General features: G+C 36.0%; 51 protein-coding genes and 2 pseudogenes. 51 read left to right on the forward strand and 2 right to left on the reverse strand.

The window, feature by feature from the left end; translation table 11 throughout:
* From G558_RS14550 to G558_RS0108940, 25 genes are all read left to right on the forward strand, one after another.
* Positions 1 to 141, forward strand: a 141-nt coding sequence (locus tag G558_RS14550) for a zinc ribbon domain-containing protein (protein WP_156888536.1), incomplete at its 5' end; no start/stop codon positions are given.
* 100 nt (positions 142 to 241) lie between these two features.
* On the forward strand, positions 242 to 541 hold the full coding sequence (locus G558_RS0108800; RefSeq protein WP_330363841.1) for a TfoX/Sxy family protein: 300 nt from the start codon (positions 242 to 244) through the stop codon (positions 539 to 541).
* Between the two features lie 68 nt (positions 542 to 609).
* Positions 610 to 882: a hypothetical protein gene (locus G558_RS0108805; RefSeq protein ID WP_028829852.1), complete on the forward strand. Its 273-nt coding sequence runs from the start codon at positions 610 to 612 to the stop codon at positions 880 to 882.
* Complete coding sequence (locus tag G558_RS13445; RefSeq protein WP_051188612.1) at positions 860 to 1,270, forward strand: PH domain-containing protein; 411 nt, start codon at positions 860 to 862, stop codon at positions 1,268 to 1,270. The genes G558_RS0108805 and G558_RS13445 overlap by 23 nt, the downstream gene beginning before the upstream one ends.
* Positions 1,271 to 1,737: 467 nt before the next feature.
* Positions 1,738 to 2,286, forward strand: a complete 549-nt coding sequence (locus G558_RS0108815; RefSeq protein ID WP_028829853.1) for a nitroreductase family protein — start codon at positions 1,738 to 1,740, stop codon at positions 2,284 to 2,286.
* A gap of 228 nt (positions 2,287 to 2,514) precedes the next feature.
* Positions 2,515 to 3,129: a hypothetical protein gene (locus tag G558_RS0108820; RefSeq protein ID WP_028829854.1), complete on the forward strand. Its 615-nt coding sequence runs from the start codon at positions 2,515 to 2,517 to the stop codon at positions 3,127 to 3,129.
* An 85-nt stretch (positions 3,130 to 3,214) separates the two neighbouring features.
* Positions 3,215 to 3,394, forward strand: coding sequence for a GFA family protein (locus G558_RS14470; RefSeq protein WP_278233972.1), 180 nt, complete (start codon positions 3,215 to 3,217; stop codon positions 3,392 to 3,394).
* 91 nt (positions 3,395 to 3,485) lie between these two features.
* Positions 3,486 to 4,274, forward strand: coding sequence for a RhuM family protein (gene rhuM / locus G558_RS12855; protein ID WP_084502867.1), 789 nt, complete (start codon positions 3,486 to 3,488; stop codon positions 4,272 to 4,274).
* Between the two features lie 205 nt (positions 4,275 to 4,479).
* The gene (locus G558_RS0108835; RefSeq protein ID WP_028829855.1) at positions 4,480 to 5,004 is read left to right on the forward strand and encodes a hypothetical protein; all 525 of its coding nucleotides are present in this window, start codon (positions 4,480 to 4,482) and stop codon (positions 5,002 to 5,004) included.
* Positions 5,005 to 5,015: 11 nt separating this feature from the next.
* Positions 5,016 to 5,702, forward strand: coding sequence for a hypothetical protein (locus tag G558_RS0108840; RefSeq protein ID WP_028829856.1), 687 nt, complete (start codon positions 5,016 to 5,018; stop codon positions 5,700 to 5,702).
* A complete protein-coding gene (locus G558_RS0108845; RefSeq protein ID WP_028829857.1) occupies positions 5,692 to 6,075 on the forward strand; it encodes a DUF5412 domain-containing protein in 384 nt (127 codons plus the stop codon). The genes G558_RS0108840 and G558_RS0108845 overlap by 11 nt, the downstream gene beginning before the upstream one ends.
* Positions 6,076 to 6,241: 166 nt before the next feature.
* Positions 6,242 to 6,475 carry a GNAT family N-acetyltransferase gene (locus tag G558_RS14325; RefSeq protein WP_330363842.1) on the forward strand — a complete coding sequence of 78 codons (234 nt, stop codon included), beginning with the start codon at positions 6,242 to 6,244 and terminating at the stop codon, positions 6,473 to 6,475.
* A 506-nt stretch (positions 6,476 to 6,981) separates the two neighbouring features.
* Positions 6,982 to 7,194, forward strand: a complete 213-nt coding sequence (locus G558_RS0108860) for a helix-turn-helix domain-containing protein (RefSeq protein ID WP_028829859.1) — start codon at positions 6,982 to 6,984, stop codon at positions 7,192 to 7,194.
* Between the two features lie 18 nt (positions 7,195 to 7,212).
* Positions 7,213 to 7,995, forward strand: a complete 783-nt coding sequence (locus G558_RS0108865; RefSeq protein WP_028829860.1) for a hypothetical protein — start codon at positions 7,213 to 7,215, stop codon at positions 7,993 to 7,995.
* Positions 7,982 to 8,530: a BREX protein BrxB domain-containing protein gene (locus tag G558_RS0108870; RefSeq protein ID WP_028829861.1), complete on the forward strand. Its 549-nt coding sequence runs from the start codon at positions 7,982 to 7,984 to the stop codon at positions 8,528 to 8,530. The genes G558_RS0108865 and G558_RS0108870 overlap by 14 nt, the downstream gene beginning before the upstream one ends.
* A 10-nt stretch (positions 8,531 to 8,540) precedes the next feature.
* The gene (brxC, locus tag G558_RS0108875; RefSeq protein WP_028829862.1) at positions 8,541 to 11,960 is read left to right on the forward strand and encodes a BREX system P-loop protein BrxC; all 3,420 of its coding nucleotides are present in this window, start codon (positions 8,541 to 8,543) and stop codon (positions 11,958 to 11,960) included.
* Positions 11,961 to 11,976: 16 nt separating this feature from the next.
* Positions 11,977 to 15,312 (forward strand): Eco57I restriction-modification methylase domain-containing protein, encoded by a 3,336-nt coding sequence (locus G558_RS0108880; protein ID WP_028829863.1) that lies wholly within the window; start codon positions 11,977 to 11,979, stop codon positions 15,310 to 15,312.
* Between the two features lie 7 nt (positions 15,313 to 15,319).
* Positions 15,320 to 17,626: a BREX-1 system phosphatase PglZ type B gene (gene pglZ / locus G558_RS0108885; RefSeq protein WP_028829864.1), complete on the forward strand. Its 2,307-nt coding sequence runs from the start codon at positions 15,320 to 15,322 to the stop codon at positions 17,624 to 17,626.
* Position 17,627: 1 nt separating this feature from the next.
* Positions 17,628 to 19,673 carry a BREX system Lon protease-like protein BrxL gene (gene brxL, locus G558_RS0108890; protein ID WP_028829865.1) on the forward strand — a complete coding sequence of 682 codons (2,046 nt, stop codon included), beginning with the start codon at positions 17,628 to 17,630 and terminating at the stop codon, positions 19,671 to 19,673.
* A 721-nt stretch (positions 19,674 to 20,394) separates the two neighbouring features.
* Positions 20,395 to 22,386, forward strand: a complete 1,992-nt coding sequence (locus G558_RS13455) for an FRG domain-containing protein (protein WP_051188614.1) — start codon at positions 20,395 to 20,397, stop codon at positions 22,384 to 22,386.
* Positions 22,387 to 22,432: 46 nt separating this feature from the next.
* A complete protein-coding gene (locus tag G558_RS13460) occupies positions 22,433 to 23,005 on the forward strand; it encodes a hypothetical protein (protein ID WP_051188615.1) in 573 nt (190 codons plus the stop codon).
* Positions 23,006 to 23,087: 82 nt separating this feature from the next.
* Positions 23,088 to 23,531 carry a hypothetical protein gene (locus tag G558_RS0108915; RefSeq protein WP_028829866.1) on the forward strand — a complete coding sequence of 148 codons (444 nt, stop codon included), beginning with the start codon at positions 23,088 to 23,090 and terminating at the stop codon, positions 23,529 to 23,531.
* A gap of 449 nt (positions 23,532 to 23,980) precedes the next feature.
* Positions 23,981 to 24,616, forward strand: coding sequence for a hypothetical protein (locus G558_RS0108920; RefSeq protein WP_028829867.1), 636 nt, complete (start codon positions 23,981 to 23,983; stop codon positions 24,614 to 24,616).
* 677 nt (positions 24,617 to 25,293) lie between these two features.
* The gene (locus G558_RS0108935) at positions 25,294 to 25,632 is read left to right on the forward strand and encodes a hypothetical protein (RefSeq protein ID WP_028829868.1); all 339 of its coding nucleotides are present in this window, start codon (positions 25,294 to 25,296) and stop codon (positions 25,630 to 25,632) included.
* 34 nt (positions 25,633 to 25,666) lie between these two features.
* A complete protein-coding gene (locus tag G558_RS0108940) occupies positions 25,667 to 27,004 on the forward strand; it encodes a sensor domain-containing diguanylate cyclase (RefSeq protein WP_028829869.1) in 1,338 nt (445 codons plus the stop codon).
* A 63-nt stretch (positions 27,005 to 27,067) separates the two neighbouring features.
* On the opposite strand, the gene G558_RS0108945 is transcribed toward G558_RS0108940, so the two are convergent.
* Positions 27,068 to 28,255: a CynX/NimT family MFS transporter gene (locus tag G558_RS0108945; RefSeq protein ID WP_028829870.1), complete on the reverse strand. Its 1,188-nt coding sequence runs from the start codon at positions 28,253 to 28,255 to the stop codon at positions 27,068 to 27,070.
* Between the two features lie 13 nt (positions 28,256 to 28,268).
* On the reverse strand, positions 28,269 to 28,916 hold the full coding sequence (locus G558_RS0108950) for a FadR/GntR family transcriptional regulator (protein WP_028829871.1): 648 nt from the start codon (positions 28,914 to 28,916) through the stop codon (positions 28,269 to 28,271).
* Between the two features lie 194 nt (positions 28,917 to 29,110).
* Between G558_RS0108950 and G558_RS13870 the strand changes: the two genes are divergently transcribed.
* From G558_RS13870 to G558_RS0109080, 26 genes and pseudogenes are all read left to right on the forward strand, one after another.
* Positions 29,111 to 30,163, forward strand: coding sequence for an IS1096 element passenger TnpR family protein (locus tag G558_RS13870; RefSeq protein WP_084502868.1), 1,053 nt, complete (start codon positions 29,111 to 29,113; stop codon positions 30,161 to 30,163).
* 17 nt (positions 30,164 to 30,180) lie between these two features.
* Positions 30,181 to 31,485, forward strand: a complete 1,305-nt coding sequence (locus G558_RS0108960; RefSeq protein WP_028829872.1) for a sensor histidine kinase — start codon at positions 30,181 to 30,183, stop codon at positions 31,483 to 31,485.
* Positions 31,460 to 32,248, forward strand: a complete 789-nt coding sequence (locus tag G558_RS0108965) for a LytR/AlgR family response regulator transcription factor (RefSeq protein WP_028829873.1) — start codon at positions 31,460 to 31,462, stop codon at positions 32,246 to 32,248. Before G558_RS0108960 ends, G558_RS0108965 begins: the two co-directional genes overlap by 26 nt.
* A 95-nt stretch (positions 32,249 to 32,343) precedes the next feature.
* On the forward strand, positions 32,344 to 33,879 hold the full coding sequence (gene nhaC / locus G558_RS0108970) for a Na+/H+ antiporter NhaC (protein WP_028829874.1): 1,536 nt from the start codon (positions 32,344 to 32,346) through the stop codon (positions 33,877 to 33,879).
* A gap of 27 nt (positions 33,880 to 33,906) precedes the next feature.
* Positions 33,907 to 34,320, forward strand: a complete 414-nt coding sequence (locus tag G558_RS0108975) for a hypothetical protein (RefSeq protein ID WP_028829875.1) — start codon at positions 33,907 to 33,909, stop codon at positions 34,318 to 34,320.
* 23 nt (positions 34,321 to 34,343) lie between these two features.
* Positions 34,344 to 34,589, forward strand: coding sequence for a hypothetical protein (locus G558_RS14460; protein ID WP_028829876.1), 246 nt, complete (start codon positions 34,344 to 34,346; stop codon positions 34,587 to 34,589).
* Positions 34,568 to 34,759, forward strand: coding sequence for a YwbE family protein (locus G558_RS0108985; protein ID WP_028829877.1), 192 nt, complete (start codon positions 34,568 to 34,570; stop codon positions 34,757 to 34,759). The genes G558_RS14460 and G558_RS0108985 overlap by 22 nt, the downstream gene beginning before the upstream one ends.
* A gap of 99 nt (positions 34,760 to 34,858) precedes the next feature.
* Complete coding sequence (locus G558_RS0108990; protein ID WP_028829878.1) at positions 34,859 to 36,265, forward strand: multicopper oxidase family protein; 1,407 nt, start codon at positions 34,859 to 34,861, stop codon at positions 36,263 to 36,265.
* A 29-nt stretch (positions 36,266 to 36,294) separates the two neighbouring features.
* Positions 36,295 to 36,798: an HNH endonuclease gene (locus G558_RS0108995; RefSeq protein WP_028829879.1), complete on the forward strand. Its 504-nt coding sequence runs from the start codon at positions 36,295 to 36,297 to the stop codon at positions 36,796 to 36,798.
* Between the two features lie 21 nt (positions 36,799 to 36,819).
* Positions 36,820 to 37,107, forward strand: coding sequence for a DUF1905 domain-containing protein (locus G558_RS0109000; RefSeq protein ID WP_028829880.1), 288 nt, complete (start codon positions 36,820 to 36,822; stop codon positions 37,105 to 37,107).
* Positions 37,108 to 37,224: 117 nt separating this feature from the next.
* Positions 37,225 to 37,380, forward strand: a complete 156-nt coding sequence (locus G558_RS14010; RefSeq protein WP_156888540.1) for a hypothetical protein — start codon at positions 37,225 to 37,227, stop codon at positions 37,378 to 37,380.
* A gap of 18 nt (positions 37,381 to 37,398) precedes the next feature.
* Positions 37,399 to 37,542: a hypothetical protein gene (locus G558_RS14185; RefSeq protein ID WP_207636214.1), complete on the forward strand. Its 144-nt coding sequence runs from the start codon at positions 37,399 to 37,401 to the stop codon at positions 37,540 to 37,542.
* Between the two features lie 78 nt (positions 37,543 to 37,620).
* Positions 37,621 to 38,073 carry a MarR family winged helix-turn-helix transcriptional regulator gene (locus tag G558_RS12885; protein ID WP_051188616.1) on the forward strand — a complete coding sequence of 151 codons (453 nt, stop codon included), beginning with the start codon at positions 37,621 to 37,623 and terminating at the stop codon, positions 38,071 to 38,073.
* Between the two features lie 18 nt (positions 38,074 to 38,091).
* The gene (locus G558_RS0109020) at positions 38,092 to 39,474 is read left to right on the forward strand and encodes an MATE family efflux transporter (RefSeq protein WP_028829881.1); all 1,383 of its coding nucleotides are present in this window, start codon (positions 38,092 to 38,094) and stop codon (positions 39,472 to 39,474) included.
* Between the two features lie 240 nt (positions 39,475 to 39,714).
* Complete coding sequence (locus G558_RS14555) at positions 39,715 to 39,822, forward strand: DUF3841 domain-containing protein (protein ID WP_071604474.1); 108 nt, start codon at positions 39,715 to 39,717, stop codon at positions 39,820 to 39,822.
* Positions 39,823 to 39,898: 76 nt separating this feature from the next.
* Positions 39,899 to 40,972, forward strand: a complete 1,074-nt coding sequence (locus G558_RS0109025; protein ID WP_028829882.1) for a cobalamin B12-binding domain-containing protein — start codon at positions 39,899 to 39,901, stop codon at positions 40,970 to 40,972.
* Positions 40,973 to 40,986: 14 nt separating this feature from the next.
* Positions 40,987 to 42,039 carry a GGDEF domain-containing protein gene (locus tag G558_RS0109030; RefSeq protein WP_028829883.1) on the forward strand — a complete coding sequence of 351 codons (1,053 nt, stop codon included), beginning with the start codon at positions 40,987 to 40,989 and terminating at the stop codon, positions 42,037 to 42,039.
* On the forward strand, positions 42,036 to 42,194 hold the full coding sequence (locus tag G558_RS14330) for a hypothetical protein (RefSeq protein WP_242825224.1): 159 nt from the start codon (positions 42,036 to 42,038) through the stop codon (positions 42,192 to 42,194). The genes G558_RS0109030 and G558_RS14330 overlap by 4 nt, the downstream gene beginning before the upstream one ends.
* Entirely contained in the window at positions 42,187 to 42,354 is a 168-nt protein-coding gene (locus G558_RS14335; protein ID WP_242825228.1) for an ASCH domain-containing protein, read from the forward strand. Before G558_RS14330 ends, G558_RS14335 begins: the two co-directional genes overlap by 8 nt.
* A 42-nt stretch (positions 42,355 to 42,396) precedes the next feature.
* Positions 42,397 to 42,743: pseudogene (locus tag G558_RS14560) on the forward strand (DUF2294 domain-containing protein).
* Positions 42,744 to 42,870: 127 nt separating this feature from the next.
* Positions 42,871 to 44,193 carry an L-lactate MFS transporter gene (locus tag G558_RS12900; RefSeq protein ID WP_071604472.1) on the forward strand — a complete coding sequence of 441 codons (1,323 nt, stop codon included), beginning with the start codon at positions 42,871 to 42,873 and terminating at the stop codon, positions 44,191 to 44,193.
* A pseudogene (locus G558_RS14340) lies at positions 44,162 to 44,491 on the forward strand (DUF3841 domain-containing protein). The gene G558_RS12900 and the pseudogene G558_RS14340 overlap by 32 nt, the downstream one beginning before the upstream one ends.
* Positions 44,467 to 44,604 (forward strand): DUF3841 domain-containing protein, encoded by a 138-nt coding sequence (locus G558_RS14345; protein WP_242825225.1) that lies wholly within the window; start codon positions 44,467 to 44,469, stop codon positions 44,602 to 44,604. Before G558_RS14340 ends, G558_RS14345 begins: the two are co-directional and overlap by 25 nt.
* A 48-nt stretch (positions 44,605 to 44,652) precedes the next feature.
* A complete protein-coding gene (locus tag G558_RS14350) occupies positions 44,653 to 44,874 on the forward strand; it encodes a DUF3841 domain-containing protein (RefSeq protein WP_242825229.1) in 222 nt (73 codons plus the stop codon).
* Between the two features lie 440 nt (positions 44,875 to 45,314).
* Entirely contained in the window at positions 45,315 to 46,082 is a 768-nt protein-coding gene (locus G558_RS13470; protein ID WP_051188617.1) for a CPBP family intramembrane glutamic endopeptidase, read from the forward strand.
* 9 nt (positions 46,083 to 46,091) lie between these two features.
* On the forward strand, positions 46,092 to 46,354 hold a 263-nt coding region (locus G558_RS0109080), incomplete at its 3' end, for a MerR family transcriptional regulator (protein ID WP_028829885.1).

A 46,354-nucleotide genomic window follows, 5' to 3' on the forward strand; every position in this document is an offset into this window, starting at 1 on the left:
TCTCAGCTTTGCTCTGACTGCGGTAACCGGTCGAGTCAGACAAAGGACCTGAGCTGCAGAATATATGTCTGTCCAGAGTGCGGTCTTGAGATAGACAGAGATTACAATGCAAGTCTGAACTTACTGAAACTGACAATGTAAATACAAGATACAGTGTCAGTCGGGGAGGGTACCGCCCTTAGAGCCTGGAGAATCTTGCTTCATCAGAAGCATTGACCAGGAAGCCCCTACTTCTTAAGTGGTGGGTAGTTCACTGGAACAATTTGAGCAAATTGATGGTGTTACTTCCAGACCGATGATGGGTGGGTATATTTTTTATTATAAAAAAAAGATATTCGGTGGGATATACGAACCGGGGTTTATGGTGAAAATTACTGATGCCAGTAGAAAATACTTGCCCAAGGCGGAGAGTATGCCACCATACAAAGGTGCTAAGGATTTGGTTCTGGTTGATGATATTGATAACAAAGAATTATTGTGCAGCATGGTGCAGGAAATGTATGATGAACTTCCTGCGATGAAATCAAAGAAAAAGAAGTAAGATTTGTCAATTAGCTCAGTTTTGACAGAGATTATGAGCAACGAAACAATTATTCGAGGAGGCTATTTATGAGCGAAAGATTTATAAACATCACTCTTGAAAATCTGGAAAGTGAACATATATGCTGTGCCATTGCCGATAAAAAACATCAGTTTGGCTTCGGAGTAAAAAGACAATGGTTGAAAGAACGAATTCCTGAGGGCCGTGTTTTCCGTAAACTTGATGAAAGAGGAAAGAATTTTATTGAATATTGCATTAATGATGCTAGAAAAAAAGGGAAATCTGGTATCTGCAATTTAATTCGAGAGGGGCAAGTGAATGAGAGTAAAATCAAAGATTGACTTTTGGCTAAAAATTATAATACTCGGATCGGTATTAATAATGTTGTTTAGCATGATGATTGTGCCACAAAATGAAAAAATCATTGGATATTTAGTCGGTGTTCCAATGATATGCTTTATGCTTTGGATATACTTTGGTACATATTATGAATTCAGGGATGAATACCTCTACTGCAGGAGTGGTCCGTTTTTTGAAAGAATAATCTATGATAAAATTAAATCGGTGAAGCTTTCGCAGAACATGCTATCATCAATGGCATTATCAACAAAACGCATTGAAATACGGCAGCATGGTAAAGGTTATATTACAGGTACAACATTTATATCGCCTATGAACCGTGAAGAGTTTATGAAAGAACTAATACGCCGATGTAATAATATAGAATAGTATAGAGCAAGGCAGTTGGCTGCTCCTGTAGAAATGCGCTCATGCCGGTGATACGTTTTTGCAGTTCATCCCGACCAAGGTTCTCGAGCTGAGCATTTTGCTTTTCATCACGAAGGTGGTAGATTTCATCGCCTAACTTTTCTCATTTAGTCAGAGAAATTTTGATTTAATTTTTTCAGCAGTGATAGCAAATTATATTTTTCTTCATCGGTAAAATTTTTATAGGCTGTTTCGAATACCTGTGAAGAGATCTGTTAAAATATTCCCATGAGAAGGGATTAAGTCATTAATGCCTTGTACTTCTAATTGTTTTAATATAAATTTTATCATTTTTAATCATCTTACACCTCCATTTACAGATAATAAGATTATAACAATTTAATAATTATTTATCAATAAAATTTGACACAAAACTATATATACGATAAAATTGGTTTGTTATCAAACTAAATAAAAGGAGTAATGATATGAAATTAGAAAATGGCATCAAAGAACGAAGGAGTATAAGAAAATATTCAGAAAGAGAGGTTACTGAAGATACAATCCGAGAAATACTTGACTTGTCCAGGTTTTCACCTTCATGGAAAAATACACAAGTTGTAAGATATCACATAATCAAAAATAGAGATATGAAAGAAAAAATAGCCAAAAACTGTGTACTAAGCTTTGATTTTAATGCAAAAACCATTGTAAGAAGTAATGCTCTTGTTATAATATCTGTAGTGAAGGATACAAGCGGGTATGAGAAGGATGGTAGTTTTTCAACATCTCAACAAGATCGCTGGGAAATGTTTGATGCGGGAATTGCTACCCAGACATTTTGTTTAGCAGCACATTTAAAAGGCGTTGGTAGTGTGATTTTAGGGGTGTTTGATGAAGAAAAGATACGTCAGTATATCGATATCCCTGAAAATGAGAAAGTGACAAATCTTATTGCCATAGGCTATCCTTTAGATCAGCCTAAATCAGCGCCACCAAGAAAGAGCGTAGAGGAAATTTCGTCTTTTGTTCTGTAAGAATTAGCTCAAATAAGTGGACCAAATCAAAGTCTATGAAACAGAGAGAATCATAATCCGCTTTATGGACGGAACGGAGATGGAGTTTAATGGGTAATAATTAGGGATTAGCTGGCCGACTTGGATCAAAATGATATGAGTCGGTTTTTTTTTAGTTAATCCGGGTTTACATTGATAAATATTTGGGAATATCTTACAACAAACAAAAGTATTGAGAGGTGTAGTGTATTGAAAAGCAGAACTATCATTGAGGAATATTATGAATATCGAGACAAGATAGGTAATAGAACAGAACTTTACAGAATAGTTGCTAAGAGGTATGGTGTAGCAAGCGCTCTGTATCCAGGAAGCCATATTGATATTGCGCCATCTTTGGTTATACCTAAGGTGATTTATGTTGATAACTTCAAAGGGGCGATTAATTTCTTTAAGAACATGGAAATGATAAAAAATTATATCGCTGAGAATAAAGAGTATGAGGAACCCTGTGACATAGTTTTCAGAGGTCAAGACTATACAGGAGAAATAGATGTTGAACCTGTTGATTTGATCATTTCTCAATATGCTGGCTTTGTTGGACAGGCAACGAAAAAATATTTAAAGAAGGGTGGTATTTTGTTGTGCAATGATAGTCATGGAGATGCCACTTTATCCAGATTTGATGATGATTTTGAATTCATTGGAGTCATCGGTAAGAATAATAGAATCATCGATACCAAACTGGATGATTATTTTGTATTACCAAAAAATAAAAATGTTGACTTAGTAAAAGTAAAAGAGAAGATCAAAGGACCGAAGTATAAGCTAACAGCTGAAAACTATTTATTCCGCAAAATCAAATAACTTATTATAGGCTAACATACTTGACTTACTTATGATTTCTATCGCAGAATAGACACTGCCATGGATCTAAGTAGAGATATAAGCAATAAAATGTTTTTGTACTAATTGCGGATCAGCTTTGCCAAATATAAAAATGGATGGAAAATTGCTGGTTGTTCCTGCGGGAAGTATTGACAGTGATATAAACATTAAGCCACAAGGACATATATATTATGCAAGCAAAGCAATCTTGGATGGTGCTGGCAATTATTTTTTGTATTTTTAACTTCCATTTAATGTGTTTTTATATTACCATAAACATTAATAGAATCTGAATAAACTTAGTTTAAATATAAGGATTAGAAAGGAATTTTAATATGGAAGGTAAGAATATACAAATACGAAATAGTACAGTAGATTTTATGGTCTTTACTAAAGATGCAGGAAGTGACTCCATAGAAGTGCGTGTACAAGATGGTGATGTTTGGTTAACTCAAAAAGCCATATCTATGCTATTTGATGTGGATAGAAGTGTAGTGACAAAGCATTTGAAAAAAATATTTGAAACAGGTGAACTAGATGAAAATTCAACTTGTGCAAATTTTGCACAAGTTGCTGATAATGGTAAAACCTATCAATATAAGTTCTATTCATTATCAGCTATAATTGCTGTTGGTTATCGTACAAATTCTGAAAGAGCATTACAGTTTAGGCAGTGGGCAACTAAAGTATTGGATACTTTCACAAAGCAAGGATACGTTTTAGATAAAAACAGATTAATCAATGGACAAATTTTTGATGAAGATTATTTTGAACATTTGATTTCTGAAATTCAGGAAATAAGGGCTAGTGAAAGACGGTTTTATCAGAAGATTACTGATATATATTCAACCGCCGTTGACTATTCTAAAGACAGCAAAATTACCAGGGACTTCTTTGCCACTGTTCAAAATAAAATGCACTATGCAATCCACGGAAATACAGCGGCAGAAGTAATAACCACAAGGGCAAATCATAAAAAGGATCATATGGGATTAACAAGCTGGAGAGGAATTGATGTGAATAAGAGAATCCAAGTATTCACTCTCAACATGCTTTTACAGTCATACCGTTTTCGCGGCAGATTTTCACAATCGGAAACCACGGAGAAAGTCTGTATTCTTTAGTAGTGCTGTTTGTGCTCATTAAATAATCTTCAGAGTTTTTAGAGTTAACTTTAAAAACTTTAAAAAATCGTAAATTGGAGTTTTTAAAGGAAAGATATAAGTCTTGGAACAGGCCTATATCTTTTTTTTATTTGATATAATACTCATGGAATATGGTACTATATAGTTAACAAATTGAAAAATTATATTCAAGGAGAAAACTATCATGAAAAAACCATCAAATATATTTATTATTTTTACTTTTTTACTATCATTATTAATTTTAACATCTTGCCAAAACCCTACTCCGGAACCGGATATCAGAATTTCACACAATTCGAATGAATTGAAGGTGATCTATTATTTTGATAGAAATAATGAAGAGAAAGAAGACATTGAAGAGTACATAAAAAGCGTTATGGTAGGGAAAAGATTTATTGATTTGCCAGCCATTGATTTTGGAGATAAAATTTCTGTTGAAGCTCTAAATTTTGAAACAGATGAATTTGAAATTTATGACTATATCGTAGATGAAAGAGGGAATATAGTTTCAGATTATAGTGCAGAGCCTACTGCAGTAACCCTGGCTGATAATGGAAATGCAGAATTTGTATTTGAAAAAATTGAGAATCTGGAGATTTACAATGATTATATGGTTGAAGGGAAATCTATACATTGCTTGTTAGTCAGGTGTAAGATAAATAAGTCCTGGTTTGCATTTGGAACGCTTGTATTAGGTGATTTGAGATAGGAGACAGAGCATTGAGCAAAGAAAACAGAAAACTACTTAAATATTCAGGAATTATATTCATAACTATATTATTAACTTACAGGCTTCCACATGATTCCTATTCGATTATTCAATACCTGATACCGCCCATCATAGGGGAAAATAGTGTTATTTACCTTTCAGGGATAGTGCCATTGACACTGTTCATAGTTGGAATGAAAGGCCTGTTTAAACTCGAAAGATTTGTAGGTAAGAGCAAGCTGCTTATATTCATTGCTGTTGTATTAATCTTTGTCCCGGCAATGAAGGGGACCTTAGATTTCAGCAGAACGAATTATCATTCGATAAAAGGGGACGGACTTGAAGCCGTAGATATTGAAGAATCCAATATGAGTATAAATTCAACTAATGATGAAATGGTAATAAGCATTAATTTGAAATTGAAAGATTACAGCAGAAAAGAAAATAAATTCAAAATAAGAGTATACCTGCCTGAAAGCATAAGTGATTATACCGGGAGCGAATTTTATGATTTAGACAAAGATTACTATACACATGGTAATAGAGGTATTTATAATGTTCAAGAAGATATATTGATTAAATTAAATAATAATCATGAAATGAGTCAATTATTTGATTCCAGGCGGTATCAGGAAGACATTGAGTATGAATTATATAATAGTGAAGAATCGGTTAAGATTATAAAACATGGCTTATAGACAGAAAGGAAATACTGCTATGAAGAAAAAAGCAATTATTGCAGCAATGATTACAATAGCATTAGCAGGCTATGCCATCTATTGGGCTTTCTATGACATGAGCAGACTTCCGACTGGGGAATTGATATCTGAGGTGCAGTCGCCCGGTGGTACATATACCCTGAAATCATATAGTACAGATGGAGGGGCAACTACATCCTATGCAATAAGAGGAGAACTCAACTTTAATACTGAGAATAAGAAACCGAAGAATATCTACTGGCAATACAAAGTTGAAAACGCATCAGTTGAATGGCTGGATGATGATACAGTTATAATTAATGGAGTCCAGTTAGATGTTCCGGGTGAGAAATATGATTTCAGGAGAGAATAATCTAAAAAACGAATTATACAAATCGGGAGGACGTTATGAGTGATTACGTTTTAGCTATTTTGAATGAGGACTATGCAAAAGAAATCTGTACCTGGAAATATGATGGAGAGTATTCAATATATAATCTGTCCGATTAATAGCAATTCAAGATAAATCATTTATAGGAATTGGTTTAAAGCCATCTTTGTGTAGCCAAGGTATTGGCGGAAATGTTATGAAGCTGTTAATTGAAGAGTGCAGCAAGAGATTCCCTGATTGTCTGATAGCACTTGAAGTAAGGATTTTTAACAGGAGAGCTATCAGGTGTTATGAAAATATTGGTTTTGAAATAAAGAAGAAATACTGTAAGGATACTCTTACAGGGAATACGGAATTTTACTTAATGGAATACACTCTGTAAAGTGGAGGTAATTAATTGGTAATTCCATTGATGACGACATTGTTGAAGTATCTGATAAAAGGCTCCTTTAAGTCGATATGCACTGGCATATTATCGACATAATTGGACCAGACTAGCATACTGCGGTTGTGTAGAACAATAATAAAGTTCTGCTAAAAGTAATAAACTTTTGCTAAAACTAAAATAAAGTCCTGTTTCAGTCCGGTGGCATAGCCACCAGACCTTATTTATTCCCCAAAAAACTCAGCATTAAAATATAAAGAAATTGTGAGTAAGCCAGAATTAAAAATAAAGAATAAAAACCAGGAATCCGGAATGAGTGAATGGGGGTTTGAGGGATATAAAAACCATTTACTGGGTTAAGCTTTGTAGATGGTTTTATTTTTATTTTCTGGGGTAAAAAAGGTATCTGGCAGTGTGGGATAAACGGTCGACAGATATTAAAACGATTATAGACAATGCTATATAGACAATGCTATAATTGAATTTAGAGGAGTGTGATTAAAATGGAAATTTCTGAAATAATTAAAGCTATAAGAAATGAGCTTAAAATGACTCAAACTGAATTTGCAGATGCGGTTCATGTAAGCTTTTCAACAGTTAATCGATGGGAGAACAATAAAGTTGTGCCTAATAGAATGGCTCGCGCTCTTATTATAGATTTTTGTGAAAAGAACGCTGTAAATGAATTACTCATAAAAGCGTTGAAGGATTATTAATAAATGGAAGGTGATTATATGGAGAACTCAATACTAGAGAAGTTTGGTTTTAAGTTTAATAAAAGGAGCGTACATACGGGTCGGACAATAATGTTGGAAGAGTTGTCCAAGTTGATAAAAGCTGTACCGGATGCGACCCATTATGATGAATATGTTGAAGCTATGATAAATCAGAATTGTCTACTGAAGAGGTCGTCTTCTTCACGAAAAATAACGGCAAGTTTTTTAACGGAATTATACTCACTTGATCCTAAATTATCAATTTTTCGGACCTTATTATTTTTCTGGAACCGAGATGAAGAAGCAAGACCACTTCTAGCAATGCTCTGTGCTGTTTGTAGAGACAGAGTGCTAAACCACTCTTTCAAAGAAATTAGATCATTAGAACTTAATACTGAAGTTCAAAAAAAAGCAATAGAAGAACTGATTGATGATATGGAGCCAAATCGTTTTAGCGAATCAACACTACAATCAATGGCTCGAAATATTTTGTCTAGTTGGACAAAAAGTGGACACCTAACAGGGAGACGAGAGAAAGTCAGGGCCCAAGCTAAAGCTACTCCTGCCACTGTGGCTTATGCTATTTATCTTGGTTATTTAGCAGGAGAGAGAGGACCAGCACTTTTTGAAACAAATTATATGGAGATAAATGATTGCTCAAAAGAAATGGCAATTGAACTTGCAGAAAATGCTTCAGCACGGGGATGGATAAATTATAAGCGGATAGGTAACGTGATGGAGATTTCACTTCCAAATCTTATAACAAAAGTGGAGGCAGAGATAATTTATGAGCAAAATTGACATATTATTGAAGAATTATGAAAACTCCATAATTATACCTTGGAGAGACTTAGCGGCAGCTCAAAGAGTAATATTTGCTGTTTATAATGAATCTGATGAGAGAAGATTAAAAGCCAAGATTCCTGAGTTTGAAATTATCTCTAGAAATTTGAATCATGGCTGGTATGAATTCGATTTAACAGACACATTTTCTGAGTGGATGCATAGTCAACGATATGCAAAGAGTTATTATAAAAATCCAAAACTACTGTCTAATATTATTCACAAATATGGTGAATACATCGAAGAGAAATTCAGAGAATTTATAGATAACGAAGACATTACTGATGAAGATGTAGTTACTATTTCTGGGGTTGGTTCAGTATTCGGGTTTATCAAGGTGAGAGATTTAGTTGATAGTATATCACCAATGGTAAAAGGAAGACTTCTGGTGCTCTTTCCTGGAAGTTATGAGAACAATAATTATCGGTTACTTGATGGGTATGATGGTTGGAATTATCATGCATTACCAATTACGTGTAATAAGAAAATCTAGGGGGATATAGATGTTTAACAAAGATGTATATATGATAAATCCATTAGAACGCAAACTCGTTAATGAGGGTGTTGCAAGTGTTAATGATAGAAACCTCAATGTGCTTCGTTATGAGGTAGAAACTTTTGTTTGTGATGGGCAATATGAGAAGGGTATGGAACATATCCTTGATGTTTATTTGAGAAAATTAGGACATGAGCAACAGCCAGCGGTTTGGGTAAGCGGCTTTTTTGGTTCAGGTAAATCGCATTTAGTTAAAATGTTGGCTGCGTTTTGGCAAGATGTTGAATTTCAAGATGGTGCAAGAGCCATATCATTAGCAGATTTACCAGATAGCATAAAAATTCACCTCCATGAACTAAGTACTCAATCCAAAAGATATGGTGGGTTACATGCGGCAACAGGGACATTGGGTGCTGGAGCAAGTGGAAGTGTAAGATTGGCAATGCTTCGAATTATTTATAAGTCTGTTGGATTACCAGAAAATTATGCAAATGCATCATTTGTTATGTGGTTGAAGGCTGAGAATATTTTCGACCAAGTTAAGGAAAAGGTTGAATCTAAAGGATATGAGTGGAATGAAGAACTAGATAATCTTTATGTGGCAGAAGGACTTCATGAAAGTTTATCAGAAGTTAAACCTAACCTGTTCCCAACACCTGAAAGCTGTGTTGAGACTTTGAATAATAGGTTCCCGAATAAGTTAGATGTCACTAGTGATGAAATGATTAAGTCAATTAAAGATGCATTATCAAGTGATGGACATATGCCTTTGACCTTAGTTATACTAGATGAAGTTGAACAATATATTGGTGATAGCACACAAAGAGCGATGGATGTGCAAGAAGTTGTTGAGGCCTGCAGTAAACAAATAGGAAGTAAATTACTTTTTATTGGAACCGGGCAAACAGCTGTAACAGGAACAGCATTACTTAAGAAATTAGAAGGTCGCTTTACAGTAAGAATTGAATTATCTGATACTGATGTTGATGCGGTTGTTAGAAAAGTAATATTGGCTAAGAAACCAGACAAAGTTCAAGAAATAAGAAAAATAATGGAGAGAAACATTGGTGAAATTTCTAGACACTTAAGCGCAACCAGCATTGGGCATAATCAAAGGGATGCAGAATACTTTATTCAAGATTACCCTATATTACCAGTTAGAAGAAGATTTTGGGAAAATACATTGAGAGTCTTAGATCAAACAGGTACAGATAGTCAGTTAAGAAATCAACTGAGTATGGTTCATAAAGCTGCTCAATTTAATATGAATGAACCATTGGGTAATGTGATTCCTGCAGATTATTTATACTATGATTTAGCAGATAAAATGCTTCATGCTAGAGTTTTGCCAAGAAAAGTGCATGAGAAAACCATGTTGTGGCATACGCAAGGATATAATGAAAAACTAGTTTCTAGAGCTTGCGGACTGATTTTTCTAATCAATAAATTAGCTGGAAGTAACAATGAGATTGGAATAAAAGCGAATATAGACACTTTGGCAGATCTTATGGTTACAGATTTGTCTAGTGGAAGCTCACATCTTAGAAGTAGACTTAGTAGATTATTAGATGATTGCGAAATATTGATGAAAGTTAATGATGAATACAGAATACAAACCGAGGAAAATTTAGCCTGGTTAGATGAATATGCGAGTAATCAAAATATCCTTCGAAATGAAATGCATAGGGTAAATGCTGAAAGAGAAGATAAAATCAAAAAGAAATTTGTTGAAACAGTAGGGAAATCAACAGTTATGCATGGACAGTCAAAGGTCGTAAGAAATATTAATTTCTTCTTTGGCACAACATTACCGGCAGATGTTAATAAGAATGTATATGTTTGGGTTAGAAATGAATGGAGCACGGATGATGATTCAGTAAGGATTGATGCAAGACAATCAGGAAACCAATCACCTACCATTTACGTATTTATCCCAAAGAGACCAGAGATTATTAATTATCTAGTGGAGTCAAAAGCTTCTGCATCTACTTTAAGTAAAAAAGGCTCTCCGGCTCCTATAACGCCTGAAGGTAAAGAGGCTATGGCAGCCATGGAGACAATTAAAAACAATGCAGAAAGAAATATTGGTGAACTTTTAAGAGAAGCTTTATCTGAAGCTAAGGTATTCCAAGCGGGTGGAAATGAGATTATTGAAGGAAATCTAAAGGACGCTATACTAGCTGCTGCAAATAACTCAATTCATAGATTATATCAGGATTTTGACATTGCAGATAATCCAAATTGGAATAAAGTATTTGCTAAAGCTAAAGAAGGTGCACCTGATTCACTTAAATATGTAGGTTTCAATGGAGATGTATCTGAACATGCTGTATGTAAAAAAGTTATGAATTATATAGGTAGCGGCAAAAAAGGAACAGATATCAGAAAGGAATTTGAAAATGCGCCTTATGGTTGGTCTGGAGATGCTATCGATGGATCATTACTTGCATTAATGGTTGCAGGGCTGATTCGCTGTTTGGGTGAGTCCGGGAATTTGGTTAATCCAAAAGATATTGAAAGAAAACAGATTGGTAAGATGAATTTTAAAATTGAATCTGTGACAATCTCTACTATACAAAGAATCCAGATTAGGAAGTTGTACCAAAAAGCAGGTATAAAGGCAGATGCTGGCAACGAGTCGTTGAAATCTGATGATTTCATTAACTATATGCTAGAGCTTGCAGAAGACTCCGGGGGAGCAGAACCAAGGCCAGAAAAGCCAGATACATTGTTAGTTAATGAACTTAAGTTCCAGTCAGGTAATGAGCAACTACTGTCGATATATGAAAATAAAAATGAATTGGAAACTCTAATTGAAGAGTGGTCAAAGCTGAAAGTGAATATTGAAAGTAGAATAATAAATTGGGATAAGTTCGAAAAGATGATGTTACTTGTTTCTGATGAAGATGTAATAAGTGATATAAAAAATCAAGCTCGATCTATAAAAGAAGAACGTCAACTTCTCCATGATCCTGACATGATAGTACCGCTTCTGAAGTCTTTGGAAAACACATTAAGAACTACAATAAATGCTAAGTATTCACAATATGCAAGTGTGTATGACTATTTATATAAGAAGTTAACTAATAACGAATCTTGGAATAGATTAACTGAAGATAAGAGAACTAGTATATTAAAACAAAACAGTCTCTCAAAAATTCAGCCTATAGCTTTAGGCTCATATGAAGAATTATTGAGTGCTTTGAAGCAGTACCTACTTAAATCATGGGCTGATAGAGAAGCTGCATTAGAAGCAAAATTCAATAAAGCAACCGAGATGACAGCTAAAGAACTCGAACCAAAGTTACAGATGGTAGATATACCTAAACGCACACTAAAGTCAGAAGAAGATATTAATAGTTGGATTGAAGAAATTAGAGATCAGCTTAAAGAAAAATTAGTCGATGGACCAATAGTTGTACGCTAATCAGGAGGTGAAATGAGTGAAACCTTTATCGAAGGAATTAAGAAATAAATTTGAAAGAACAATAGAGAATGCTAGAGAAGTAGCAGAAGAAGCAGCAAAAATTGCTTTAGAACAACTTGGAGTAGGTGAAGCTTCACCATATAGTTATTTATCAGAAGATAAGAGAGCTTTGCGTAGAAGATTACGAGCGCATGGTCGAAATTTAGGTGACATTCGTGACTCTAAAACAGAAACCCAAGAAATTGATAGATTAGTTGAAGAAATTGCCTATGAACATTGGCATAGAATGCTTTTTGCAAGGTTTTTGGCAGAAAACGATTTGCTTATGTATTATGAAGATGATGACATTGAGAATGCAGTCCCAGTTACGTTATCTGAGTGTGATGAATTGGCTGAGGAGCTAGGACTGAAAAATGGCTGGGAAATGGCGGCAAAACTTGCAACTAAAATGTTGCCACAAGTATTTAGGGCTGACTCGCCGGTATTTAAAATTGGATTATCTCCAGAAAAGCAAAGGCAACTTGTAAATCTTGTTTCAAACATCGAAGGCGTTGTATTTCAGGCCTCTGATAGCTTGGGATGGGCGTATCAGTTCTGGCAAAATAAGAAAAAAGAACTAATTAATAAATCTGAATCTAAAATTGGTGATAAGGAATTACCAATAGTGACTCAATTATTCACTGAGCCATATATGGTCAAATATTTAATAGATAATACACTAGGAGCATGGTATGTAAATAAAAAGTTATCTGAAATTCGTCCTGATATTAAAATATCTCATGATATTATCATAGAAGAAATGGCTTTTTCGAAAGATATTGATTTTAGTTATTTAAAAATGATTAATACTGATAAAGGTGTTATTCCTGCAGCTGGGGAATTTAAGACGTGGCCAGATAAACTTTCGGAATTGAAAATTATGGATCCATCATGTGGGTCAGGACATTTTTTAGTTTCAATTTTTTTGACATTAATCCCAATGCGGATGGAAATTGAACAATTAAGTGCTTTTGAAGCATGTAATCGTATTTTGAATGAGAATCTCTTTGGATTAGAAATTGATAAGCGTTGTGTGGAAATTGCAGTTTTTTCAATTGCATTGGCTGCGTGGAAGTATCCAAATGCAGGAGGTTATAGAAAATTACCTGACATTCAAATTGCGTGGTGTGGTCAATCTTTGAGATTAAAGAAAGAAGAATGGTTAGATATGGTTAAAGATGAACCATCGTTAAGATTTCATATGACTGAGTTATATGAAACCTTTAAACATTCCAATATTCTTGGAAGCCTAATTAATCCAAATAAAGAAATTTCTAACACTAGCATATTTGACATGAAGTGGGACGAAATACACTCTATTTTGACAAGATTAGCAAATAAACAAACATATGAAAATGATACGTTGGGGGTGTTGGCACAAAGCGTAGAAAAAGCATTCCTCTTACTTGCAAATCAGTATCAATGGGTAATAACAAATGTACCTTACCTGACTATGAAAAAGCAAGATGAAAAAATGAAGGAATTAATATCAGAACAGTATCCAATCTCGAAGTACGATCTTTCAACAACTTTTTTTGAAAGAATGCTTGAATTAAGTGAAAAAAATGGAGTAGTATCGTGTGTAATGCCTATTAATTGGTTGTTTTCTAAAAGCTATAAAGCTTTTAGAGAGTATATACTACAGACTTTTGAAATAGGGAACATTGCAATTCTTGGTTCTGGTGCATTTGATTCGATTTCTGGTGAAGTTGTTAAAGTATTATTGATATCTGTGAATAAACATAAAGCTAGTAAAAATCATTTTTACGCCGGATACGATGTGAGCAACTATTCAGATAAAAGTGAGGGATTATTGAAAGAACCTATGAGTTTATGTAATCAGTATGATCAACTTCAAAATCCTGATGGTAGAATACTAATTGAGTATAGTAATAGCTTTGACACTCTAGATTCGTTAGCTATTTCAAAAAGAGGAATAGTCAATGGAGATAATGAAAGGTGGAAAAGATGTTTTTGGGAACTGCCTAAAAAGTTATCAAGCTGGGAGTGGTTGCAATCGGCTGTAAATCAAAATGTGGAATTTTCCGGAAGACAATCAATTATTGATTGGTCTAATAAAGGAATAGGAATGCTCAGACCGACTAAAGATAATCCATCATACGACAAATTAGGTATATGTGTAAGTAGGATGGGAGGATTAAAAACTACAATTTATACAGGGGAAATGTATGACCAGAATACAGGTGTAATAGTTCCTAATAACAATAAGGATCTATTAGCTATTTATTGCTATTGTAAGTCTAATTATTATGCAAACGAAGTCAGAAAGCTAGATAAGAAATTAAATGTAACTAGTGATACATTAATCCAAGTTCCAATTGATCTTGAGCATTGGAGTGAAGTTGCAAAAACAGAATATCCTAATGGATTACCAAAACCTTACACAGATGACCCAACACAATGGATATTTCATGGTCATCAAAGGAAATCAGCAGATTCTTTACAGGTAGCGGTTGCAAGACTAATGGGTTATAGATGGCCTGCAGAATTAGATAAAGAAATGGAGCTTTCTGATGAAGCTAAAGCTTTAGCTGAAGAATGTGAAGGGTTATTATCTTTTGCTGACAAAGATGGAATTGTTTGCATCCCATCTGTAAGAGGTGAAGCCCCAGCTTCTGAAAGGTTACTTAACTTACTTGCGGCAGCATATAAAGATGAAGATATTAATATGATATTGTCTGGACTTCTCTCTGATGCCGATCATGCCGGAAAAAGTTTGGAGTCATGGCTTAGAGATAAGTTCTTTACACAGCATTATAAATTGTTTGGACATCGTCCATTCATTTGGCAAATATGGGATGGTTTGAAAGATGGATTTTCAGCACTAGTGAACTATCACAAGCTTGATAGGAAGAATCTTGAAACCCTAATTTACACTTATTTGGGTGACTGGATTAGCAAACAGAAATCAGCTATGGTTGAAGGTATAGAAGGTGCGGAAGAGAAATTAAATGCTGCTACAGGTTTGAAAAAGAAACTAGAATTAATCCTTGAGGGAGAAGCTCCATATGACATTTTTGTCAGATGGAAGCCTCTTAATAAACAGCCTTTAGGCTGGGAACCAGATTTAAATGATGGTGTACGCATTAATATTCGTCCTTTTATGAGTGTTGGAGATGTAGGGAAAAAAGGTGCCGGGGTATTACGTGATAAACCAAATATAAAATGGACTAAAGACAGAGGTAAGGACACAGAGAATAGTCCTTGGTATCATTTGTTTGGTGGAGACAGAATCAATGATCACTACGTAACACTAGAAGAAAAGAAAAAAGCAAGGGAAGAAATGAGGTGAAATTCAGTTGAAACTAATCAATAAAATAGTAAATAGCATAAGAACGGCAGCAAACTATAATCCTGAAGCTGAATCTTCGCCTCAGTGTATTCTATGGACAGATAAGGAAAGGCTTTGGGAAAAGACTGTAGAAACCCTTAGAGGCGAAATGCCAGAATTACTTGTGCTCGGAGAATATAAACCTGAAGTTCATATGGGACCAGCGATATGGTTAAGAGTAGCTCTGTCAGGATTCATTGGGAGTTATAAAGTTCCTATTGGAAATATACCTGTATTATACTTACCTGGTGTAAGTAGACAAGATATAAGAGCTGTAGAAAGTTGCCCTGAAGAGCTTAAACCTCTTGCTGAGCTTCAGTATCGTGGAACAATTTGGTCTCAGGTAAATTCTAGAGATTGGACACCGCTGGCATATTTTAAAACTCAAAAAGGTGGATTAGGACTAAATATTCAACAAGATGATCAAACAATTGAAGCTCTTGAAAGAGCATTAGTAAAGCTTTTGTTTGAAGATATTGATTCTTTTAAAAATGAATATCTAGATAAGGATTATTTTAATGCACTATTAACAGGTGGAGATCCTGTAAGAGATGTTCTTAACTGGATAAATGATCCCGATTTATTCAAGAAAAGCAAAACTGATGAAGAGTGGTCGGCTTTTTCTGAAATTTGTATTTCAAAGTTACACTTTAACCCAGAGCAAGATACTATATATACCGCTGCTGAAAAAATAGCATGGAAAGAGCCACAATGGGATTCGGTGTGGGACAGATTTTGTGAAGCACCAGCAAAATATAATACAATACCACAAGTCATGCGCAACATTGTTATGCCGCTTGGTATTGAACCGGATAGATCACCTCAGTGGAATGATCAACAGGAGGATATATTAAGAAAGGAATTAAATAAATTAGTTGGGTTGGCGGAACATAATGCTAAAGATAAAGTTATCGAATTAGAAAAAACACATGGGGTAAGAAGAAACTTTGTCTGGGCGGATAGTGGAGATGCTCCATTGGCAAAAGCTTTGTACTGGTTAAATATTATTGCGGAGCATACGCAGAAAATCATAACAGGAACCACATCGGAAATAATTGAAGCATATGAAGAATGGGGTTGGGAAGTAGATAACGCAGTTTCTAGAGCCATGCAATTAGTAAAAAAGCAAGATGATATTGATGCAATCACTAAAGCTATAAGATCTATGTATATTTCCTGGATTGATGAGTGTGCAAGAAATTTACAAAAAGCAATTGATAACAATCCAATTAGGACCGTTTCTTCTGAATACATTGATGGAGAATGTATGTTGTTTGTTGACGGACTTAAATACGATATGGCTAAGCAAGTATCAAATAGCTTATCTGCACTTGGATATGATGTTATTAATCAGTCTCGATTGGCTGAACTTCCTTCACTTACGGCCACCTGCAAACCTGCTTTAATGCCAATAGCAGATGAATTGATTGGTTTGGAAGTCGACAATGAAGATTTTTGTCCTGTGATTAAAGAAACGAACCAAAAAGCAGTTTCACAAAAATTAGAAAGCCTAATGAAGAAAAAAGGTTGGAAAGTATTAAAGCATGGTGATTATAGAAGAGAAATAGAAGACAATGCATGGCTGGATTACAGCCATATAGATGAAGATGGTCATAGCTTAGGCTGGCGTATCGTTCAAAACTTTAACCGGTATATCGATGAAATTGTTGATAAGGTCGAGACTCTATTTTCAAATGGGTGGTCTAAAGTAAGGATCGTAGCAGATCACGGCTGGTTAATGATGCCAGGTGGTCTTCCCAAGACAACGATTGCTGCCTCATTAGTTGATAGCAAATGGGGTAGGACGGCTGCTATAAAACCGGGAGCTCTACTTGACGGTAACTATTATCAATGGTATTGGAATCCAAGTGTTCATTTTGTTCTAGCTGAAGGAGTTAGTTGTTATAGAGCGAATACTGAGTATACACACGGAGGAATAAGTCTTCAAGAAAGTATTTTGCTCGATTTAATAGTGTCTGATCCAAATGATAGTAATGGAACTGCGCTTACAATCACAGATATTGTTTGGAAGGGTATGAGATGTAAAGTAGCTGTTGAAGGCCAAGTGGAGGGTTTAAATCTAGATATTAGAACGAAGCCTGCAATGCCAGAAACCTCAATCGTAATGGGAGTAAAAGAATTTACTTCAGACGGAATAACTTCGGTAGTTGTGGATGATGATATTTACGAAGGGAAGTCAGCATTTCTAGTAGTATTAGATGAAAATGAAAAAGTAGTCTATCAAATAGCAACAATTATTGGAGGTGAGCAATAAGATGAGTTTTGATAGAATTGATGAGATTGCTGCCTCAGCATTAGATGGATATTTAGTAAAAAAAGATCTAGTTAGAACATTTAGCAGACAATTTCCTGTACCTACTTATGTAGTGGAGTTTATGCTTGGGCGTTACTGCGCAAGTACTGATGAGGATGAGATCCAAGAAGGAATTGAAATTGTTCAAAAGCAACTAAAATCAAAAACTGTAAAAGCAGGAGAACAAGAGCTGTTTAAAGCTAGAGCCAGAGAGCAAGGCGAAGTAAGAATAATTGACATAATCAACGCAAGATTAGATGAAAAAAGCGATTCGTATGTAGCGACTCTACCTAGTTTACAATTAAAAGATGTTCGTATTTCAGCGGAGTTAGTGAGTGAGCATGAAAGAATACTAACTGGAGGATTTTATGCTGAAGTATCCTTAGTTTATGATGCTGCAATTGCTCAAGAAAATAGAGGTAGACCATTCGGTATTGAGAGTATTCGTGCAATACAGTTATCTCAGAGAAACGTTCTCGATGTGCTTGCAGAGGCAAGAAAGGAATTCACAACAGAGGAATGGAAAGATTTTCTTCTGAGAAGCATAGGGATAGAACCAAGCGGCTTGAATAATCGCGGCAAAGATGCTTTTTTCTTGAGAATGGTCCCTTTTGTTGAGAGAAACTATAATTTAGTTGAATTAGGGCCACGAGGAACTGGTAAGAGTCATCTTTTTCAGCAGGTTTCTCCTTATGCTCATCTGGTTTCCGGAGGGAAAGCCACTGTAGCAAAGATGTTTGTTGACAATAATAGTGGTCGACGTGGATTAGTATGTCAGTATGATGTAGTATGTTTTGATGAAGTCTCAGGGATTTCATTTGATAAAAAAGACGGAATTAACATTATGAAAGGCTATATGGAATCAGGTGAATTCAGTCGAGGCAAAGAGAGTATAAGAGCAGATGGAAGCATAGTCATGGTTGGTAACTTTGATGTTGATGTTGAGCAGCAACAAAGGATAGGACATTTGTTTGGACCGTTACCAGCAGAAATGCGTGATGATACAGCTCTTATGGATAGAATACATTCCTATTTGCCTGGATGGGATGTTCCGAAGATAGGAAAAGATATTTTGACAAATCATTTTGGGTTAGTAAGTGATTTTCTGTCTGAGTGTATGAGTCAACTTAGACTTCAAAGTAGAGTTTCAGCTATTCAGGGGAGAGTACACTTTGGTGGGGCATTAAGTGGACGTGATACAAACGCAGTTAATAAGACAGTTAGCGGTTTGCTTAAACTAATGTATCCTGGAGATGATAGCGAAATTCTGGATGAAGATGTTGAATGGGCTGTTAGGTTAGCAATGGAGAGTAGAAGAAGAGTAAAAGAACAACAAAAAAGGATTGGAGCAGCGGAGTTTAGAAATACACATTTCAGCTATGTTATGGGAACAGAGGGAGTCGAAAAATATGTCTCAACTCCTGAACTGCAAAGCGAAAATAGTATAGGAATTGATCCTCTTGAACCGGGACAAGTATGGACTATTAGTCCTGGAGGATTCGATGAACATCCTGGATTGTTTAGAATCGAAGCTACTGAAGGACCTGGGAGTGGAGTTAAAATCCTCAATAAACCTATTCCTGCAGCTTTTAAAGAAAGTGTTAGCTATGCTGAACAGAATTTATATTCAAAAAGCAAGTTATTAGTTGGTGATAAAGATCCTAGATCTCATGAATTTGCATTGCAGCTGAGAGCATTTGATTCGGCAAAAAGCGGTGCGAAGATAGGCGTAGGTGTGCTAATTGCTTTATGCACAGCGATGCTTAAGAAGAGCGTTCGAGGTGGTCTGATAGTTGCTGGGGAAGTAAATTTAGGAGGATCTATTGATACGGTTCACAATCCGGTCTCATTGGTTGAAATAGCAGTTGAAAAAGGAGCAACGTCTATCTTGATGCCTGTATCCTGTAGAAGACAATTATTTGATTTATCGGATGATATGGCTACTAAAGTTGACATCCAGTTCTATTTAGACTCAAGAGAGGCTTTATTAAAATCAATCGTAGAATAATTTAATAGCTTATAAAAACTCAAATTGAAGTTTTTAAAGCTAACTAGATTTATTTAATGAGATTATCTCAAATCCGAAGGATTATTTTAAGGTAACGACTATCTACAGCTTACAATTAAATGGACAGATTATTATAGATACTGAACAAATTACCCCTATTATTGATACAGAAGAATACTTAATAAAAATAGCGAATAAGAAACAAGAAGAGTTTATAAATAAAAAGAAAAAACACGGTACACTTGTAGAATTGATTTTTGGAAACAGCTACTACAAGCTATGAATGAGAGGTCTGATCTATTTTAAAACATTATTCCGTCTAAGGATAATTGGATAGGTTGTGGTAGTGACTACAGCGGCTTGGCATATATGGTTTTTGTTACTGTAAACTACGCAAGGATTTAACTATGGTTTAACCAAGGGATTGCAATAAGAGAACAAAGAACTATTTTACAGCATCTATGAATCATACAAGGCCAGAATTGAATTGTCATTCGGAGATTAGTTTTACTGACAAATACTGAATGAGGGTAAAAGGCGGCAGGATAGAATATTGGCTTAAAGATGTTAGCGTATTCAATGAGGAGGATTTGGATAAAATGATATCTTTCATGACAATGAATATGTTTAAGTTTGAAAAATCCATAAAAGGTGTTCTTCGTGATGTGATTAAGAAATAGATTTAATAAATAGATGTGTGAATGATAGAGGTGATAATAGTATGGAGCAGGTAAACACAGTTGATGATTATTTAAAAAAGCTATCGAGGTATGATATTTATAGTAATATCTTTTACAGAGGACAATTGGAAAAATATAAGAGTATCACATCAAGTATATCTAGAAATGAAGGATACACAATTAACGAAAGTGCAATTTTCAACGAAACTGTAGAAATGAAATCTATAGAATTCATGGATTTGCCAACCCCTATTGAACGATTGTCAAAAATGCAACATTATGGTATTCCAACGAGACTTGTGGATTTATCCGTTGATCCATTAATTGCACTTTTCTTTGCTGTTCAAAATGTTGATGATGACTCACATGGAAACGTATATGTGTTTATTCAACCTGAGCATAATCTTAACGACAAAAGAATTAAACTATTATCGCTCCTTGCGACATTGGATACGTTAGATATAAAGACTATTAAAAATTCATTTTCTGAATGTTACTTAGATGAAATAACAGAAGAAGAAATAGTTGAATTTGCGTCAGGAGGGGCTTTTCTAAAGAATTCAATGGAGCTTCAAAAATCTAATGAACGTTTATATTGTCAAAAAGGTACTTTTGCAATATGTGGTAATAAAATAATAGGTGCGGAGTTTCAGAAGTCCGTACTTCCACTCGATTCAATAGAACCAACAATGCAGATAAGGATTCCTTTTGAGCATAAGAAGGTAATTAAGAAGGAATTGGATGATAAATATGACATTAATGAAACTACAATATATCCTGAGTTTCCATCGGTTGCAGATTATCTGAAGGAGAAGTACAGGAAAATAAATTTTGATTTGCATGGTGCATACAATATTCTTAAAGTACAAGATATTTCTCATGCGGGTGCTAGACGATGCTCTATTGTGGCGGTATTAAATAAATCTCTACGGATTGAAGAAATTAAACAAATAGGAATCCAGATCATTAAGCATTACAAAGATAAGAATGATGTTGTTTGGGTTTATATTGCGAAGAATGGCGATGACTATATTATGAAGAATTGGATGATCAGAGGGCAATGGATTAGAGAGTCTCTAGAGGAGAAATTTAAACCGCTTTTAATTGGTGAAGTAGACGAACTAGGATATATTTGGCGTTTTGAAAAGTCTTATAGCACTTTAGCAGATTATTATGATGAATATGTCTTTGTTGATGACAAAATTCTATACACACAAAATATGAAAACTTTTGATGCGTTCAAACCACATTATGAATATATGTTGAACGCCTTTGAGAGTGAGGAAATGAAGGATCTAGAAGACTATGTCTTTGATAATTCAAGTAAAATAACTAAGTTCTTTTTAAAGTTTGGTGACTATGGGAATTCAAGAAATAAAGATTTTAATAAATACTTAAATAATTTTCAAGAAATCGCATTGCAGCTTGATAATGTAGTTTTGTGGTTAAAGAAGGAAGAGCTAAATATTCGTTCAAAAAGATACCAGATTTCAAAGTGTTTAAAAGACGCTAAATTGAATTTCGATACAATACAGGAGCAATCATTGTACTGGAAAAAAACCATCAATCTATCTGATGAAGAATACAATGAGATAGACATTGGAGAAATTGAAAGAAAAGAATATCAATATAAACAAACGATACCAATCAATGCAGCGGGCTTAGAGGTTACCTTTGATATTACTATCTACCAGAACAGTGACAATACAGTTAACATAAAGGGTGAGACTAATTTATTTGATAATGCATCATTAATGATTTCCTTGAGAAATTGTAATGGTTTGTTATTAGCGCAAAATAAGTCGTTAGTAGATAAAGGAGAATTTGATTTTGGTAGACTTGGGAAAAAAGGAGTTGGTTTAGATAGAGGAAAGTATAAAGCAAATATAACGCTTGCCATCCCTTCGGTTCAAAATAAAGAGTTTGTTCAAAAAGCAGGAATAGAGTATGAAAATTTAATAGGTGAATTTGTTGATAGATTTGGTCTTGGACCAACAGTAAGCTATACAGAAGAGTTTGAAATTATTTTTTAGAGAAGAATAACTTATTTTTCGTCATTTTAAGGAAAGAGGTGATGTTGTGGCAATTAAGTACAATAAATGTCCTAGATGCGGCTCTTTAAATGTAATCAAAATTATCTATGGTATGCAAACTCACGATGCTTTCTTGATGACTGAGGAAGGAAAGATAAAGCTTGGTAGTTGCTGCATCACTGATTCAGAACCGGAATATTACTGTAAGGATTGTGAAAATGAATGGGGTAGGCAGATATCTATTGATAAGGCATATAATGAGATTATAAGAATAAAGACATCAGTTGGTGGTTATTTTGGTGGCTATTTTGAAGTGGATATAGATTATGAAAACAGGAAGCTCAAGTGGAGCCATTTATGCGCCGGTGCAGAAGATTATTATGAAAAGACAATCAGACAGAATACTCTTTATAAGTTTATCGATGAGTTAAAAATGCTGAATTTGCTAGACTGGAAGTCTAAGTATATAGAGCCTGACGTTTGTGATGGTACTCAGTGGAGTTTAGAAATTATTAAAAGTGGTCGAAATATAAAGAAGTATGGTGATAACAAGTTTCCAGATGAATGGGATGACTTTTGTAGGTTGATTAGAAATGTATCGGGGAATGTTTTTAGTTAATGAGCATAAGTAGATTCATATATAATTAAAATTATTTCTATAATAGAAAGATAGTTAGAATATCATGATTGGAGGAGTGGTTATGACTAAAATCAACAGCGATTATGTTAAGGAATATTTTTTGGAAGGTGGAAAAATTGTTAGAGATTTAGCTATAAAATTATACGGAGATAGTGTAAATCAAGCCGGAGAGGTAGCCTTTTCAGATGCAATTGAAGTAGGAATTGAAAACACTATAGCAGCACTATATGATGCAGATGTTGTTGATGATGAAATTATTCGTGTTCTAAATAAATTTTGGGGAATTAATAGAGCTGAGGCTGAAGATCGTCTTGTTTTTGAAAAAAGTCAAGCCACAATTAGAGAGTTAAAACGGTTCTTAAAAATGGAGGGATACTCTTCCGGTAAGATCAACGAATTTATGAAATCTAATAAGGTATCAATAAAGATAAGACATAACAATGAATTATGGAAATTAAGAAATGATCCTAAGAGACTGATGAAAGAGGTTCAAGAAGCAAAATAGCCATCAATTTCCAGTTTTATTCATGAATCAATAAAAAATTACTTAACTTCTCAATGTTTCTATCGTAAACGACAAATTGTCGGTAACTTAAAATAATCCTTCGGAGATGAAATAATCTAATTAAGTAAATATAGTTAGCTTTAAAAACTCAAATTTACGATTTTTTAAAGTTTTTAAAGTTAACTCTAAAAACTCGGAGGATTATTTAATGAGTACAAAATAGCACTACTAAAGAATAACGGATTTCTCAGTGGTTTCCAATTGTGAAAACCTAGTTGAAGTGTAAATTACCAAATGTAGTTGATATAATGATAGTAGAATTATAGACGGTATATGATCACTAATATATTTTTGTGTGATTTAAAATCAAAAAGGAACAATTAAGGCTTATCATGGATAGGTGATGAAGAGTTAGGTATATTAGAACTGCTTGAAACGAGGTAAATAATATGATAGATCAGTTAGAAAAACTTAAGGGATTGATGAACGGAAATGACAACGAGATAGAATCAATGTACGGTATAATATTAGCGGTAGCCACTAATATTGTACCATGCACAATATTTATATTTTTTTACAAAAGATCATATTTTATAGAATGGGATTTATGGAAATTAATACTTATATCTATATCACTAACATCACCTATTTATATGTTAAATTATTGGATTATTAATATGCAGATAAGTATAAATATATTATCCAGCCCTCAAAAATTAGCTCATCAAGCATATGAGAGTGTAATTAAAAACCAAACAAAAAAAAGTTCAGAAAAATACTCAGATGAAAAAGTAAGAGAAATTATTATTGATGAGCTGTATACCACTCTTACTACAAAAAATAAAAATACATTATATATAACTAGTAAAAAGATGCTCATTGTGTTTTCTATAACTTTAATTGGCTTTTATTATTTGAATTTATCAGAGTATTTATTACAAAACAAATTATTAATTTTTTTATATATTGAGTTAATATTCTTTATAATTCCGACAATTAGTGATGGGTTTGCTTTAAAGAAAAAACTAAAAGAACCCAAAGATAGAGAAATACAAACCATAATAGAGAGTGAGGACGTAAAATAGCAAGTTGACAATTATTTTGACGATTTTATAGAAAAATTTTAAATTTACGATTAAAAAAACAAAAATGTTACAAAGTAAATGGTATTGTCGTAATTATTACTCTCTTAAGGCATTAGGAGATGGTCTGTAAATTATGAGAGCATAAAACAGAGTGATATAAATAACTTGATCCATTGGGTGCGCAGATACACCTCTTGTATAAGAAAGGCCCTATGCCAAAATTTAGTAAAACTTAAAACGAGAAAACAATATTCACATTAACCTGCCAAAACACATGAATTGTACCATGCAAAGGCTTTTGGGGCACTTTTCACTACCCCAAGCCAAAAGAAAGGAACTATATGAAAGAATACAGCAGTTACAGAGCATATAGAGGGAATGTAATATACAGCCAGGATAAAGATACTTTGCTCAGCAAAGATAATTAATATATATTGGTTGCTGATGGACTTGTAAAAGAAATCTGCAGTCAGCTTCCAGACGGCTTTCCCAGAGAAAATATAATAGACTGGGGGAATCATCTTATCATTCCTGGTTTTTGCGATATGCAAGAAAGGTGTATTCCTGGTTTGTGGATGAGCTGTTACGCCAGGGAACTTTGCATGTGAACTGTTTCCCTTCTATTCATTATGAATCATCTGAAATTCTGTTCGACATACTTGAGCAAAGGGGATTGTTTGCGTTCACAGGCAAGCTTAATATGGATCAGAACAGCCCTGAATATTATATCGAGTTATCAGAACAAGCTGATTGGACAAAGGCCAACTATAATGGCGCACTGCATTTTCATGGATGATGATGTTCTGGCATTAATGAAAAATCCGAACTGTATGGCGGTTCACTGCCAGGATGCAACTGCAAAACTATCAGAAGCTTTCTATATGGCAACCCGTTCAGGTGGAAGGTATTTCAATAACGTGGGGGCATTTGACGAGGGATATTGCTTCAATGCATTAGTAATTGATGACAGAAGTATCCGCATGAGGTATATTCTGGGAAAAGAAGTTATAATATAGAAGTAAATATGTGAAGAGAGGAATCGAGTTATTTATGGAAGGAATGTATTTGAAAAATGAGTTGTATAATTTAGTCAAAAACGATACCAATATTTTTGAATTTATACAATCAGGTTCTTTAGATGGGATCTGGTATTGGGATTTAGAAAATCCTGAAATGGAGTGGATGAGCCCTAAATTCTGGGAAACACTGGGTTATAATCCAGATGAAAAAAAGCATTTGGCAAGTGAATGGCAGGATATTATCTTTCAGGAAGACTTGAAATTAGCTATAGAGAATTTTGGAAAACATTGTGCAGATTCTAATCATCCATATGATCAAATTGTACGATACAAACATAAAAATGGGTCTACGGTCTGGATAAGATGCAGGGGTTTAGCTATAAGAGACAAAAATGGAAAAGCCATTCGTATGCTGGGAGCGCATACTGATATCACGGACCTGAAAGAAAAAGAAAAAGAGATTACAAGGCTAACTAAAGAATATGAAAAAGTATTTAATGGGACTCAGGATGCCATGTTTCTGATAAAAGTACTGAAAAATGGTGAATTCCGTTATGTTCGAAATAATCTTGCCCATCAGAATAAGACAGGTATTCTTCTTGAACAGATAATGAATAAATCTCCACAAGAATTGCTTGGTAAAGAAATGGGAGATATTGTTTCAGAAAACTATAAAAGATGCGTTGTGGCCTGTAATAGTATCGCATATGAAGAAGAATTAAATTTACCTGTTGGGGAACGTATTTGGTTAACGACTTTAACTCCCATTATTGAAGATGATAAAGTGTCTCACATTGTAGGTTCAGCAACAGATATAACAGAGCGCAAAAAATTGGAAATAGAGCTGGAAAAACAAGCCAACTTCGATAAGCTAACAGGACTTCCTAACAGGAGATTGTTTTTTGAGAGATTAGAGAGACTAATTCTTGAAAGTGAAAGAGATAATACTCAGTTTGCACTGCTTTTTATTGATTTAGATGGATTTAAAGACATCAATGACAGCTATGGGCATGAAGCTGGGGATGAGGTTTTAATATCTGTAGGACAACGAATTCAAAAGTATATCCGAAAGTCAGATACAGCCGCAAGAATGGGTGGAGATGAATATTCAGTGATTCTACGAGGTATTAGAGATAAAAAAGAGATTGGCAATGTAGTTCAAAAGATCCATAGGGCATTGCAGGAAGTTATGCATATAGGGGATAATGAATGTTATATGAACTCTTCTATTGGTATTGCAATCTATCCTGACAGTGGTAAAGACAGTGAAACTTTGTTGAGAAATGCAGATTCCAGAATGTATGAAGTGAAAAGAAATGGTAAGGGTGGATTTGAATTTTTTGAAGATTCATTTGTCGAGAATATATAAGGTCCAACTCTACAACCGAAAAAATTAACGGAAGCGCCAACATAATTGACAACTTCCGTATTTCTATTCTTTAACTGTAATATCATTACCGGCTTGTAAACCGATAAAAGAAAGCAAAATAATTAAACCTATAAAAATCATAATTGGAACAGACCAGCTATACGTAAAATCATATATTGTTCCCATCAAAGTAGGGCCAATTGCTGCCAACAAATATCCTGCAGATTGCGACATTCCCGAAAGCTCAGATGCCTTTTGGGGATTTGGACTTCTAAGTGAAATAAAAGCAATAGATAAGCTTATACTTCCGCCCATACCTAAAGACATCAGCAATACAGAAAGCACTAAAACAAATGGAGATGTCCCTATTAAAAATAGCAACATTCCAATTAAATAAGTTGAACAGGTAGCCATAACCAAACCTTTTTGATTTTTAAATTTATCGCAGAGGACTGGTATCAGTAATGTAGCAGGAATAGCAACTAACTGATATGTAAGTGCCATATTGCTCGCGAAAGAGTGATCCATACCCTTTGATAGAATTATTGTGGGAAGCCATGCAACCATAGAATAAAAAAGAAGTGACTGTATACCCATAAATATTGTTACAGACCATGCGGTTTTACTTGTCCATATTGAGGTTGAGGAAGTAGAAGCTGAAGTTAATACCGTATCTTTCCTTTCATCAGTTTTTTCTTTTTTAAGCTGTGGCGTCCAAATGACAAGTGTAAACAGCGTGAGCATAAACCATACTGCGAGTGCATTTTTCCAACCTAAATTAAAGCCTTTTGCAAGCGGCATACTGACACCTGCTCCGACAGCGGCGAAAATGCACATTGAAGATGTGTAAACACTTATCATTTTACCAATATTTTTTCCAAATTTCAGCTTGATAATACTTGGAATCAGTACATTGCCGATGGCAATGCCGATACCTAATAAAGCTGTGCCGATAAACAAACCAGACACACCTGTGTAAGAGCGTACGATTTCACCCAGCATAATGATAATAAGACCGAAAAGCATGGTTTTTCCATATCCGAGCTTCTTCGATATATTAGATACAAAAGGAGAAACCACAGCAAATGCAACTAAAGGTAAAGTTGTAATAAATCCAGCCATTCCTGTTGTAAGATCAAATTCTTCTGAAATTAGGTTTACAACAGATCCTACGGCTGTGATGGGTGCTCTCAGATTGAAGGAAATAAATATTATTCCAAGGATAATTAAAATTTTTTCTTTTTTTCTCATTAGCAGGTTCTCCCTATAAATTTATAATTTTTTTTATAGTATTTTTTGCAGAAGCAAGGTCTTTATTTTTGATAGCAGACACTAAATTGCTATGCAATTCGTCTATATAAAGATGTTCATCAATATGGCATATTGTCTTTGATGCTATAAATTCCGAAAAAAACTGTGTAACATATTGATACATTTTGATTAACAATAAGTTATGGGTAGCACAGGCGATAGATATATGAAAATTAATATCTGCTTGTGTATTTTCTTTGATTTCTGTTGACATATTGTTACGTAGCAATAAGCATTGTTCTATCTTTTTAATATCGTCTTCATTCATATGCAGAATTGCAGATTCCACAATGTATACCTCTAATAATGTTCGCACTTCCACAATGTTTTCTTGAGTTACTTCAGTCATCAGACTAAACAAATCAACTTGTAGCCTATCCTTAGCAATTACATAAGTTCCGTTTCCTTGTTTCGACTCAAGTATACCTGCATGAATCAAAGACTGCACTGCTTCACGAACAGTATTTCTGCTTGCACCGTATTGTTTTACAAGTTCAGGCTCAGTGGGCAATTTCTGCCCGACAGTAAAAACATTATTCTTTATCTGCCTCTCTATGTCATCTGCAATTTGTTTAGGTATAGAATATTTTATCGCTTTCATTTTAATCCTCCAATCATCCGATGAATATTTTAATACAAACGACAATAATTGTCAATCATCCTATAGTACAAGTCAAAATGAGAAATCCCTAAATATAAAAAATATGGTAAAATAAATATATTGAACCCATGCGAAATGTTCTGGTAAAAGAAATTATATATAAAGTATGAGAAAGAAATGGAAAGGTGCGGAAAATGAAAGAAAATATAAGTGCGATAAAAAATAAAATTACGCCGGTTCTTCTGCGTTTAGAATTAAAATGTGATTATCTGTCGGATTATCAGAAAAGAATGCTAAAAAGATATGGCGAATCTGCAAGTGGGGAATCCATCATAAGGGATATTCTGATTCCTTCTGATATGCCACTTCACAATCTTCATTATACAATTCAAAAGTTATTTGGATGGCAAAACTCGCACCTGCGCAGTTTTTATTTACCGGAGGATATATATAACAAACTGACAGGAGGTACTGTCAAAGGCTGGTCTGATCTGGTAGGCATACTATTTCAGCCTCCATCTGAATGCGAAGCTGATATTTTCTGGAATGATGATTATGAAAAGGGAAGTTTAAAAGTCTGGCTCAAGAAAAAGTACACAGGTCCGTACATATATGGAGGAACTATGGAACATCCCGAAGCAGCAAGACAAGATGTGCAGAGACTCTTAAAGCGTTTTAAAATGTTAGAAGTTAGGGAACCCTTCAGTGAATATTGGAAACGAGCAGAAAAAGATAAAAATTCTGAAATGAGAATAATAAAAAAAGCTCCATTAATTGAGTTAACCCTGCAGGAGATGAATTCATCTATTATTCTTGATGGTGGAACCGAAAGCTTGTTAGAACGATTAGAAGTAAATAAAGTTATTGCGGCTCAAGGTGAAGATATTAATTTAGAAGGAATTTCCCATGTAACTGAAGAACTTATCTATAATTATGACTTTGGCGATAACTGGAAAATCAAGATAACCAAATATAAAGATTGCGAAGATCTTCTCAAGAATAATATTATTGATGAATATGAACTTAAAGTGGCAGAAGATATTGTAATAAGTAAGCACAAACCGGTTTGTATTAACAAAGTGGGTGTATCTGTGCTGGATGATGTCGGTGGATTAAGCGGGTTTGCTGATTTCTTAGGAACTATATATGAAGGAGAAGACAAGGAAGAAGCATCTGGTGCACGCATGTGGGCAAAGAGCCTGGGCTGCAGGCATCGCCAGGCAGGATGGATGTATTATGGATACTAAAGTAAGAGGTGAACTACGTGAAAGAGATATATTTGCAAAATTATCTTGTTGAAAACTATACACTCATTGCAATGGTGGTAGGTACATATTTTGTTGTTACCATGGAATCAGCGGTAGATATATTTATAAAAAAACGGATGGTTATAAATATGACTCTGCTTTTTATTCTGTCTATGTCGGAATTTTATATGAATTATCTTAAAGACCAGGCTGTATTAGGATTATCGCTCATCATAACAGGTATAATCTATTATTCTCTAAAGCCTTTAGTTATGGCGATACTGATAAATATGGTAGAACCCAAAAATAAAACAATCTATATTCCCGCCATAGTAAATTTTCTTTTTTACTGTGGTGCATTTTTTAAAAACAATGTATTTTATTTTGGAGCTGGTGGAAGCCTGGAAGTTGCACTTTTAGGGCATGCCTTTATTGTTACAGAATGGGTATATTGGGTGATACTTCTTCTTATATTGAATCTGAAATTTTACACAAATAAAAATATAAATCAACTTCAAGCCTTCTTCTGCATAGCATGTCTAATGGCAGCAAATATTATGGAATCAATAGGGATGAGTGTAGGAATATTGAACGAAACTTATGCTGTAGCATTTTTGTTTTATTACCTTGTAATACATGTATATATATCACAGCAGATAAATGAGGAAAAAGAACTAAAACTCAGGGAACAAAGATTATTACTGATGCTTTCACAGATACAGCCTCACTTCTTATATAATACATTAAATACAATAACTGCACTTTGCCGAGTAAATCCGAAGCTTGCAGAGGAAACAACTATAAAATTTTCTGGATATCTTAGGGAAAATATGTACAGCATGGGCGAAAATGACACAAATCCTTTTTCTCAGGAACTAGAACATACAAATATTTATCTGGATATAGAAAAACTGAGATTTGGAGATAGAGTAAAGGTAAAATATGATATAAAATCAGATGATTTTAATATGCCAACTCTGACTTTGCAGCCAATTGTGGAAAATGCAGTTAAGCACGGAATATGCAACAAACTTGAGGGTGGAACCATAAAAATTTCTGCAGAAAAGAAGGGGCGAGATCATATCATAACAATTCAAGATAATGGAATAGGTTTTGAAATAGACAAAGCATTAAATGATGGAAGACCACATGTTGGGATACATAATGTAAAGGAACGGCTAAAAAGTATGGTCAGGGCAGAAATGGAAATTATAAGTTTTATAGGAATTGGAACAACTGTAAGAATTATTATTCCTGGAGAAAGAAAAAATACAAGATTGGAGAGTGGTGAAAGACGTGAAATATTTAGTATTGGACGATGAAATAATTGCAGCAGAGTATCTTGCAGCATTAATACGTGAAGTTGATGAAAAAGCAGAAGTTGTAACAGAAATTAATCCTGTTAAGTCACTGGAACTTGCCAAACAACAGTTTCATGTTTGCTTTGTTGATATACAAATGCCAGGGTTAAATGGAATAGAGTTTGCAAATAAGATTAAGCAATTGTACCCGAAGACTAATTTTATATTTGTGACTGGTTATTCGGACCATATGGGAGAGGCCTTTAGACTCGATGCAAGTGATTATATAATGAAGCCAGCGAACGTAGAGCAGATACGTCACGCACTTGAAAATCTAAGGTATTCATCTCAAGAAAGTCCAGTGGGGGAAGAAAAGCAGAGGATACAGATAAGCTGTTTTGGAAATTTTGATATACTTATAGATGAAAAACCTGTAAAATTTAAATTTGACAAGACAAAAGAACTTTTAGCATATCTTGTTCATCGAAAGGGCACAAGATGTACTTCAAAGGAAGTAATTGCAAATCTATGGGAAGAAGAAGGGCATGATTCTTACTATAGGATGCTGAAAAAAGATTTGCAGGATGTGCTTAACGAACTTGGATGTGGAAAAATAATATATAGTGAAAGAGGGCAGGTTGGATTGGCAAACTTAGAATGTATAGAGTGTGACTACTTTAAGTGGATAGAAAATATGGTGGAGGGAAGAAAATTCTATCATGGAGAATACATGGCTCAATATTCTTGGGCGGAAGAAGTTAATGCTTTTATTAATATGCATTGACACTTCCTTGACATTTTATTGACACTTCCTTGACGGAGAGAATGTTATACTGAAATTGTAATTTTGTACATTATAATATTTTTGGAGGTGTTTTTATGAACGAAAAGAACAAAGTGATCAGATTACCCAACAAAGTAGAAGCCATTATTCCAATTGTTTTTCTTTTGACAATAATGATTACAAACTATGCACTTGGGTGGGGACTCGATCCTCATATTCCTGTAACTCTTTCATGTGGAGTTGCTATGCTTATTGGAAAACTGTGTGGCTATAACTATAAGGAAATGCTTGCGGCAGGACTTGAAGCGGTTAATCAGTCCCTTGAAGCAATAATTATAATTCTTCTTGTAGGATGCCTGATTGGTTCATTTACTGCATCTGGAACTATCCCAGCAGTAGTATATTATGGACTAAAGCTACTTACACCAGCTATATTCCTTCCATTTGTGACAATTCTTTGTGCAGTTGTAGGGATTGCACTGGGTTCGGCATGGACAGTATCAGCAACGCTTGGTATTGCATTTATGGCTATAGGGACAACAATGGGGTTAAACCCGGCACTTATTGCAGGAGCTGTTCTTTCGGGAGCGTGTTGTGGAGACAAGTTCTCACCACTTTCAGATTCAACAAATCTGGCTGCAGGTTCTGCACAGACTGGACTTTTTGATCATGTGGGAGCAATGGTAACTACAACTTTACCAAGTTTAATTATGGCAACATGCATATTTGCATTTTTCTCACTTTCAAACGTTGGAAGTTATGACCCTACGCTTGCAAATGAGCTGTCAGCGGCAATCGTTGAACACTATACATATATGAGCCCAATTCTTCTTATTCCTATTTTACTGATTATAGTAGTAGCGGTAATAAAGATGCCAGCTATTCCTTCGGTAGTACTTCTTTCTTTGATTGGATGTGCATTTGCCTTAATATTCCAAGGGGCTGGAATCGCTGACTGCATCCAAATGCTCCACTATGGATATGAGGCTGAATCAGGAAACGCATTGTTTACAAAACTTGTAAACAGAGGTGGTATGGATAGTATGCTTTGGACTAACAACCTTGTAATAGTTGCGGTTGCTTTTGGTGGTGTACTTCAAAAAATTGGTTCAGTAGAATCACTTCTTGGTGGACTTATCAAGAAAGTTAAAACTCCATTCCAGTTAATTCTAGTTACCATTACAACTTCAATGTTCTGTATTACAACTATGTGTGACCAGTATTTAGGATTAATAATTCCTGCATCAATGTATAAGGATAACTTTGACGAAATGGGTCTTGGAAGAAATATGCTTTCAAGAACACTTGAAGATGGTGGTACTTTATGGTCACCACTTATTCCTTGGTCATCTTGCGGTGCATATCATGCAGCAGTACTGGGTGTTCCAACACTTTCATACTTGCCATATTGCTTCATGAATATAATAAACCCTATTTATGCTATTGTTACTGCAAGCTGGGGTGGAAATATTTTATATGCTGATGGATCAAGAACCAATGCGTTTGGTAAACTAATAAAAGGTCGCGGACCAGCTGCTGCACCAGAAGAAGCATATGAAAAGGCTATGAAAGCTCTTGCAGAAATAAGAAATGCGGAGAATCTTAGTGGCCTGCAGAAAAAAATCAGCTAATACTATCAATATACGAAAGGATATAATATGGAATATTACGGAATCATGCCAGAACGAAAAACGTGGGTAAAAGTTGCAGTTATAATATTGGGAGTTTACACTTTCTATAACTCAGTTGTAAATCGTAACTTGCTTTACCTGCCATTTGGAATTATCATGATTCTTGCAACTTTTTCTGACAGAAAACATGTAATTTCACAAGAAGGTGTGGATATTCTTTATACTGTCTGTGGAACGAAGTTTCATAATATGTGGGACTGGAATGCAATAAATACAATTCATACAGATTCAATCAAATCCAGACCCAATGTAGAAATGCATATTGGTAAAGATGTGATATCTAGAAGGTTTATTTTATCAAAAGATGATGCTAAAAAAGCAGTAGCTATTGCAAGGAAAATGAATTCAAAGATTTATATAGCAGAAATGAATAAAGCTTAATAATTTTGAAGGTGCCTGATGGTTTGAATCAGGCACTTTTTGCTTTCAATTGCAATTATAAGGTTAATATGTTTTCAGGTGGAGAGTTAAAGCGATTGGAGATTGCAAGTGTACTCGCTAGAAAATTAAAGGTTGTGCTATTTGAAGAGCCTAAGGCAGGTATTGATGTTTTAATCGTAGCCGGCTGTGGTATTCATAATTCGGGATGCAATACTGCTCAAAATGATGATTTCTGGAGGATTGTAAAATGGATGGAACAAAGAGAATAAATATCAAGATCGGGTTGACTGTGATGGTTGTACAAAAGCAGGATCAGCGAAGTGGAAAACTTACAGAGGGTACGGTAAGAAGGATCCTCACGAATTCACCTGACCATCACCACGGCATAAAGGGAATGCTTGAGAGCGGAATTGTGGGCAGTGTGAAAGAGATAAAGTAAATTATATGCAACCTTTCGATTGTGGGAGGTTGTCTTTTTGTGGGTATATATGTTTAGATAAGCTAATGTTTATAATCAGGAAGATCAGTGAGGTGAATAATGATGAGTAAAAAACATAAATATATATACATTTTGTTATCTGCAATAATTGCGACAGCAGCAATCCCCGGTTGCAGTGACATAAGAAATACGGCATTTGAAGAGGCTGAAACAGCAGGCCTCCCGGTTCCTGCGCTGCTTGAGGATAGCAACTCAGATCCAGAAGTAGCAGATTATGAGCTGACTGCTCAGTTTGGAAGCAGTACATTTTTTGAAGATAAGAAAACTCAGACTATGGGCTACAATGGAAACTTTTTGGGACCGGTCGTGATTGTAAAAAGAGGCGAACAAGTGAATATGCATGTAAAAAATGACTTGGACGAGGATACATCGGTTCACTGGCATGGGCTGAAGGTGAGCGGGGACAAGGACGGAGGACCTCATCAGACAATAAAGCCGGGAGAAATCTGGGAGCCTTCATTTGTCATAAATCAGCCTGCTGCAACGCTGTGGTTCCATCCTCATGTGATTGGAAGCACTGCAAGTCAGGTTTATTATGGTCTTGCAGGGGTTATGATTGTTGAGGATGATGTAAGCGAAGAGCTTGATCTGCCAAAGACATATGGGGTCGATGATATACCCCTCATTTTGCAGGACAGGAGCTTTAATAGTGATGGCAGCTTTAACTATAATTCAAACATGATGGATGGGGCTGTCGGGGACACGATCATAGTGAATGGGGCAATTGCTCCTACGCTTGAGGTAAGCCAGGTAAAAATGAGGTTCAGGATAATTAATGGTGCGAATGCAAGTAACTTCAACCTTACTGTGGACGATGGTGCGCAATTTCATCAGATAGCGTCGGATGGAGGATTTTTAGAAAGTCCGGTTCTCGAAAAAAGCCTGTTCATTTCTCCGGGTGAGCGTGCCGAAATTATTGTTGATTTCAGCAGGTTTGAGAAAGGCCAGACTGTAGCCATGAAGAGCGGTGACTCTGATGTGATGTATTTCAGAATTGCTGATTCTCAGAAAGATGATACAATTATACCAGATGAGCTTGCAGAGATTGAAAGAATGAAGATTGATTCTTCGACACCTGTTAAAAGGATTGAGCTCGATGGGATGGGCCACATGGTTGCAATAAATGGCAGAAAATTTGACATGGAAAGAATAGATGATGTTGTCGAGCTTGGAGTTATCGAGGTATGGGAAATCACGAGTGCAGCTTCGATGATGCACAGCATGGGGCATCCTTTCCACATTCATGGTGTGCAATTTCAGATTTTGTCAAGAAGCTCAGGCCAGCTTAGCAGCAATGAGCTTGGCTGGAAGGACACAGTTTTTGTTGCCCCTGGTGAAATAGTTAAAATAATGGTTCAGTTTGAGGAAAAAGGTATTTTCATGTATCATTGCCACATACTTGAGCATGAAGAAGCTGGAATGATGGGGCAGATAAGGGTCAAATAGTTAATAAAGTAGAAGGAAGGTACAATGTCATGAGTATTAAAACTAAAGTTTGTGAAATCTCAGAGTATTGGTTTTCTAGAGTAGATGAATGTGGTTTAAGTGTGGATGCATTAGAAGCTAATGAAAGATGTTGGAGATGTGGATATAAAAATACACTTGAAAAGTGTCATATTATTCCGGACTCTTTGGGTGGAAAAGACGAACCTTCGAATTTAGTTTTACTTTGCCATAGATGTCATTTAGAAAATCCAAATGTTACTGATCCTGAAATAATGTGGGATTGGATTCGGGCTTATGGTACATCATTTTATGATACGTTTTGGTTTTTAAAAGGGATGCAGGAATATGAATTTATATACGGTAAGTCTTTTGAAGAAGAATTAAGTAGATTAAATATAGATGATGAAATTCAATTTAAAGATCTATTTGAAGATGAGTTAAAGAAAACAGCATTTCATTTTGGACATCCTTACTTAAATTCTGCAACAGTAGCCGGTGTCATGAGAATCGTAATAAAAAAATATATTATTTAATGAAAAAATGAGGTATGGTTTATGAATCAAAAGACATATGAGTTTGAAGCAGTAATCCAGAAAGTTCAAGATATAGATGGAGCTTATGTAGCATTTCCTCATGACCTGAAGCAGGAATTTGGGAAGGGAAGAGTTAAAGTGCATGCTGTTTTTGACGGGGAAGCTTATAATGGCAGTATAGTAAACATGGGCGTAAAAAATGCGGATGGATCTGTATGTTATATCATTGGGATTAGAAAAGATATCAGGGCGAAAATCGGAAAACAACCTGGGGACAGCGTAAAGGTAGCCGTCAAAGAGAGGGCCTAGACAAACTGATAAGAAAAGTAAAAAAGAGGAATAGTATAGAATAGTTAAGAATGGACATATTAATCTCGATTGGAACGGAAAGATACCACTCTGAGCTGAAGGAAAAGCTTCTTCTGCATGGCGGTAAATCTGCTGGAGCTTGAGGATTTGAAATCAGCAGCGAAGGAAATAGAGGAAGAGGTATCCATAAAATCTCTTACAGTCAAAGAGAAGGCTGCTGTTGCTACAGAGGTTTTAAAATCAGCAGCAGCGCGAAAAAAATATTGTACTTAAGCTCAGGAAAAAAGAAAAGTGAACAAGTGTAGAATGGGAGGAACAGAAATGGTTGTTACGAGCAAGGGCATTGTAAATGGATTCTTCTACAATGAGCTGTACAGACGGATGGATGGGCATATCCTTGAGATGTATACCTTAAAGGGTGAATACAGAAACTGATTATTGTGCGGATTTGACCTGTGTGAATAAATATGATAATATAGTTCAATATTGAACTATATTTCGGAAGGTGACCTTATGAGAAAAGAAGAAATAAATGTTAATAACAGCATCTTTTTAATATTCAACTGGAAACTCAAAAAAACATATGAGATGATGTTTCAGAAAACATCACAGGAGCTGAATCTTACTCAGAGCGAGATTGACGTGCTCCTGTTTTTGAGTAACAACAGACAGTTTGACACGGCAAGCGAGATAGTCAGATACAGGGTAATGTCAAAATCCATGATATCGAAATCTGTGGACTCTCTGCATAGAAAAGGCCTTATATATTATGTCGTGGATGAAGACGATAAAAGGTGCATTCATCTTAAGCTTGAGCCTGAAGCATTACCTACTGTGAATAAGCTGCAGGAGCTGCAGAAGGACTTTTTTGAGATCCTCACGCATGACATAAGCGAGGAAGAATACAAAGCTATGAAAACTGCGCTCGACAAGATGCACAGTAACATAACAGGAAAGTTTGATTAAAGAAAGGAACAAAACGACGTGAATAACAGACATAATAATGAACTGGGAAATGAAAAAATAAGCAGTCTACTTTTCAAGATGGCTGTACCTGCGATTACAGCTCAGATAATAAATCTGCTGTACAATCTTGTGGACAGGATGTACATAGGACATATTGAGGGTGTAGGAGCCACGGCGCTTACCGCAGTGGGCGTGACGATGCCGGTGATTATGGTCATATCGGCTTTTGCTGCGCTTGTAAGTATGGGAGGCGCTCCCCGAGCTTCGATAATGATGGGGAAGGGTGATAAGGACTCCGCTGAGAAAATCATGGGAAACTGTACTACTGCTCTTGTATTTATATCAGTTATTCTTACTGCCGCTGTGCTGCTGTTTGGGGAAAATATGCTCATGGCTTTTGGAGCAAGCGAGAATACCGTTGAATACGCGCTTGATTACATGAACATATATGCCTGCGGAACGATTTTTGTGCAAATTGCCTTAGGGCTAAATGCATTCATCACTGCACAGGGATTTGCAAAGATAAGCATGATTACTGTGCTCGTAGGAGCCGTGCTGAACATTATATTGGATCCGATTTTCATTTTCGGGCTCGACATGGGAGTAAAGGGGGCAGCACTTGCAACCATAATATCCCAGGCGGTGTCTGCGTTATGGGTTCTCAGATTCCTTACAGGAAACATGACTGTGCTTAAAATCAGAAAAAGACATCTGAAAATAGATTTCAAAGTGCTGCTTCCGTGTCTCGCACTCGGACTGTCTCCTTTCATCATGCAGTCTACAGAGAGCATACTCATTGTATCTTTCAACACATCTTTGCTGAAATATGGCGGAGATCTTGCTGTAGGGGCAATGACTATACTTTCGAGTGTAATGCAGTTTTCGATGCTGCCGCTGTCAGGGCTGACACAGGGCGCGGCCCCGATTATAAGCTACAATTATGGGGCAGGAAATGGAAGTCGGGTAAAAGATGCGTTTCTTCTTCTGCTTAAGATATCTCTGATTTATTCGGCTGCTCTCTGGGCGATTGCTATGATATATCCGCAGATATTCGCTGTGATTTTCACAAAAGATGCTGAGCTCATTGGAATATCAGTCAGGTCCATGAGGATATATATGGCGGCTTCATTATTATTCGGGATTCAGATAAGCTGCCAGCAGACATTCATAGCGCTTGGCAATGCAAGGACTTCGGTATTTCTTGCTGTGCTTAGAAAAATAATACTTCTTATACCGCTCATCTATATATTGCCGATTTTTTTCGAAAACAAGGTGGATGCAGTGTTTCTGGCAGAGCCGGTTGCGGATGTAATAGCAGTCACTGTGACAAGCCTTATGTTCTTAAGGCAGTTCAAAAATGTACTGGCAGAGCTGGATGTTTATGAAAAAAACATAATTTAGTTTACATTTAGTTTGCATTGTAATAATTCTGGAAATACTTTATAATTTACATTACAGATGAACTATTATCCAGAATGGAGAAAATATTTATGGGTTTGTTAATTAATATGGTGATTGCACTTCTGAATACATTCTGATAAGAAATATTAACACTGAAGCATATATCGAAAAACTTATATACAGAATATTTGAAGTGCTAAGGGCGCCACTAGATTTTAAGGGGCAGCATAAGAATGTTATCTGAATCTCTATGACTGGTATTCAAGAAATGCCTCAAAAATAGTGCCGAGCCCAGAAGGCGTTTTTTACCCGATATGGCTTTCGGTTTCTTCTGAAATGATTCTGTAGACAACTATGTGGGAAATAAGAAAAGAACAGTTAGTAAATATTATAAATGCTTAATTGAGGAAAACGGGAGGCTAGAATGAGTCTTTTAATAAACAACTCAGAATATAGATATATTGAAATTGCGCAGGCTGTTTTTCAGGAGCAGTTTAAGAGGGATCCAAAGCTCGAGCTTGAGATGGACGAGAGAAGAAAGCGGCTAATGTATGATGATGTCGTTTATAATATCAGTTTTCTGATGACAGCGGTAAGTCTCAAAGATGAGAGAGTGTTTACCGAATATGCTAAGTGGATATATGAGCTGCTATGCAATCTGATGAAGGACCTTGACAGGGACAGGATAATGGAGCACATGGTAGGTCATTATCAGATCCTTTCGGAGATATTTAAGAAAAAAGCCAGAGGTATGGTTTCTGAAGAGGACATTGAGCTGTCTGCAAGGTATCTCAGCAGCGCAATAGAATCTACAAGAGCCTCTGTAACGGACATCACGCTGTCTTCGAATTTTTCTGAAGGCAGTAATTATGAAATACGCAAGGCTTATCTTGAACATCTTCTCAAAGGCGAAACAAGAAAAGCTCAGGATCTCATAGAAGAAACAAGAAAACAGGGAGTCCCGCTTGTTGAAATATATGAAAGCATACTAGCCAGAACGATGGTAGAGATAGGAAGCCTTTGGCACAGAAATATCATCACCGTAGAAAAGGAGCACTATGCTACTTCGGTAACACAGACTATAATGTCGAGCTTTTATGATGAGATATTTGCAAGTCCAAGAAAGAACAAGTCCCTGCTGTCCTGCACTGTAGGAACAGAACTTCACGAAATGGGAATAAGGATGCTCTCAGATATCTTTGAATACAGAGGCTGGGATACATATTATATGGGAGCAGCACTGCCAAGAGAGGCTTTGATAAGATCGATAGAAGAGCATAAGCCGGATCTTGTGGCTCTTTCTGTAACCATGCCGATTTACCTTGTCGACTGCAGGGAAATCGTAAGCTCAATCAGGGAGCGTTATCCTGATATCAAGATAGCGGTAGGGGGCCAGGCATTTGACTATACGAGCGATATCTGGAAGGTGTGGGGAGTTGACTTTTATTCTGAAAAGGCTACAGATCTTGTAAGATTGGCAGAAGAGGAATTTAGATAAGTAAGGAGTTTATTATGGCTGAAAAGATATCGTTCCTTATGGAATGTGACAGAGACTGGAATATTACAAAGACAATATGGTATCAGCCAGTATACCTTATATCACCATTCGAAAAAAACCTTCTGAATATATTTGCAGACGGAGATCGTGAAAAGCTTTCAAGGCTCGTAGAAACTGTACTTATTGAAGATGTGGATCAGATATTTGATGTGAATTTCAGAATAAGAACACCTGATATAAGGGTGGCGATTTTTGTTATTTCACATAATGACATATTTCTTGTCTATGGACAGGATACCTCAATTCTTGGAAGGGACTGCATGACTTCTGCATGCAATGACATAATACTCAAGTTCATGAGCTCAATGGTAAAAAACATGGACAGAGAATTCACTTCTGACAATGAAAGGACCATAAGGATTCAGTTTGAGCAGATACAGAAGCTGAATAACAATCTTTTGAATCTGCAGAGAGAGCTTAAAAAATCAAACGCGAGGCTAAACAGGCTGAATGAGGATCTGAACAACCGTCTGGTAAAGGATGCGCTGACTGGACTTGTGAGCAGGTATCAGTATCGTGAAGAAATTGAACTCATGATATCCAAGTCACCTGACAGGCAGGGGATATATGTTTTTCTTGATATAGACGGATTTAAAAATATTAATGATACTTACGGGCATGCCGCAGGAGACGAGTATCTCAAGGAATTTGCATCAAGGATGATGAAAATACCTTATTACGATATAATATGCATGAGGATTGCCGGAGATGAATTTGGGCTCTACATACATGGATATGACAGCGTGGGTGAGAATGACGTGAATGAACTTTGGGAAAAAATAAAAAAGTATATCCTGAAGGATCCTGTTTTTATAGATGGAACATCTCTTGATATAAGCTGCAGCGCCGGAATGGCTGCCTACCTGAGAGACACGATAAATATTTATGAGCTGATAGAATATGCTGATTTTGCTATGTATGAGGCAAAAAAATCAGGAAAGAACAGATTCAGCGACTTTGACATGAAAAGATATGAAAATAGGCATATGATAGGAGCAGAAAAATGAAAGACAAAGATAAATCAGTAAAGGGAATGTGGGAAAGATATCTCATGACTATTGGAGAAAATCCGGAGTCTACTGAAATGACGTACCAGTCATGGTGTTTCTGCGATAATCAGGGACAAAAATGTCACAATAGTTCATTTCAGGGACATAAGTGAGGAGCATGCCATGATAGAAGGAGAGGGCGGTAAGTCTCTGGATTACTGGAGAAGAGCTCATATAAATTTTTTCACAAGAGAGCTTGAGGGAATTGGAGCTGAGTTCAATGAGGATGTACTTGTAGTGTTCGAGGAGTTTGAGGTTGTATTCCAGTTCTAAAATATGGTATTATAAAGGAGGATGTTCATGACAAAATGACAAATTGAATCGAAGCTAAGCGAAGCAATAAGTAAGTTTGAGATTGAACAGATGGGAAGAGGACCTGAGAAGATAAGAACGATCATATTTCAGGATCTTATAATAATAAGGCTGAAAGGTTTTCTGAGCACTTCAGAAAAAAACTTGCTCAGAACAAGGACGGCGTCGAGCTGATAAAGAAGATCAGAACTGCGCTGTTTGAAAACGCGAGGGAAGAACTTGAAGCGGTAATAAAGTCTGTTATAGATATAGAAATAATAAGCACATATTCAGATGTCAGCACAAAGACGGGCGAGAAGATAATCACCATAGTGTCAGATAAGAACATTGAGGAAATGATATCAGATTAATTGATTTGGAAGGCTTTTAGAAAGGTTTTTAACCAGTCGGAAGTTAGCCAGTAACGATACTCTTGGATGAGGATCGTTATTGGCTTTTTTTATTATAAAAAATCAGGAGAGAAAGGGAAAGTAATTGATGATTGAAAATAAGAAAAAATCGAGATGGAAGTATGTTATCCTTGGAATAATAATAATGATGTTTCTTGGAACTGTATATTCTTACAGCGTTTTCAGAATTTCACTGGAGCAGGCCTTTGATATTGGGTCTGCGCAGAGCGGGCTGCCATATATGACGGCACTTGCCTTCTATGCCATATTCATGTTTATTACAGGAAGGTATATTGAGAGGTTTAATCCCCGGGTTATAATACTTGTTGGAGGGTTTCTGGTCTCTGCGGGATGGATTTTGTCATCCTTTGCAACTGGAATAGTTACACTTACGATTGCATATGGATGCATTGGAGGTGCCGGAGTAGGAATCGCATATGGAGTTCCTATGTCCGTAGTTGCAAAATGGTTTCCAGAGAAAAAGGGCCTGGCCGTTGGAATGGTGCTGATTGGATTTGGGCTTTCGCCACTGGTCACGGCTCCCCTCGCAAGACAACTGGTTGAATATTTTGGCGTGCTGAAGGCTTTTCTTGTTCTTGGAATAGGCTTTGCAGTATTGCTGCCGTTCTTATCATATTCGTTCAAGTATCCAGCAGAGTCAGAACTCAGGGATCTCAATCAGATCCAGGCATCCGGGGAAAACGTTCGTGATCTTGCGATGGCCGAGATGGTAAGGACAAGAAGCTTTAATGGTCTTTACCTTAATTTTGTAGCAGGAACTATGATAGGACTTACGATAATAGGGATGACCACGAGCACTGGTGTTGAATTTGCCGGGATGGAAACAGGAGAGGTAATAAGCTTTATGGCTCTATTTGCCATATTCAATGGACTGGGAAGACCTTCATTCGGATGGATAACGGACAGGCTGGATTCCAAAAAAGCCATGCTGCTGTCATATGCACTTATTATAGCTGCATCTCTGCTGCTTATTGTTGCGGGTAAAGATAATAAGCTTGTATATATCATCTCATTTTCCATATTATGGTTCAATCTCGGGGGATGGCTTGCAATTGCTCCTGCTTCAACGATGAAGCTTTATGGCGCGAAGAATTACGCTCGCAACTATGGTCTTGTATTTACAGCATATGGCATTGGGGCAATAGCAGGAGTTTCCACGTCCGGTCTGCTGCTGGATATACACAAAAGCTATTATTTCGTATTCTCTTACATTATAGCGCTCTGCATGGCAGGAGTATTAGTGGTTTTGATAATGTTTAAACATGAATCGTCATCAAGGACTGAACTGTACATCCATGCAAAAGGTCAGTGGTTTGGGATAAACTATAATATGGGTATCCATGGAAAGAGAGGCGACGATGCTCCCAAGCAAGGCAACGGTCATAATTGACCTTACCGTGGATCCGGATATCATAACTATGGTGAATATAGACAAGTGGGGGACCATACTTAACTATTCCTATATTCCTTCAGACGATCAGGACAGGATAAGGCACAGAAAATACCTGGATTAGTATAGAACAAGCGATGCGCAGGCATATATGTCACAGTTTTATCCGCATATAAAGAGAAGTATAATTGAAAGCTGGAGCGGGCTTTTTGATGAGAGCATAATCCTTTGGAGCAGCAAATGCTATGGAAACATATGGGAGGTAATAAAAGAATGGATATCAGAAATAATAAGATAATCCTGTATTCATCTCAGGCTGAGGCAGTTCTACAGATAATTGAGCGTGACGGAGAGTGCTTTTCAAAGAGAAAATATGTTGCGAGGCCTAAAAATGCAGAGTACCCGTACTGAGCTTTCAAGGATATTTACAGCGTAGAGGCATCAGGGGACAGCAGGATAATAAAGCTCGAGGTTCCTGTAGAAGCGGCTGTTTTTTTTGACATGTACGACTGGAACAAGATACTCAGCCTGAAATACATAGGCGAGACAGAAAAGGACGAACAGGAATTTAGAAAGATGCTCAGAGATTACGGAATCACCAGAGAAAGCGATGTCGTGCTTACGAATTTCTACCCGAATCTCAAGCTGCAGGAAGCATACAGGCAGGGCTCTGGACTATAAGGAAAGAGTGGACAGTGAAATGATAAACTGAATCTTAATGAAAATGAGCTGTCGGGAAATAGCTCCCAAAGAAAAAAGCGACTCGTTACTTTAAAACCCCTGTTCATAGATGGTACCAAAATTGAAGCAATGCAAATAGATATACATTTGTATGGAGAGGAACTGTAAATTATCATTTAGAAACCATGTTTGTTGTAGAAGGAATTTATAAAGTTAAGGATATTATTGCTAAAAATAGAAAGCGAAAATTATTAAACTTAGAAAAAACTTCAAATAATTCAATCATTGAAATCGGAAATATATGTAGGCATCGGTTCACACCCAGACGGAAAACCGGCTGAGGATATATCACAGAGAGTAATATTTGTAAAAAAAGGGTATAGATATCGAGTACCTTAGTATATTGCGATTGCTAAGGGAGAGTTTTGGAGGTCAGTAATATGAAAAATAAAATAAACCGCAGAAATCTGAAGATAAGCCTTTTATTTACAGCTGCAGGGATAGTCGCAAGCACATTTGCCGCTATGTATCAGCTGGATATGTTCAGTGATGCAATTAAGAATCAGATTATCCTGCAGCTGGGATCGACAGAGGCTCTTATAGCCATTGCAGCTGTTCAGGGCGGTATAATAACTCTGATATCTTCATTTGCAGGACTTATTATTGCGGAAAAGGTAAGTCTGAGGCTCAATTTCCGTTTCGACAAAAACTCGCTCATGATTGCTATGGCAATCGGGTTTTTGACGGCAGCTGTCATAGTGCTTTCGGACAGGCTGATCTTTGTGAGGTATCTGCCTCCTGAAATTGCGAATTATGAATTTTCGCTCCTGTATCTTGTCACAGGCATTCTATACGGTGGTATAATTGAAGAGATAATGCTGAGGCTTTTTGTCATGTCATTTTTTGTATTAGCGCTGTGGAAGTTTTTTTCAAGAGGCAGCGACAGGAATAATATACCTGGCTGGATATATATATCTTCAATCTTTATTTCGGCTGCACTTTTTGCGGCAGGGCATATTCCATTTACAGCACAGATCATAGGCTTATCCCTGCCTGTACTGGCAAGAACATTTCTTCTCAATGGCATAGGCGGCATAGGATTTGGGTATCTATACTGGAAGCGTGGACTGGCATATTCTATGTGCGCTCATGCATTTACACATGTTTTCATTAACCTGATATCGGCAATATTTACTTTAGGGAGGTAAATACAACAAATGAAAATTGGACAATTTGCAAAGCTTAATAATACAAGCATAGATACCATAAGGCATTATATGTCACTGGGGCTACTTTTGCCTGAAAAGGCAGGCAATCAGTATGAATTTGACGAAAAATGCATGAGTGACTATCTCGAGATACAGAGATTGAAGCAAATCGGGTTCACATTGTCGGAGATTCAGCACCTCATGCTTTACAAAAAAATGGGAAATATGACAGGATACCGGCAGAGAATGTCCTATCTGTCATACTTTGAAAA

Source organism: Proteocatella sphenisci DSM 23131, assembly GCF_000423525.1.
GTDB lineage: Bacteria > Bacillota > Clostridia > Peptostreptococcales > Filifactoraceae > Proteocatella > Proteocatella sphenisci.

Coding starts and splice junctions, on each gene's coding strand:
- G558_RS0108805 (WP_028829852.1), top strand. CDS start 610: ATGAGCGAAAGATTTATAAACATCACTCTTGAAAATCTGGAAAGTGAA.
- G558_RS13445 (WP_051188612.1), top strand. CDS start 860: ATGAGAGTAAAATCAAAGATTGACTTTTGGCTAAAAATTATAATACTC.
- G558_RS0108815 (WP_028829853.1), top strand. CDS start 1,738: ATGAAATTAGAAAATGGCATCAAAGAACGAAGGAGTATAAGAAAATAT.
- rhuM (WP_084502867.1), top strand. CDS start 3,486: ATGGAAGGTAAGAATATACAAATACGAAATAGTACAGTAGATTTTATG.
- G558_RS0108835 (WP_028829855.1), top strand. CDS start 4,480: ATGAAAAAACCATCAAATATATTTATTATTTTTACTTTTTTACTATCA.
- G558_RS0108845 (WP_028829857.1), top strand. CDS start 5,692: ATGGCTTATAGACAGAAAGGAAATACTGCTATGAAGAAAAAAGCAATT.
- G558_RS0108860 (WP_028829859.1), top strand. CDS start 6,982: ATGGAAATTTCTGAAATAATTAAAGCTATAAGAAATGAGCTTAAAATG.
- G558_RS0108865 (WP_028829860.1), top strand. CDS start 7,213: ATGGAGAACTCAATACTAGAGAAGTTTGGTTTTAAGTTTAATAAAAGG.
- G558_RS0108870 (WP_028829861.1), top strand. CDS start 7,982: ATGAGCAAAATTGACATATTATTGAAGAATTATGAAAACTCCATAATT.
- brxC (WP_028829862.1), top strand. CDS start 8,541: ATGTTTAACAAAGATGTATATATGATAAATCCATTAGAACGCAAACTC.
- brxL (WP_028829865.1), top strand. CDS start 17,628: ATGAGTTTTGATAGAATTGATGAGATTGCTGCCTCAGCATTAGATGGA.
- G558_RS13455 (WP_051188614.1), top strand. CDS start 20,395: ATGGAGCAGGTAAACACAGTTGATGATTATTTAAAAAAGCTATCGAGG.
- G558_RS0108915 (WP_028829866.1), top strand. CDS start 23,088: ATGACTAAAATCAACAGCGATTATGTTAAGGAATATTTTTTGGAAGGT.
- G558_RS0108920 (WP_028829867.1), top strand. CDS start 23,981: ATGATAGATCAGTTAGAAAAACTTAAGGGATTGATGAACGGAAATGAC.
- G558_RS0108940 (WP_028829869.1), top strand. CDS start 25,667: ATGGAAGGAATGTATTTGAAAAATGAGTTGTATAATTTAGTCAAAAAC.
- G558_RS0108945 (WP_028829870.1), bottom strand. CDS start 28,255: ATGAGAAAAAAAGAAAAAATTTTAATTATCCTTGGAATAATATTTATT.
- G558_RS0108950 (WP_028829871.1), bottom strand. CDS start 28,916: ATGAAAGCGATAAAATATTCTATACCTAAACAAATTGCAGATGACATA.
- G558_RS13870 (WP_084502868.1), top strand. CDS start 29,111: ATGAAAGAAAATATAAGTGCGATAAAAAATAAAATTACGCCGGTTCTT.
- nhaC (WP_028829874.1), top strand. CDS start 32,344: ATGAACGAAAAGAACAAAGTGATCAGATTACCCAACAAAGTAGAAGCC.
- G558_RS0108975 (WP_028829875.1), top strand. CDS start 33,907: ATGGAATATTACGGAATCATGCCAGAACGAAAAACGTGGGTAAAAGTT.
- G558_RS0108985 (WP_028829877.1), top strand. CDS start 34,568: ATGGATGGAACAAAGAGAATAAATATCAAGATCGGGTTGACTGTGATG.
- G558_RS0108990 (WP_028829878.1), top strand. CDS start 34,859: ATGATGAGTAAAAAACATAAATATATATACATTTTGTTATCTGCAATA.
- G558_RS0108995 (WP_028829879.1), top strand. CDS start 36,295: ATGAGTATTAAAACTAAAGTTTGTGAAATCTCAGAGTATTGGTTTTCT.
- G558_RS0109000 (WP_028829880.1), top strand. CDS start 36,820: ATGAATCAAAAGACATATGAGTTTGAAGCAGTAATCCAGAAAGTTCAA.
- G558_RS14010 (WP_156888540.1), top strand. CDS start 37,225: ATGGCGGTAAATCTGCTGGAGCTTGAGGATTTGAAATCAGCAGCGAAG.
- G558_RS12885 (WP_051188616.1), top strand. CDS start 37,621: ATGAGAAAAGAAGAAATAAATGTTAATAACAGCATCTTTTTAATATTC.
- G558_RS0109025 (WP_028829882.1), top strand. CDS start 39,899: ATGAGTCTTTTAATAAACAACTCAGAATATAGATATATTGAAATTGCG.
- G558_RS0109030 (WP_028829883.1), top strand. CDS start 40,987: ATGGCTGAAAAGATATCGTTCCTTATGGAATGTGACAGAGACTGGAAT.
- G558_RS14330 (WP_242825224.1), top strand. CDS start 42,036: ATGAAAGACAAAGATAAATCAGTAAAGGGAATGTGGGAAAGATATCTC.
- G558_RS12900 (WP_071604472.1), top strand. CDS start 42,871: ATGATTGAAAATAAGAAAAAATCGAGATGGAAGTATGTTATCCTTGGA.
- G558_RS14345 (WP_242825225.1), top strand. CDS start 44,467: ATGGATATCAGAAATAATAAGATAATCCTGTATTCATCTCAGGCTGAG.
- G558_RS13470 (WP_051188617.1), top strand. CDS start 45,315: ATGAAAAATAAAATAAACCGCAGAAATCTGAAGATAAGCCTTTTATTT.